General features: G+C 46.3%; 58 protein-coding genes and 1 riboswitch (2 of these 59 cut by a window edge). Of the genes, 17 read left to right on the forward strand and 41 right to left on the reverse strand.

The window, feature by feature from the left end:
- From thiD to ACT89M_RS24295, 6 genes are all read right to left on the reverse strand, one after another.
- On the reverse strand, positions 1-550 hold the 5' portion of the coding sequence (gene thiD / locus ACT89M_RS24270; RefSeq protein WP_090924296.1) for a bifunctional hydroxymethylpyrimidine kinase/phosphomethylpyrimidine kinase. It extends 263 nt beyond the left edge of the window; 550 of the gene's 813 nt are visible here — the first part of the coding sequence; the start codon lies at positions 548-550; its stop codon lies beyond the left edge, outside the window.
- A gap of 119 nt (positions 551-669) precedes the next feature.
- A complete protein-coding gene (locus ACT89M_RS24275; protein WP_186809837.1) occupies positions 670-1,377 on the reverse strand; it encodes an ABC transporter permease in 708 nt (235 codons plus the stop codon).
- On the reverse strand, positions 1,370-2,293 hold the full coding sequence (locus tag ACT89M_RS24280) for an ABC transporter ATP-binding protein (RefSeq protein WP_154891756.1): 924 nt from the start codon (positions 2,291-2,293) through the stop codon (positions 1,370-1,372). The genes ACT89M_RS24275 and ACT89M_RS24280 overlap by 8 nt, the downstream gene beginning before the upstream one ends.
- Positions 2,294-2,488: 195 nt before the next feature.
- Positions 2,489-3,427 (reverse strand): sensor histidine kinase, encoded by a 939-nt coding sequence (locus ACT89M_RS24285; protein ID WP_308723206.1) that lies wholly within the window; start codon positions 3,425-3,427, stop codon positions 2,489-2,491.
- Complete coding sequence (locus ACT89M_RS24290) at positions 3,424-4,140, reverse strand: response regulator transcription factor (protein ID WP_154891757.1); 717 nt, start codon at positions 4,138-4,140, stop codon at positions 3,424-3,426. The genes ACT89M_RS24285 and ACT89M_RS24290 overlap by 4 nt, the downstream gene beginning before the upstream one ends.
- Before the next feature lie 220 nt (positions 4,141-4,360).
- On the reverse strand, positions 4,361-5,245 hold the full coding sequence (locus tag ACT89M_RS24295) for a DegV family protein (RefSeq protein WP_308723205.1): 885 nt from the start codon (positions 5,243-5,245) through the stop codon (positions 4,361-4,363).
- A 268-nt stretch (positions 5,246-5,513) separates the two neighbouring features.
- Here ACT89M_RS24295 and ACT89M_RS24300 point away from each other — a divergent pair, with 268 nt between their 5' ends.
- From ACT89M_RS24300 to ACT89M_RS24315, 4 genes are all read left to right on the forward strand, one after another.
- A complete protein-coding gene (locus tag ACT89M_RS24300; protein ID WP_090924301.1) occupies positions 5,514-6,290 on the forward strand; it encodes an ABC transporter permease in 777 nt (258 codons plus the stop codon).
- Positions 6,287-7,087 carry an ABC transporter permease gene (locus tag ACT89M_RS24305; protein WP_154891758.1) on the forward strand — a complete coding sequence of 267 codons (801 nt, stop codon included), beginning with the start codon at positions 6,287-6,289 and terminating at the stop codon, positions 7,085-7,087. The genes ACT89M_RS24300 and ACT89M_RS24305 overlap by 4 nt, the downstream gene beginning before the upstream one ends.
- A gap of 266 nt (positions 7,088-7,353) precedes the next feature.
- A complete protein-coding gene (locus ACT89M_RS24310) occupies positions 7,354-8,322 on the forward strand; it encodes an ABC transporter ATP-binding protein (RefSeq protein ID WP_154891775.1) in 969 nt (322 codons plus the stop codon).
- Positions 8,323-8,428: 106 nt separating this feature from the next.
- Complete coding sequence (locus ACT89M_RS24315) at positions 8,429-9,106, forward strand: M14 family metallopeptidase (RefSeq protein ID WP_154891759.1); 678 nt, start codon at positions 8,429-8,431, stop codon at positions 9,104-9,106.
- A gap of 126 nt (positions 9,107-9,232) precedes the next feature.
- On the opposite strand, the gene ACT89M_RS24320 is transcribed toward ACT89M_RS24315, so the two are convergent.
- The 8 genes from ACT89M_RS24320 to ACT89M_RS24355 all read right to left on the reverse strand — a co-directional run bounded on the left by ACT89M_RS24320 (position 9,233) and on the right by ACT89M_RS24355 (position 15,296).
- Positions 9,233-9,736, reverse strand: a complete 504-nt coding sequence (locus ACT89M_RS24320) for an SMI1/KNR4 family protein (RefSeq protein WP_154891760.1) — start codon at positions 9,734-9,736, stop codon at positions 9,233-9,235.
- A 63-nt stretch (positions 9,737-9,799) separates the two neighbouring features.
- The gene (locus tag ACT89M_RS24325; protein ID WP_154891815.1) at positions 9,800-10,129 is read right to left on the reverse strand and encodes a hypothetical protein; all 330 of its coding nucleotides are present in this window, start codon (positions 10,127-10,129) and stop codon (positions 9,800-9,802) included.
- Positions 10,130-10,187: 58 nt separating this feature from the next.
- On the reverse strand, positions 10,188-10,337 hold the full coding sequence (locus tag ACT89M_RS24330; protein ID WP_186809842.1) for a hypothetical protein: 150 nt from the start codon (positions 10,335-10,337) through the stop codon (positions 10,188-10,190).
- A gap of 171 nt (positions 10,338-10,508) precedes the next feature.
- Positions 10,509-10,901 (reverse strand): MerR family transcriptional regulator, encoded by a 393-nt coding sequence (locus ACT89M_RS24335; protein WP_308723212.1) that lies wholly within the window; start codon positions 10,899-10,901, stop codon positions 10,509-10,511.
- A gap of 33 nt (positions 10,902-10,934) precedes the next feature.
- Complete coding sequence (locus ACT89M_RS24340) at positions 10,935-12,431, reverse strand: alpha/beta hydrolase (protein WP_308723204.1); 1,497 nt, start codon at positions 12,429-12,431, stop codon at positions 10,935-10,937.
- An 87-nt stretch (positions 12,432-12,518) separates the two neighbouring features.
- The gene (locus ACT89M_RS24345) at positions 12,519-12,962 is read right to left on the reverse strand and encodes a FixH family protein (RefSeq protein WP_154891812.1); all 444 of its coding nucleotides are present in this window, start codon (positions 12,960-12,962) and stop codon (positions 12,519-12,521) included.
- A 5-nt stretch (positions 12,963-12,967) separates the two neighbouring features.
- Positions 12,968-13,417, reverse strand: a complete 450-nt coding sequence (locus tag ACT89M_RS24350) for a disulfide oxidoreductase (RefSeq protein WP_154891811.1) — start codon at positions 13,415-13,417, stop codon at positions 12,968-12,970.
- Between the two features lie 238 nt (positions 13,418-13,655).
- The gene (locus ACT89M_RS24355) at positions 13,656-15,296 is read right to left on the reverse strand and encodes a copper amine oxidase N-terminal domain-containing protein (protein ID WP_441342907.1); all 1,641 of its coding nucleotides are present in this window, start codon (positions 15,294-15,296) and stop codon (positions 13,656-13,658) included.
- A gap of 406 nt (positions 15,297-15,702) precedes the next feature.
- On the opposite strand from ACT89M_RS24355, the gene ACT89M_RS24360 reads away from it, so the two are divergent.
- Positions 15,703-15,909 carry a hypothetical protein gene (locus tag ACT89M_RS24360; RefSeq protein WP_090924310.1) on the forward strand — a complete coding sequence of 69 codons (207 nt, stop codon included), beginning with the start codon at positions 15,703-15,705 and terminating at the stop codon, positions 15,907-15,909.
- Positions 15,910-15,926: 17 nt separating this feature from the next.
- Here the strand turns inward: ACT89M_RS24360 and ACT89M_RS24365 are convergent, their stop codons facing one another.
- Positions 15,927-16,811 (reverse strand): phosphotransferase, encoded by an 885-nt coding sequence (locus ACT89M_RS24365; RefSeq protein WP_308723202.1) that lies wholly within the window; start codon positions 16,809-16,811, stop codon positions 15,927-15,929.
- A 204-nt stretch (positions 16,812-17,015) separates the two neighbouring features.
- Between ACT89M_RS24365 and ACT89M_RS24370 the strand changes: the two genes are divergently transcribed.
- On the forward strand, positions 17,016-18,122 hold the full coding sequence (locus ACT89M_RS24370) for a stalk domain-containing protein (RefSeq protein WP_308723201.1): 1,107 nt from the start codon (positions 17,016-17,018) through the stop codon (positions 18,120-18,122).
- A gap of 269 nt (positions 18,123-18,391) precedes the next feature.
- Complete coding sequence (locus tag ACT89M_RS24375) at positions 18,392-18,667, forward strand: WXG100 family type VII secretion target (RefSeq protein ID WP_154891809.1); 276 nt, start codon at positions 18,392-18,394, stop codon at positions 18,665-18,667.
- A gap of 66 nt (positions 18,668-18,733) precedes the next feature.
- Here the strand turns inward: ACT89M_RS24375 and ACT89M_RS24380 are convergent, their stop codons facing one another.
- From ACT89M_RS24380 to ACT89M_RS24405, 6 genes are all read right to left on the reverse strand, one after another.
- Positions 18,734-19,003 (reverse strand): DUF4176 domain-containing protein, encoded by a 270-nt coding sequence (locus ACT89M_RS24380; RefSeq protein ID WP_260511189.1) that lies wholly within the window; start codon positions 19,001-19,003, stop codon positions 18,734-18,736.
- A 56-nt stretch (positions 19,004-19,059) separates the two neighbouring features.
- Complete coding sequence (locus ACT89M_RS24385; protein ID WP_261769636.1) at positions 19,060-19,785, reverse strand: hypothetical protein; 726 nt, start codon at positions 19,783-19,785, stop codon at positions 19,060-19,062.
- A complete protein-coding gene (locus ACT89M_RS24390) occupies positions 19,786-20,748 on the reverse strand; it encodes a hypothetical protein (RefSeq protein WP_261769635.1) in 963 nt (320 codons plus the stop codon).
- Between the two features lie 41 nt (positions 20,749-20,789).
- Complete coding sequence (locus ACT89M_RS24395; RefSeq protein WP_154891807.1) at positions 20,790-21,626, reverse strand: hypothetical protein; 837 nt, start codon at positions 21,624-21,626, stop codon at positions 20,790-20,792.
- Between the two features lie 241 nt (positions 21,627-21,867).
- Positions 21,868-22,911, reverse strand: coding sequence for a hypothetical protein (locus ACT89M_RS24400; protein WP_308723200.1), 1,044 nt, complete (start codon positions 22,909-22,911; stop codon positions 21,868-21,870).
- Positions 22,912-22,999: 88 nt separating this feature from the next.
- Positions 23,000-24,667, reverse strand: coding sequence for a DUF6138 family protein (locus ACT89M_RS24405; RefSeq protein WP_308723199.1), 1,668 nt, complete (start codon positions 24,665-24,667; stop codon positions 23,000-23,002).
- Positions 24,668-25,150: 483 nt separating this feature from the next.
- Between ACT89M_RS24405 and ACT89M_RS24410 the strand changes: the two genes are divergently transcribed.
- A complete protein-coding gene (locus tag ACT89M_RS24410) occupies positions 25,151-25,429 on the forward strand; it encodes a hypothetical protein (protein WP_186331814.1) in 279 nt (92 codons plus the stop codon).
- Here ACT89M_RS24410 and ACT89M_RS24415 read toward each other — a convergent pair.
- The 6 genes from ACT89M_RS24415 to ACT89M_RS24440 all read right to left on the reverse strand — a co-directional run bounded on the left by ACT89M_RS24415 (position 25,401) and on the right by ACT89M_RS24440 (position 29,689).
- Complete coding sequence (locus ACT89M_RS24415; RefSeq protein WP_123065934.1) at positions 25,401-25,589, reverse strand: aspartyl-phosphate phosphatase Spo0E family protein; 189 nt, start codon at positions 25,587-25,589, stop codon at positions 25,401-25,403. The two genes, ACT89M_RS24410 and ACT89M_RS24415, sit on opposite strands and share 29 nt — an antisense overlap.
- 249 nt (positions 25,590-25,838) lie before the next feature.
- Complete coding sequence (locus ACT89M_RS24420) at positions 25,839-26,873, reverse strand: hypothetical protein (protein WP_308723198.1); 1,035 nt, start codon at positions 26,871-26,873, stop codon at positions 25,839-25,841.
- Between the two features lie 67 nt (positions 26,874-26,940).
- The gene (locus tag ACT89M_RS24425) at positions 26,941-27,939 is read right to left on the reverse strand and encodes a cysteine peptidase family C39 domain-containing protein (RefSeq protein ID WP_145414475.1); all 999 of its coding nucleotides are present in this window, start codon (positions 27,937-27,939) and stop codon (positions 26,941-26,943) included.
- The gene (locus ACT89M_RS24430) at positions 27,932-28,846 is read right to left on the reverse strand and encodes a helix-turn-helix transcriptional regulator (protein WP_260984783.1); all 915 of its coding nucleotides are present in this window, start codon (positions 28,844-28,846) and stop codon (positions 27,932-27,934) included. Before ACT89M_RS24430 ends, ACT89M_RS24425 begins: the two co-directional genes overlap by 8 nt.
- Positions 28,847-28,986: 140 nt before the next feature.
- Complete coding sequence (locus ACT89M_RS24435; RefSeq protein WP_123065938.1) at positions 28,987-29,181, reverse strand: hypothetical protein; 195 nt, start codon at positions 29,179-29,181, stop codon at positions 28,987-28,989.
- 181 nt (positions 29,182-29,362) lie between these two features.
- Positions 29,363-29,689 (reverse strand): ArsR/SmtB family transcription factor, encoded by a 327-nt coding sequence (locus tag ACT89M_RS24440; protein WP_145334701.1) that lies wholly within the window; start codon positions 29,687-29,689, stop codon positions 29,363-29,365.
- Positions 29,690-29,896: 207 nt separating this feature from the next.
- Between ACT89M_RS24440 and ACT89M_RS24445 the strand changes: the two genes are divergently transcribed.
- On the forward strand, positions 29,897-31,264 hold the full coding sequence (locus tag ACT89M_RS24445) for an MFS transporter (protein ID WP_145334699.1): 1,368 nt from the start codon (positions 29,897-29,899) through the stop codon (positions 31,262-31,264).
- Between the two features lie 177 nt (positions 31,265-31,441).
- On the opposite strand, the gene ACT89M_RS24450 is transcribed toward ACT89M_RS24445, so the two are convergent.
- The 3 genes from ACT89M_RS24450 to ACT89M_RS24460 all read right to left on the reverse strand — a co-directional run bounded on the left by ACT89M_RS24450 (position 31,442) and on the right by ACT89M_RS24460 (position 33,453).
- Positions 31,442-31,894: a nuclear transport factor 2 family protein gene (locus ACT89M_RS24450; protein WP_145334696.1), complete on the reverse strand. Its 453-nt coding sequence runs from the start codon at positions 31,892-31,894 to the stop codon at positions 31,442-31,444.
- 172 nt (positions 31,895-32,066) lie between these two features.
- Positions 32,067-32,474, reverse strand: coding sequence for an RrF2 family transcriptional regulator (locus ACT89M_RS24455; protein ID WP_090924327.1), 408 nt, complete (start codon positions 32,472-32,474; stop codon positions 32,067-32,069).
- Positions 32,475-32,613: 139 nt separating this feature from the next.
- Positions 32,614-33,453, reverse strand: coding sequence for an AraC family transcriptional regulator (locus ACT89M_RS24460; protein WP_145334694.1), 840 nt, complete (start codon positions 33,451-33,453; stop codon positions 32,614-32,616).
- A gap of 118 nt (positions 33,454-33,571) precedes the next feature.
- Here ACT89M_RS24460 and ACT89M_RS24465 point away from each other — a divergent pair, with 118 nt between their 5' ends.
- Positions 33,572-34,576, forward strand: coding sequence for a Gfo/Idh/MocA family protein (locus ACT89M_RS24465; RefSeq protein ID WP_308723197.1), 1,005 nt, complete (start codon positions 33,572-33,574; stop codon positions 34,574-34,576).
- A 110-nt stretch (positions 34,577-34,686) separates the two neighbouring features.
- Positions 34,687-35,637, forward strand: a complete 951-nt coding sequence (locus ACT89M_RS24470) for an aldo/keto reductase (protein WP_253491206.1) — start codon at positions 34,687-34,689, stop codon at positions 35,635-35,637.
- Between the two features lie 216 nt (positions 35,638-35,853).
- Here ACT89M_RS24470 and ACT89M_RS24475 read toward each other — a convergent pair whose 3' ends face one another.
- The 3 genes from ACT89M_RS24475 to ACT89M_RS24485 all read right to left on the reverse strand — a co-directional run bounded on the left by ACT89M_RS24475 (position 35,854) and on the right by ACT89M_RS24485 (position 38,509).
- Positions 35,854-36,048, reverse strand: coding sequence for a hypothetical protein (locus ACT89M_RS24475; protein WP_487344857.1), 195 nt, complete (start codon positions 36,046-36,048; stop codon positions 35,854-35,856).
- Positions 36,049-36,638: 590 nt separating this feature from the next.
- The gene (locus ACT89M_RS24480) at positions 36,639-37,661 is read right to left on the reverse strand and encodes a Gfo/Idh/MocA family protein (RefSeq protein WP_308723195.1); all 1,023 of its coding nucleotides are present in this window, start codon (positions 37,659-37,661) and stop codon (positions 36,639-36,641) included.
- A 71-nt stretch (positions 37,662-37,732) separates the two neighbouring features.
- Complete coding sequence (locus tag ACT89M_RS24485; protein ID WP_145334688.1) at positions 37,733-38,509, reverse strand: sugar phosphate isomerase/epimerase family protein; 777 nt, start codon at positions 38,507-38,509, stop codon at positions 37,733-37,735.
- 236 nt (positions 38,510-38,745) lie between these two features.
- Here ACT89M_RS24485 and ACT89M_RS24490 point away from each other — a divergent pair, with 236 nt between their 5' ends.
- From ACT89M_RS24490 to ACT89M_RS24510, 5 genes are all read left to right on the forward strand, one after another.
- Positions 38,746-39,567 (forward strand): helix-turn-helix domain-containing protein, encoded by an 822-nt coding sequence (locus ACT89M_RS24490; protein ID WP_090924364.1) that lies wholly within the window; start codon positions 38,746-38,748, stop codon positions 39,565-39,567.
- Between the two features lie 93 nt (positions 39,568-39,660).
- A complete protein-coding gene (locus ACT89M_RS24495; protein ID WP_154891795.1) occupies positions 39,661-40,359 on the forward strand; it encodes a response regulator transcription factor in 699 nt (232 codons plus the stop codon).
- A gap of 20 nt (positions 40,360-40,379) precedes the next feature.
- Positions 40,380-41,843 carry a HAMP domain-containing sensor histidine kinase gene (locus tag ACT89M_RS24500; RefSeq protein WP_487344858.1) on the forward strand — a complete coding sequence of 488 codons (1,464 nt, stop codon included), beginning with the start codon at positions 40,380-40,382 and terminating at the stop codon, positions 41,841-41,843.
- Between the two features lie 153 nt (positions 41,844-41,996).
- On the forward strand, positions 41,997-42,755 hold the full coding sequence (locus tag ACT89M_RS24505) for an ABC transporter ATP-binding protein (RefSeq protein WP_186809840.1): 759 nt from the start codon (positions 41,997-41,999) through the stop codon (positions 42,753-42,755).
- A gap of 3 nt (positions 42,756-42,758) precedes the next feature.
- Positions 42,759-45,164 carry an ABC transporter permease gene (locus ACT89M_RS24510; RefSeq protein WP_487344859.1) on the forward strand — a complete coding sequence of 802 codons (2,406 nt, stop codon included), beginning with the start codon at positions 42,759-42,761 and terminating at the stop codon, positions 45,162-45,164.
- 132 nt (positions 45,165-45,296) lie between these two features.
- Here the strand turns inward: ACT89M_RS24510 and mmuM are convergent, their stop codons facing one another.
- The 7 genes from mmuM to ACT89M_RS24545 form a co-directional block, all read right to left on the reverse strand.
- Positions 45,297-46,373 (reverse strand): homocysteine S-methyltransferase, encoded by a 1,077-nt coding sequence (gene mmuM, locus ACT89M_RS24515; RefSeq protein WP_487344860.1) that lies wholly within the window; start codon positions 46,371-46,373, stop codon positions 45,297-45,299.
- The gene (mmuP, locus tag ACT89M_RS24520) at positions 46,370-47,764 is read right to left on the reverse strand and encodes an S-methylmethionine permease (RefSeq protein WP_221786798.1); all 1,395 of its coding nucleotides are present in this window, start codon (positions 47,762-47,764) and stop codon (positions 46,370-46,372) included. Before mmuP ends, mmuM begins: the two co-directional genes overlap by 4 nt.
- A gap of 92 nt (positions 47,765-47,856) precedes the next feature.
- Positions 47,857-47,958: riboswitch (SAM riboswitch) on the reverse strand.
- Between the two features lie 136 nt (positions 47,959-48,094).
- Positions 48,095-49,300, reverse strand: coding sequence for a Ger(x)C family spore germination protein (locus ACT89M_RS24525; RefSeq protein WP_308723191.1), 1,206 nt, complete (start codon positions 49,298-49,300; stop codon positions 48,095-48,097).
- A complete protein-coding gene (locus tag ACT89M_RS24530; RefSeq protein WP_308723190.1) occupies positions 49,297-50,397 on the reverse strand; it encodes a GerAB/ArcD/ProY family transporter in 1,101 nt (366 codons plus the stop codon). Before ACT89M_RS24530 ends, ACT89M_RS24525 begins: the two co-directional genes overlap by 4 nt.
- Before the next feature lie 91 nt (positions 50,398-50,488).
- Positions 50,489-52,201 (reverse strand): spore germination protein, encoded by a 1,713-nt coding sequence (locus ACT89M_RS24535; RefSeq protein WP_308723189.1) that lies wholly within the window; start codon positions 52,199-52,201, stop codon positions 50,489-50,491.
- A 233-nt stretch (positions 52,202-52,434) separates the two neighbouring features.
- A complete protein-coding gene (locus ACT89M_RS24540) occupies positions 52,435-53,355 on the reverse strand; it encodes a methyl-accepting chemotaxis protein (RefSeq protein WP_308723188.1) in 921 nt (306 codons plus the stop codon).
- Between the two features lie 304 nt (positions 53,356-53,659).
- A complete protein-coding gene (locus tag ACT89M_RS24545) occupies positions 53,660-54,103 on the reverse strand; it encodes a VOC family protein (RefSeq protein ID WP_308723187.1) in 444 nt (147 codons plus the stop codon).
- A gap of 96 nt (positions 54,104-54,199) precedes the next feature.
- On the opposite strand from ACT89M_RS24545, the gene ACT89M_RS24550 reads away from it, so the two are divergent.
- A complete protein-coding gene (locus tag ACT89M_RS24550; protein ID WP_308723186.1) occupies positions 54,200-55,246 on the forward strand; it encodes a helix-turn-helix transcriptional regulator in 1,047 nt (348 codons plus the stop codon).
- Between the two features lie 71 nt (positions 55,247-55,317).
- Here the strand turns inward: ACT89M_RS24550 and ACT89M_RS24555 are convergent, their stop codons facing one another.
- A protein-coding gene (locus ACT89M_RS24555) for a non-ribosomal peptide synthetase (protein WP_308723185.1) crosses the window boundary here: on the reverse strand, positions 55,318-57,671 show its 3' portion. Its footprint extends 16,585 nt past the window's final position; only the last 2,354 of its 18,939 coding nucleotides appear in the window; its start codon lies beyond the right edge, outside the window; the stop codon is at positions 55,318-55,320.

A 57,671-nucleotide genomic window follows, 5' to 3' on the forward strand; every position in this document is an offset into this window, starting at 1 on the left:
GGTTAATTACACCGCGATCTTTAATCAGAACATGTTTGGCACCATGCGCGTGAATGGTCGCTGCCGCAGCTTCCATCTGCTCTTTGGAACGAATCGGACCGCTCTTCGCCAGTTGGGAGGCTTCGAAGAGATTAGGTGTTACAAGATCCGCACCCGGGAGCAAAAATTCGATCATCGCTTCGGTGTTTTCTGGCTGCAGCACCTCATCCGTACCTTTGCACACCATAACTGGGTCAATAACGATTTGCGGCAGACCGCTACGGCGAATATGTTTGGCAACAAGCTCAATGATATCCACTGAACCGAGCATGCCCGTTTTCATCGCGTCAAAACCAATCCCATCCAGGACGGTGCGAAGCTGAGCCTCGACTACATTTAATTCTACAGGAAAGACCTGGTGATCCCATGTCTCAGGTTCCATGGAAACAACCGTTGTTAATACGGTCATGCCGTATACGCCCAGCTCCTGGAATGTTTTCAAATCGGCTTGAATGCCTGCGCCACCGCTCGTATCCGAGCCAGCGATAGTTAATGTTTTTGGAATCGTCATGGTCGTTCTATTCTCCTTCGTGTTTCAGTTGACACTATCCTATCCCTTGTACGAGCGGATGTCAATGGCATGTGAGGCTGTATGCAGCCATGCTTTTTCAACACAAAAGAGATCATATCTTAATTCAGATCTTTGGTTTCCAACCTTGTCATGGAACGTGTAGCGATCCATAAGCCAATTGCACCCAAGGTCAACGGAATTACGATGATGTTATTGACCGACATTGTAGGTCCATTGGAACTGCTGACCCCCCCGCACACGATGAGAACAAGGAAAATCGAAGCAACCATTGTAGCCGTCACCGAGTGCTTTCGCATACCGAAGAATAGAGGAATCAGAGACATGGCGGCAGCAGAGAGCGAACTTATCGTATATTTCAGTACGATCTGCCCCAAAGCAACAGATTCTACAGGCTCGGTAATAAAACCATAGTACTGATTGGCCGCCAGCAGGAGCACACCCATTAGAATGTCCGTAAACATGATCATCGTAAACGTAAAAATAAAAACTAATATTAACTTCGCAGCGATAATTTTATGCCGCTTGATCGGATAGGTAAACATCACATTCATCGTTTTGTCCCTATACTCGCTAATGATCAATTTGGATATCAAGGAACCAGCAAATATAATAAACACTGCTCTGGAAAATGTATCAATTAGCATAAAGGCACCCTGGTAATCGGCAAAGGCATAATCTTCAGCCCCGAAATCTGTAACACCAATCATAATCATAAATAGAAGAATGCTGACAATGGCGATGCCTGCACCCACAAAATTCCGGGCAAAGCGATGCTTGCGCCATTCCAGACGAATGAGTTTAAGCAACGTCATCAGCCCCTTTCATCAGACCCATGAAGTGCTCTTCCAAGGAATGCGAACGTTTAGAGATCGACTCCACCTCAACCCCGTGCTGAACCAATTTGCTGTTAAGATCGGAAGCCGTTATATCTGGGTCATAGACACGTAACGTCTGCTCATCGAACAACTTATAATTGCTCAGATGCAACAAATGTTCTACGACGTATGCAGCTTTCTTAGGATCTGCAGCCTGTACTTCAATATAATCGGTGTGACTGCCACGGATACTCTCCATGGATACTTCTTCGACAAGCCTTCCCTCGCGAATGATGCCAATCGTGTCCGCAACCTGCTCCACTTCGCCCAGAATGTGACTGGAGATCAGCATCGTGATGCGATATTCTGTGCTCAATCGTTTGAAGAGATCACGCATCTCTTTAATGCCCACCGGGTCAAGTCCATTGATCGGTTCATCCAGAATTAACAACTCGGGTGTTGTAATCAGCGCACGAGCCAGACCAAGACGTTGCTTCATACCGAGAGAAAAGTCCTTCACAGGTTTCCTGCCCGCATCCTTCAAACCGACCATTTCCATATGTTTTCCAATCATCTGTTTGCTCGTGAATCCCATATACTCACAGTGCAGATCAAGATTTTCCCATGCAGACAGTTTGTCATAGAAAAAGGGATACTCGATGATACTGCCCATTCGTTTCAATAACTCGTAAGAGTCCGGGTTGAGCTTTTCGCCAAAGAGTTCGATCTCACCCGCAGTAGGTTTAACAAGGTTGGTTAACATCTTCATTAATGTTGTTTTCCCTGCTCCGTTCGGCCCTAAAAACCCATAGATTTCGCCTTGCTTAATATTCATGTTAACACCGGATACGACCTCTGTTCCTTCGTACACCTTGGTAAGATTTATGGTCCGTGCAATATAACTCATCTGGTCATTCTCCTTTACGTCCCCCTCCTGGGGTGCTTATAACTGTATTGTAAAGAAAAAAGTCTGCTTTTTTATTAATCAAATCTTACAAAAACCTTAAGTTGGAACCTGTGCTATATCAGTTGAACTAAAGATTTTACACAGTCCACTCCGATGACATGTAAAACAATAGTTCAACTCATATAGTTCGACCGTTCACGTCCTGCATTCCTCCAACGTAAAAGAAAACACCGTCCGCTGATGTGGCACGCTATGAACATCAATACGTCCACCCATCCGTTCAACGAGTCGCTTCGTGATGGTTAGGCCGAGACCGCTGCCCTGATACATCCGATTACGGGAATCTTCCAACGTGTACATTCGTTCAAAGACACGACTGTGTTCATGTTCCGGGATACCTTTTCCTCGGTCCCATACTTGCACAGTAACGGGCTCTCCTTCTGTGTTCAGTATAGCTATTCCGAGCTCCTGGCCGTCCGCTCCGTATTTCATCGCATTGGTAATCAGGTTGCCCAGCACGCGATCCAGTGCCTCTTCGTTGGCGCGAACGAACACATCCTGCTCTGGAATGCTCAGTTCCACTTGTAACCCGAGCTTTGCAAGCAATTCGTAAAACGATAACATTTTTACCCGGCACAACTCACTGATATTCACCCGGCTAAGCTCCAGCTGACGGTCTCCCGATTCAAGCTTGGCGAGATCAAAAAAAGAATGCATCAGGCGCAGCACTTCCTGTGCTTTATCCTGTATTTTCTCCGTCATTACCCTCCGCTCCGCATCGGTCAGAGATGAACTGTGCAGCAACGTTTCACTGTACCCGAGTACAACCGTAAGCGGGGTCTTCAAATCATGCGAAATGTTGGAGAGCATATGACGTATCTCCTTCTCCTGGTTGGCATAGTCAGCCTTAGCCAGATGGGCGTGTTCAAGCAACCGGTTCATGTCGTTCAACAGCCGGCTTACCTGTGCATCACTATCAAATACAAGCAGACGTTCAAACGTGCCCTGTTCGAGAATACCCGACACTTTATTGTGAATATACGTTAGATGCTTACTTCGTATATGAAGGCGTAGTCCAAGCACAATAACAGCACACGCAAGCAGGATCGTTGATACCGCAAGCAACATCATCATACCGGCTCCGCCTCCAGCTTATATCCAATGCCCCATAACGTTTTAATGTAACGTGGAGCAGAAGGATCAACTTCCAGCTTTTCTCGCAAGCGGCGCATATGTACGTTGATAATATTTTCATCGCCATAATAGTGATCATTCCAGACGGACGCGTAAATCTGAGCCTTGGTGAACACTTTACCGGGATGGGTGACCAATAATTTTAAAATGCCAAACTCCTTGGACGTTAATTTGATCGGCTCTCCCTCGCGCTCTACCTCATACGTTTCCATGTCCACCACAAGTCCGCCGAGAATTATTCTGTGGTCGTGGGCTTCTTCTTCCGCAGGCTGAGCAGTGTAATTGGCACGGCGGATGGCCGCTTTGATGCGAGCTGTCAGCTCAATCAGCGAGAACGGTTTGCTCAAGTAATCGTCAGCCCCGAAGCCAAGACCCAGCGCTTTGTCTACGTCCCCATCTTTGGCAGATAGAATGAGTACGGGCACCAGACTTCTCGCGCGAATCGTTTGCAGGACTTCCATCCCGCTGCGATGCGGAAGCATGAGATCAAGAATAATCAGGTCAAAACCAGGCTTCGCCTCGTTGAACAGCCGTTCTGCCTCCAGACCGTCATAGGCATATGTAAGGTCAAAGCCCTCTTTTTCCAAATAGGGACCAACCATCTCACTAATCGAACGATCGTCTTCCACAAGCAACAAGCGATGACTTGACATAAACTCCCCTCCGGCATAAAACATTTTCTATGAAGCTATTCTATAAGACCGTTTTCTTTATTACCTCACAGTTTGATGAAATTGGCAATGACAGATCAAAAAAACCTGACCAAGCAGGCACTTCGGGTTGAAGTGTGCTCCATCAGGTTTATTAATGACGTTATTTATGATTGTGTTCGTTCACTAAACGATGCGATGTGGATCAACAGTTATCTTGCAGCTATGCATGTTCTCCCCGAATCCAGCACAATCCAATTGTACCGGCCCCGGCATGAATGCTCACCACTGGAATAAATGGCATGATTTCTGTTCTCAAACGTGGAAGCAACTCTGCGATCTGCTGTTTGATGCTATGGGCTTCGTCGTGATTGTTTGCATGCATAATGCACACATGTTTCACCTTCTCCATGTCTTTTTTCAGCATCTCGAGCATGCGCTCTTTTGTACGTTTGAACGTACGAATCTTCTCATTCACTACCACTTTGCCCTCTTCGAACCGAAGCAACAAGTGTATCTTGAGCAGTTGGCTGATAATCAGTTGTGTTCCTGTTACACGACCGCTGCGATGAAGATTTTGAAGACTCGCAGGAATCAGATAAAAAGACATGTTATCAATCATCTGTTCGATATGATGTTTAATCTCGGCAGCGGAACATCCCTGCTTCTGCCATTCCAGACCTTGCATAATCATCTCGCGAAGAGGATAAGCGCCTGCCCTTGAATCAATTGCGGTAACCGTCACGCCTGCCATCTCCGCTGCCTGCATCGAGGTGTGGAGCGTTCCGCTAAGTGCCGTGGAGCAATGAATCGTTATAATCTCATCATACTGATCCTTAATGGATTCATACAGTTCGATAAACTCACCAATCGGCGGTTGTGAACTGCTCGCGCGCGATGAAGTTGCCAATTTCTCATAAAAGGTATCGGACGAGATTTCTTCGGTTTCCCGGTAACATTCCTCGCCAAATACAATGCGCAGCGGCACAATGTAGATATGATTTTGCTCCGCAAAAGCGGAATCCAGTGTACTGGTGCTATCGGTGACCCATGCAATTTTCTTCATGACATCCTTCTCTCTTGCCGGATTGTTCGTGCTGGTAATCATCTACCCGTCGTCAGGCACATGCCCGGCCGTTATTTTAAATTTGAATAAACACAATTGTAAACGCTTGCGGTCTTACCTCTTCATTATAAAGGAATTCTCCCCTGCCTGTCTTGTGGCGCATTCATGAACAATCCCTCATGTTCCAGTATTCGCTAAAAAAATGTCTTGCCTGTGAAGGAATATATTGGTATGCTGTTGTCCTTCTCTCTTTTTCGCCTTGACTGAAGTGAACGGGTCCGCCGTTCAATCCACTTATCGGAGGTGTCATATGCTTTATTTTACGTTGGCTTCCAAAGCCTACGCCCGAAACCTGCAATATCGCGGGGCACACATGGTACATAACCTGGCAAGCGCCATGTTTGGTTACATGTATGCTTGTCTCTGGATCGGCATCGGGGCCGACCACCAGCTCGGAGAATATGGGGTGCAGGGGATGATCAGTTACATTGCATTTACGCAATCATCACTCTGGATTTCAGGTTTCCTGACGAACGGACTCGGTATTCCGCTCAGTGTCAGGACAGGGCAGATCGCACTGGATCTCATGCGTCCGGTACATCTGTTTACTCACCTGATGGCACGGGAATGGGGGCAGATCGCCTACCAGTTCGTGTACAAAAGCCTTCCCATCTACCTTCTCTACTCCATCGTTTTTTCCCTAAAATGGCCTTCAGAGGCCTGGACTCTGGGCTATGCCGCACTTGCACTTGCTGGCGCAGCATACTTGTCCATCTGCATGAACTATATTATCGGTGTCACATCCATGTGGACTACGGAATCATCCTGGCTACACTGGGCCAATCATGCCTTGATGAACCTGATGGCTGGTTTCTTCATCCCGCTGGAATGGTTGCCGAACTGGCTGGAACAACTGGCCTGGCTGTCGCCCTATCCCTTTTTACTCTATGTACCTACCCGAATTTACCTTGGTTTTGAAGACGGCTCCTTCCTATGGGGAACCTTGCTTTGGTGTGTTTTCATGACCCTGCTCTGCCTTGCCGTCACTAAAGTGTTACGTCGTAAAGTGGAGGTGCAAGGGGGATGAAACCTATCTCGTGGTTCCACTTATATAAAATACTCATTCAAACCAGCATCCGCAGCCGCATGCAGTACAAGTTTAACTTCGTGCTGGGAGCCATCTTGGCCGCTCTGATTCAAATCTCCGAATTTCTGATGGTCGCGTTAGTACTGCACAAATTCGGTGCGATCAAGGGCTGGTCGCTACATGAGATCGGTTATCTTTTTGCGATTATGACATTATCCAAAACGCTATATCGCACATTCGGCAACGAAGTGCACCATTTGGAAAAATATTTGGTGGGCGGTGAGCTGGATCAACTGCTGACACGACCGATGCCTGTCCTGCTCGCGCTGATGCCGCAGAACTTCCGCATCATGATCGGTGAAGTACTGCAAGGTGGATTCATTCTATGCTGGTCGCTTGCGGGCATGATGCACAGCGGGCAGATCGGCTGGACGGTTGTTCCGCTCTCCCTGTTTGTCATTGTGACTGGAGCTATCATTCTTTTTTCCATCGGACTCGCTACAGCCACACTTGGTTTCTGGACGACACGTATTGAAGAGTTGCAAGTCATCACAGAGGATGCGGCCCGTACCGCGGCTCAATATCCGCTCACCCTCTATCCCAAATGGATGTCCAGTATTCTGCTAACCGCCATTCCCGTCGGATTTGTAAACTACATTCCATCCCTCTACTTGCTTCGCGGCGAAGGCGGCGCTTGGGTGTTGGCCGTCATTGCTGCGGTAGCGGTGATATGTTTAGTTGCCAGCTTACGTTTCTGGGCGTTCGGCATGACTAAATATCAAAGTACGGGTAGTTAGAGAAGTTATATACGTTGAACGATATATTTACACATTAACGGAGAGGACAGAAAAAACCTGGAAAAGCGAAGCGCTCGCCTGAAAGCTTTCTGAAAGAAAGCTACTTCGGGAGCCTTCGCTTATCACCGGATTTTAACCTTTATTAAAAGAATTCAAAAAATCTGGGGATAACAGCGATTGGAAGGTTATTCTGTCATCGGAGTGTCTGTGTAAAATCATTTTTTCAATTTATATGAATTAACGGAGGAGGCGTAATACACATGAATATGATTACAGCACGCAACCTGCAAAAACAATTCAAAACTCCTGTCGTGCGGGAAGGCCGCTTCTCAGGCGTACGTACCTTGTTTTCACGCCAGTATGTAACCAAAGAAGCGGTACGTGATATCAGTTTTGATGTCAGGCAAGGAGAGTTTGTTGGCTACATCGGCCCCAACGGGGCTGGTAAATCCACTACGATCAAAATGCTGACAGGCATTCTTCACCCGACTGCGGGTGAGGTGATGCTTGGCGGGATGAATCCACATGAGGAAAGGCGCAAGACAGTGCGCAAGCTCGGCGTTGTGTTTGGACAGCGAAGTCAGCTCTGGTGGGACTTACCCGTGAAGGATTCCTATGACATTTTGGCAGAGATGTACGGCGTGAGTTCGGATGTCAAAAGGAAACGGTTGTCCCAGTTCGCCGAACTGCTGGACCTCGAATCATTCTGGGCCACTCCGGTTCGCAAGCTCTCTCTTGGACAGCGCATGCGGGCCGATCTGGCGGCATCCATGCTGCATGATCCAGAGCTGCTCTTTCTCGATGAACCCACCATCGGACTGGACGTGAATGCGAAGCGAAATATTCGCCAGTTCCTGCGCACATTAAATGAAGAGTTTGGCAAAACCATTCTGCTCACTACCCACGACATGGATGATATCGAACAGCTATGCAATCGCGTCATGGTTATTAACCACGGGCAACTGACCTATGACGGAACCATCGCCTCTCTTCGAGATACGATTGGTTTGCCTACATTGATCCGTGTCACCTTCCGCGGAAGGGTTCAACTGCCAGATGCATTACCTTCCGCCATTCAGGTTACAAGTATGGACAATCAGGTGCTGACGGCACTGGTGAACCGGAAGGAATGGCGTACGATGGATATTTTGAAAGAGCTGGAGCAGTGGGGAGAGATTGACGATATTGAGATGAAGGAACCCGACTTCGAGGATGTTATACACAAAGTATATTAATTAATCTAAGGTTGGCCTATCTTATAGTGAAACGGGTTATAGGGCTGTTCAAACGCCGTTACAGGAGAGAGGGACATGACGTACTGTAGTAACGGAGGTGAGGGTCTTGCTTGTGACCAGACATGTTCTTGCTGCACCCAGTCCCTATGCTACGCCTTATTACATCGTGCGCGGAACGAATCCCGGACCCGTCATGATGATTACATCCGGAGTTCATGGCAATGAAACCGCGAGCATGGCTGCTGCACAGAAGCTTGCCGATGATTTTGCCTCGGGGCGGCGTGTGATTCATCGCGGAACCTTGATTATTGTGCCGAGAGTCAACCAGCAGGCTTATGCGAAAAAAATCAGAGGCAAACCTGACCTGAACCGCACCTTTCCTCGCCGCAAGTCAGGAAAATCGAAGCATCCACTGGCAGCCGCCGTGTTCAAGCTTGCACGCGAGCATCAGCCTGACTGGTGGCTCGATCTGCATGAGGCAAATGGTCTGTCACAGCTCACTCCACGCGTGCTTGGACAAACGCTGATCACCAATCCCGGTAGCTCCAGCGTGCCGATCTGCCGCAGGGTGATTGAGCGCATGAACCGCTCTATACCGGTGGGCAAGCATCATTTTAATCTGAAGCGGCATGAGTTGCCCGGCTCCGCTCGGACAGCGGCTTCAAGGTTGCTACATGCGAAGTCTGTCACCGTGGAAACGTGCTGGAGCCTGAAACGCGCTGTACGGATCAAGTACCAGACGGAAATTGTTCATCATTTTCTACGAGAAGCAGGTATGACTTGAGGGAAAAAACAAAAACCACCTCCATTGCATAACCCGATGAATGAAATCGTGGGAAGCAATGGAGGTGGTGATTTTTTGTATCATCAATTCTGCATCACGGATTCCAGTATGTTTACAGAACCCTGTTTAGAAGGTATGCCGATCTGTTTTCCAATACCAAAACTTCTCTCCCTGAGAGATAATAAATCGCTCCAGCCATGTTTCGAAATTAGTATTGAAGTGACCTGAAAACTCTACGGAATTCATACTTTCACATAGTAATAAGTATTCTACCTCGCCTGAGTGCCACCGATCCAGATCAATCAAGATTCGATCACCAACAATGTTTGCCACGGCAATCTTACGATCTGTCGGTTCGTTATAATGCATGACATCTTGTGCAGAGTACAACACAACCTCTCCACCATATTCAGGATGCTCGAACAATGAGGCCCCGTTACATATTTGTAGAAAGCCTATGTAGTCAGGAGGTAATGAGACAGAAAAGAAATTCGAAACATCCTCAATCTTCTCCTGCGTTGCTCCAGGTTTCAACCTGTTTATAGCTGTCATTTTCCCCGCAGAAGTAAATATTTCAATCTGGCCATCATTTTGGTCAGACCATTCTTTAAACGCTTTGAATAACCCCATTCTTACGGCTCCTTATTAGTAAACTGACTTGTGAAATCGATTTTGAAGCAACCATTCTATGCTTTATTGCTCCATGTTTTTTACATCAGAAACAACCTGAAAACCTTTAGCTTTTCCGCTCAGGTATCCCTGTTCGTAAAAATCAATGCCATCGGGGGTTATTGTAATTGCCACCATTTCAACATCATTTTCTACCGAGTCAGCTACAATATATTTTCGATCTAATAAATAAGTTATCGCCCTATGTTTTTCTATATGTTCTGTTTGGTAAAATGCGCTTTTAGGGACAACGGCAGACTCACTTGTTGTAAACCATATGGAATAAAGTTCTGCCAGAATATCGTACCTCTCTTGTATCCTCTCTTTTATGACTATTTCTAGATCATCAAGCATGCCGAATCCCTCCTTTAATATATAGGAATAAGCAAAGCACGACTTCAAACGGGGATATTTATTTTTGCATCACGGATTCCAATATGTGCTTGCCAACAGGCTCCAGTAACGTGAGCGGATACAGATCTTTTTTCGTAAAAAACTTATAGATCGCATCCAGATACTCGTCCACACGATCGGCTGATCCAACGCCGTATCCTCTTGCCAACCGAAATAAAGCTCTGTTTCTCCGATTCGAATAGGTACATGACGCTAACCAACCTCAAATGGAAAATTCAAACGTTGTATTCGTTATATTCGTTTCTCTCCCCCCGTTTCCTGCTCATTACATACGACCTGTTTGCTCTTAAAAAATAGAAAAAGAGCCGTGATCACGACTCTACGGCTCTTTTTTCTCCACTCTAAAGGACTGGATATAACTATCGATTTCGTCCTCAGGTACAAGCAACAATCCGGCCAGCTGTTTTTGCATCTGCTCCAGATGTTCAATGTGCTGTTGAATATCGGTGATCCGTTCACGTACAAGTGTTTTCAACGTCTCTTTTTCCATATCGTCATTGCTTAGCAGCTCCAGCGTTTCCTTTATTGCTTTGAGCGAATAACCGAGCGTCTGTGCACCCTTAATGAACTTGACTTTCACCAGATAATCCTCGGTATACACGCGATATCCGTTGGAGGATCGATGCGGAGCAGGCAGTATGCCGCTGTCCTCATAATAACGAAGAGTTGCCATACTTACTCCCGTCTCTTTAGCCAATTGACCTCTTGTCATGGTCTGCACAACGCTCTCCCCTTTCCAACTGACTCATTGCGCTTGTTTGTTACGTATCTGCGTATACTCATGATCATAAGATGCCTCGGGAAATTTCACTGAACTTCCTTGCAGTAGAGGTTGTGCTTCACCTTTCAGATAACGGTCAAAAAAGGCAAGTGCATAACTTCTCGTAATATCGATATTATGCTCCGCAGACATATTCTTGGCAAACAAACGCGGTGAAATTAACGCAATATCCGTGAAGCTCTGATGGAAAAATCCATCCACGGTCAGATAATAAGTATCATTCAGACTATTATTCATAACATGTTTCAGATCAGGTTCAAATTCGGGATAGAATAATTTTTCATGCTCGGTAGGATTGGGTCCCAGGCTTTTAGCTGTCTTGCCAGACATGATGTACATAAACGGCTGTTTCAGCGACGACTTGGAAACACTGCCCCAAAATCCACCTTCCAGGCTGAGTCCTGCATGAAAACGTTCATCTTGTGCGAGTGCTTCGGCTGTTGTTGCCCCGCCATACGAATGTCCCATAATACCCGTGTGGCTCAGGTCAAGTCTGCCCTCCAGCACCTGATTCGGATCACTCACATTCCACTGTTCAAGCGTGTCGAGTACAAAACGTGCATCGGCCGCACGAATGCCGACTCCCTGTACATTATATTGATACAACTCTTCTGATGTTGCAAATTCTGGCCCGGCATCATAAGAAACCTTATGTCCATCCGGAAAGGTTACCCGAGCAGACGTATACGGATGATCCATCCCTACGACGATATAGCCATGGCTGACGAGTTCCTCCACCGCAGTCATACTTTGAAAACGGGCAGACCGGACACCGGGAGAGAACAGTATAACAGGATACGAGCTACTTGCATTAGACATCGTTGCGCCTTTTACCACATGGGTCGATATCGTATCCAGATAACTGAATACTTGAGATGGGATGCCAAACACCAGACTGATCGCTTCCCCCAATTCAGCAGGATATGACTCCGGTTTAATACCTTTTGCAACTTCCGGGTCTACTGGATACCACACATTAATCATCAGTTCCCGCTTGTCCCCGGCCTCAGGCGAAAGAGTCTCCTCACGAGATTCATCTACGATATGTTGTGAAAAGGTACCGATGGCAAATCGCCCCGTTGGCTCAGGCATTGTAAATTCTGGGAAATACCTTGTAAACATTCCTGATCCAATTCCCGAGAAAGCGGCAAGAAGAAGGATGAAGAGACCGTGCATCCAGGCACGTCCTTTTGACTTCTTCTTATGTATTTCTGGTGCTACGCTTCCAACACTGCGAGTCCATTTCATCACTTGAATCATTAACAGGATAAATAGAATGAGCGCGACAATATAAGACGGCAGTAACATCACCCGTACTGAGTCCATGATCGCATGTAGCAGAAAAGCAATCACCAAGGCACTGAGCATGCCAATCGAAAGCCTTCGCCTTTTCGCATAAAACGGTAAACCCAGCGCCCCTGCTATCGTCACTAGTACGAAAATCCATTCGAATATCTTCATGATTTTTCCTCCAAACGTTGTTGATACAACAACAATAAACCTTGAAGTATACTTCAAGGTCAAGGATTGAAATGAAAAATCATTAAATTATTCGACAGTCACCTTCGTACGCGGCATGGTATGCATTGCACCCGAAGTTACATGTGCCTGGACAACATATACTCCCGGCTCCTGAAATGTATACTTCACTTCATATATGCCATCACCTACAGAACTAGCCTTCACTGCCCCACGTGCCTCAAGCTCATCGGCATTCATCATTCCTTCTTCAATGGAAGGTGCCGCAGGTTCGTTCTGTTCGTCCCAGATTTGGAATTGTACCTGATCAGCATCATCTACAGGCTTCTCTCCCTGGGTTAGTTTGATCTGTAAAGCGACTTCTTCGTTCACCTTCGCCTGATCTGGCATCATCAGTTTCACTCGAATCATCTCCGGCATCTCGCCAGAGGCCGACTGTTCCGTATAAGAGCAGCCGGACATGATCAGCACCAGTATAAGCAGAGGCGTAAACCAGCGAGCTTGTCCCTTCATCACCGTTAGTCCTTTCTGAGTGTTTTACCGATTCCCCACAACATCACAATAATGATGATAAATGCGATCAGAGCCAGCAATGGAATCGTGATAAAACCAAACCAGTTCAAATAATCGGTATAGCATGGAACCTTACCACACGCCACAGCGTTGCCGGTAGCCGAGAAGATCCGCTGAATTGTTACGTGATACAAAGAAATGCCGCCCCCGATAAAGCTGAGCGGAAGCACGTACTTGGCAATCCCCACATCATCCTTGAAATACGCAATTCCTAGCAGAATCGTTAACGGATACATAAAGATGCGCTGAAACCAGCACAGATCACATGGCAGAAACTGCTTGATCTCACTTAAATAAAGACTTCCCAAGGTTGCAATGACAGATACAGCCCAGGCAATAAATAATCGGGTATCTACACTCCGTGCAGGCTTCTCTGAATTGGATGTTGCACTCATACCTCTGTCCTCCTCTTCCATTGTTCGTTTTGAATGATTTTATCATTCCTTTGTATTCTCTGAGTTCACTGCATGCTTATGTAATTGATTACGCGATTAATTATACCAAATATTTGCTCTTTCAGGCGAATACAAAAAAGCTGCCACAGGGGCAGCCTTTTCGGTTTGAATGTGAGATTAATTATATCAACATAAGACCGTATGGGATCACAGTGTTGATTGTTGCATTAAGCTTGCCTTACATTGCTTTAGTCAGTGTAATAGATCCATCTTTTTGAGCCCATTTCACATTCCATTGTAACAATTCAGCAATGAAACGCAGCGGTACTTGTGTACGTCCGTCTTTGTTAACAAACACGGTAGAACCTACGTTTTTCTTCATACCGTTGACTTCCATGACCGTGTTGTTCACCCAGAATACGAGTGTATCATCACCAGCCATAACGGTAACTTGCTGTGCTTTTTTGTCCCATTTCACCGTTGCGCCGATTCCCTCACTCAGGAAACGCAGCGGGATGTATGTTGTATTTTTCCAAAGCACAGGTGTGGTGTCCATGTTCGTTGTTTTATCGTTAATTCTCAGCATTTTGCTGTTCAGCTTCATCCAAACCGTTGTCATATCTGGCGCTGGTGTTGGCGCAGGCGTTGTAGGTGCTGCCTCTTGGAACTTGTCATTGAATTGAGTCACAATGGCATTACCCAGCGCTTGACCTACCCCGAACATCACTTTGAAGCCTTCACGATTCGTGGTGTAAGAAGCATCATAGTTGCCTGCCGCATATTGATCCAGCACTTTTTGCACCTGGTTTTCATGTGTTGTCAGCGCTTGTTGTGCTGCAGATTTAGGCAGGTTGCCTGCTGTTGCGGAATCCAGGAATGTAGCGAATTCCGTTGTGAAGCCGTCGATCCGTTTTTGCACGGCTGCACGTGCGGTAGCATCATTGTCTTTTACGGCTTTAACATAATCACTTTGAGCGTTAACATGGTTAGTCACCCAGATTTTTTCGAATGCATTCGCTCCTTCATTTCCATAAATAGAAGCAATTGCAGCTTTGAAGTCCGCTGTATTTCCAGCTTCTGCGGTTACGAGGGCATTCGATGCCGCTGTGCGTCCATCATATTGCTCTTGCATTTGCAGAGCGGAAAGCGCAAAGTGCTCCGAAGCCAAGTGGTTAAGTGCCGATCTCAGGTCAGCTGCTTTGGTATCCGCTTTGGTGTTGTTAAACTTCTCAGGCATCTGTGTTGTAATCGCAGTCGAAAGTGCTTTACTTACGTCAAACATCTCCTTGAAGCCTTCACGATATGCCTTGTATGCATCGGTGTAATCTCCAGCTACGTACTCGTCGAATACTTTCTGCACGAGATCTTCATGCACTTTCAATGCTTGTTTTGCTGCGTCTTTCGGCAGTTTGCCTTCTGTCGCTGTGCTCAGGAATGTGGAGAATTCATCTACGAATCCGTTGATGTTATCCTGAGCTTGCTTGATACCAGTCTGGTTACCCATCTTGGTTGCTTTCACCAGATCATCGGTGTATTTGTTATGTGCGCGGAAGATGCGTTCGAATTCTTTGGCACCAGCTTCACCGTAAAGCGAGGCAATCGCCGGTTGCATATCCAGTGCATTTTGATCAAGTGCTTTGTAGGCTGCATCTGCATCTTTGGCTCCATCATAAGCTTTCGCCATGGCTGTTACCGCCAGAGCAAAGTGCTCAGACAACAGATGATCCAGATTCGCTCTCAGGTCAGCCGCAGGGGTGTTCACGGATGCTTTCATCATGGTCATGGAAGTGGAAGACTGGGGTGCAGCAGCAGCTCCCGCGATTCCTGGCATTAACAGCGACAAGCTAAGTACTGGTGCAATAAATGTTTTCATTTTCATCTTCATTGGTGAGTCACTCCTTAAGTATGTTTTTGGTTCCTTTGTTTCTTTGTCGTTGTCTTCATAGGGTGTAACGCACGGTTCTCCATTCTGGATCACTCCGCAGGCAAAAAAAATTACAGCTTTCGATAAAGAAAGCCGCAAATGCTTGATACACCAGTGTTTTTTTATCTAAAAAAAAATTAAAATTCTAGTGATCTGAGTCTGATCTGAGTCTAAAATGCACAACTCATCTGTAATATACCATATAGATTTAATTCACTCGTCGATCCACAAGTGCGTGTACATCCTTCAAATTCATATCATGCAAATTTCCTATATTTCTCAATAATAGCTTACATTGCGAGTAAACCTGAGATACAATAGAGGCAAACGCTCTCCATCGAATGGAAAAGGAGGTCAACTCATGACTTGGCTACCTTATGCATTGGTTATCGGTATTGCCTTATTTGGCGGGATTGCTACACTTATCATCGGGAATTCGAAAGCCAATCGCATCAGTAACCCCGAATATGATCGCCGTACACGGCAAAATCTGAGTAAACTTACATATGTATACGTCGGTGCCATCGTACTGGGCATAGGCGGATTTGTCCTGTATTTGTACAACTGATCGTCATCCACTGAATGCTAAAGTAACATCTCTTTGAATACGGCAACTCTCCGCACGCCTCGTTCTATGTGTTGCACCATCGGGGAGGTTACTCCCCTCTCCCTGATCCACGCCAGCCAGCCGCGCAGCATCCATAGGTGAATTTGTTCATACAACTGTTCTCTTGTGAGCAGTCCCCCGGCCTCAGCGTACCCTTCCATTACTTCTTCTATAGTCGATATAGACTCATTCGTTCTTGCGGTTGCAGGAATCATCGAGGTAAGCGCGGCAGCCACATCAAAATGCGGATCACCTCTTCTCACCTCTCCAAAATCGATCAAAAGCGTCTTTTGCTTCATAAATAACATATTCCACACACCCAGATCACCATGAATCAAGCTATCATTTCTCACGATGTACTCCGTACATTGCTCTACATGCCCCTCAAGTGAACCGATAATAGCTGACGAAGATCCCCTGACTTCATCACGGACTTGTGACCATAATAGAGATAACGCAAAACGATCCTGCTGATCCATGATTTCAAGCTTGTAAGCAGCATGGTGGAAGCGAGCAAGCATATTCCCAAATTCAACAAAATGCATGGTTTCCTGATCGTACGGTACCGTTTCTTCCACGTAGTACTGCAAATTATAAATTTCATCATTCAAATGCACATAGGACAACCCATTCCGCGCAATGACCATTGCTGGAGAGATGTTTTGCAATGACAGAACGTGATGAAGCCTCTCTTCGTTTACAGCCTGCCGCTCATCTCTAAGTTTACGTAACACGAATCTACCTGCTGAAGAATCAATGCATTTTGCTTCAGAGCTCGTCCCCTGTTTCATCACTTCCACGCGCTGTATCCGACCAATATCATAAAACTCTTCAATAAACTCTTTCATAACGCGATGATCCATCTGCTCCCCTCCTTAATTATGAAACCCAAACAAGATGCTTCCCCTTATAACCTTTACATCGCAACTACCCATCATGATGCAAAGATCGTTACACATGTTTACAAGTTGGAGATAATTCAGAATTATTCTGGATAAGTTCGGGGGGTAATATAAAGCCATAAGGAACAGCAAGACAACAAATAACCCAACTTAAAGGAGAGATATATGATGAAGAAAAACATGAAGAAATCCGTAGCTACAATGATGGTGCTGGGTATGACCTTAACCGGAGCAGCCGGTGTATACGCCGGAACACAATTGGAGAAAATCTCGGCTTACCTCAATCATGGAATCAGCTTTAATGTAAACGGTACAGCGTACTCGCCGACTGACGGGAACGGTAAAAAACTGGCTCCAATCACGTACAATAACTCGACTTATCTACCGGTTCGCGCACTGGCTGATGCACTGCATGTGCCTGTAACGTATGATGGTGCCAATAAACAAGTTATTATTGGTGAAGCGAACAGCAATCCAACTGCACTAACCAATGTAACCTATACCTTAGCGCAAAAAGAAGCGATCCAGAAAGCATTTGCTCAATTCGATGGCTTTGAGACAGCATATGCTCCACAGCAAATGACTGCAGGTGATACATTCAAAAGCGTAGCCGTTGGCGACGGTGTAAGCTTCATTTTCAATCACATGAAGGTTGATGTTTCTCCAAGAGATTATTCGGACGGTTACACGAGCAAAGAGGTTAAACTGTCCAATGGTGTTAGTGCAAAATGGTATACACCAAGCGATATCGGCATGTTAACCTTCAAGCTGGATGATCGTTATGTTACCCTTAGCTCGCCAGATCATAAACTGTCGCAAGCACAGTTGCAACAAATAGCTGTCTCTGTACAAAAAGTAAAGGCTGGCAATGATCAAGGCATTACTGCCTTTGAAAATGTAAGTTACTCCAAAAAGCAAATGGAACAGATCCGTAAAGCATTTGCTCAATTTGATGGCTTCACCACTGCTTATGCACCACAGCATATGGTTGCGGGAGATGCCTTCAAAAGTGTAGGTGCAGGCGGTGATGGTGTGAACTTTGTATTCAACCGCATGAATGTAACGGTATCTCCTAGAGACTACTCATTCAGCTACGATGGCAAAACGGTAAAACTGCCTAACGGCGTATCAGGCAAATGGTACACACCGGACAAAACCGACATGCTTACGTTCAAGCTGGATGATCGATATGTCACACTCAGCTCGCCAAATAACCAATTGACGCATACCCAACTGGAACAGATGGCCGTAGCTGTGCAAAAACTGAAATAATGCAATCCTATTCTGCATAACGCTCATAAAGCATCATCTGATCATAAACCCATAACATCATAAATAAAATAACAAAACACATACGATATCGGCTCTTCCGTTCTTCAGACTTGGGAGCCGTATAGTGTGTGTTTTGTCTTGGTTATAGGCCGTTTATGCTGCTCGCAAAACGCGGCTTTTGTCCGGCTTCATTTTGATGCGGAAAGGGTTATAATAAATAAAGTTATCCCGATTTTTGCAAAATACAAACAGAAAGGAATGAGTGTACTATGAATCAGCGCATTGATCTGTCGCCAGAGGAGCTGCAGCAGCTTGCCGTCCAATTCAACAAAGCTTCGCAGAATGGACAAGACATCGTTAACCAACTCAAAACGATGATTAATCAATCCGAAGGTCAATGGGAAGGCAATCGGCAGCGTGATTTCCTTGAGCGTATGAATAACAGTATGACCACGGTGAGCAGTTATTTACGAGGTTTAATGGAGACAGGCACGCAGCTGCAGCAGACTGCAGAACGTTTCCGTGAAACGGATCAGTCACGTTAGTACTGATCCGTTTGTATCAAGAATACCAGCAGCCGCGGCCAACATCAGAATTGGCGTAATGTATTGTCACGCCTGCTCAAGCTCTGCCGCAAAAACCTCTTCTTCTTCATCACTATACCCCTTGAAAATAACTTCATCAATGTCTCCGTGATTAAATACATAAGTGTAATCTGGATTAATGTAACCTTCCGGGTACGGGCAGCCAATATAGTCAAACTGCCGCGGAGGTTCGGTCATTAACATTTGTTTCCTTCCATAGATGACGAGTTTTTTTGTACCCTCTTTCAAACGAATTACAGACCCGTTGGGCAGCAGTGCAGGTATATTATTTTCCAAACTTTTCATCCTCCTCATATCTAGTGACCTTGTAATTAGGCCTGCTTTTCGCTGAATTATACCGATTTTTGTCTGTTCATGACTCGGCGAAGCCAGTAATATCGATGCAGATCCATAACAAAATGAAAGACAACAAAAGCCAGCAGGATGTATACACATATCAGAACAACAGCCACTGTCTGCTGTGTTACGAAGGCCAATGAAATGTTGGCCAGCAAGTATGCCCCTCCTGTAATTGCGGTCAAGGTAGCAATGGGCATACCATTACTTTTCTCCCCCTTTTTACGCTGGGACGGCTGCTTTAATTTTTGTAAACGAAACCTTACATACTGAGATAAGGCAAAGAAGTATACTGCAAAAGATCCAATCGCATACCATGGCGTAGTCAGTCCCAGTGCTTCATAGGCGAATTTCTGTATAACTACCATAAATGAAGCTGAACACACCAGTCCGAATACGCCTCGAAACAAGACATAATTGAGCTGTAGCCTGCGCGGGAATGCAATCAGGGCAATGGCCCATAGATTCATAACAGCTAACGGCGGAAGTAGCAGATAGGCATACAGAGCTTGAAACGGAACACTGAATATAGGTATCAGAAGAAATACATTGAGAAAAAACAGAACCAGTGTGCCTGCGCTGAGCCGAATACCATCCAGCGCATAGATGACCAGATAATTCTCGAACGTTTCCTTGGGATACGATGTCCCTTCATACATCACGGGACCAGCAGCCGTATTTCCCTTATGCACTGAAGGTTTTGAACGCTGTTTATTCGCCATCTACTTAAACCACCCCGCCACGGTAGACCAGGCCTTCTTCGCGCCATGCTTGACAACATCCTTCACCGAATCATCCTTTCCGTCACCGTCCAGGTCCATATCCAGCTTTATCCCTTCCGCAAGATAGGTTAGACCGACCGAAACCCCCAGGCCAACGGCACCTACTGCCAGTACAGGTGCTGCTGCTGGCAGAACGGCCGCAGTTAGAAGAGTCGCTCCTACAGTGGTGGCTCCTCCTACGACAACATTCCCGATAATGTCACCCGCGATCTTGTCGGTACCTGCATTCTGACTAATATTCTCTTTCGTATCGTTGAATACATCTATACCCACACTGGCCCAACCCAGCTTGTCCGTCAACGCTGATTTGACGGCATAACCTGGTTTGATCATGGCGGCAACTTCTTTCATCTGCGGGGTGGCCGTTCCGTTGGCAATTTTGGCCTCAATGTCACGTACATAATGGATTTTATAGTCTCTTGGCCGCCCGTTTGGAGCCTTATTTCCTTTGACTGCATCATGACTCTCACGAACCAGAACCCGAGGTGTATTTCGATCCAGCTGAGCTTTCACCATGTAACCGTTCTTCACTCGATATCCCAAACGGGCAACCGCCATAGCTGCAGTTAATGTACCGACCGTGCTGCCCAGCCCATCAAACGGAGCAAGCAGATTAATGCCCGTCACTCCAAATTGGCCACCAGAGCTATCCTCCTGCTCCATCGTCTGCCGGGTTGTTTTCACATAAGCGGCCAGCTGCTGCATGCTTTGCCCTGCACTTTGGAAACGTTGCTGATGCGCCTGATACAGCCCAATAATCGTCTGCCGGTTACCCGATTGCCATGCGGCTCCTTGGATCGCATGCTGCAACATACCATCAACCTGCTGTAGCTGTGCAGTGACTTGTTCAATCTGCTGGGCCAGAGCATTCAGATATTCTGCTTTCATAACAATCTTTGTCATGTTCAATCCCCCTAACTTTTCGGACGTAATGTTCCTCCCGTTCAGCGCACATAGGGAAGAACGGATATGGAACGTGTTGTCAGCAGAAAGAGACTCTGTACCAGCTCTTCCTCAGTTACGATGAATGCAGTAAACACATCCTCTGTCTCCCCTTCAAGAAAGAGCCAGTTTCCACTCGTACTGCCGATAAAATAAATGACTTGTGATCTCTCATCTGTACCCCGGGTATATACTTCAAATCGGCCCTGCTGCTCTAGAGCAGCAAAACTGCAGCACAAGGGCTGCACCCAGCCCTGATCCAGATGTTTATCTTCTTCCAATATGACCTGCATTTTATCGGTTGCTTCGGTTTCTTTAGCATCTTCGGTTCTTTCGCTTATCTCCGCTTGTTCATCACCATGTCCCGCTGGACTTATCTCCAATTCAAACAAGCGGCGCAATGTGTCGGCCCCGATGGACGTGCGCATACTCTCTTGTCCCAGATCAGGAACAGCTTCTGGCGGAGTATCATTCATATCCAGTCGGTTACCGAGAACTTTAAACATATCCTGTAAGGAGGGATATGAAGTGAATACGGACTGATGATGCATAGGCTTCCAGATCCATTCGACCAACAGATTACTTGATAAAAAACCATACGTTACGGATCTGCCCTGATCCGTGTTGAATAACTCCAGACGAGTCACCGCACTGCTCAGTTTGCAAGCCGTAAGCAGCGTATGTACCTGAGGTTCTAACGTAATTTCCTGATCGCTAATGTTTATTACATGATCCTGTACCAAGCCTTTGAGAATCTGCGTGTACGAAGGTGCAGCCTCTCCCCGGCCTGCAGCAGCATGCAATTCTGCCCGAAGCTGTTTTGCCTCTGGTATATTCATGATTTCAAATAGAAAGAGCGTCTCCGAACCGTTACACTGAAAGGATGTATAAAATGACACGTGTATTCCCCTTTTCAAAAATGAATACCCTTAAAAAGCACTCATTCTTTTATTGTAAAAGGAACGCGGGCGCTGCTCAATGTGCCCCCATTCCTGAAGTTAAGCAGTCAGGCCTGATTATATATACCCAATTATAAATATAAAAGGCACAGCAAATATGCTGTACCCCTATTTTTTTGCCTTAGTCCATCTTCATATCTGTTACTCGGATCACTCTTCTGTAATACAACGCATCCATCAATTCCTCCCAATCCAGCTCATCCACATTCACGTCCCGGAAAAATACCGAAGCAGAAGGAAGGAAGCTAAGTAATGGCCCTGTTCCTCCACAGATTAGAGCTCCACCATCTCCGCCTTTTGGCATCACTTCTCCATCTGCACCCAGTGTAAGCTCGTACTTATATGGATCTCCGGCAAACTGTACACCGAAGAAGTTCGGTAACTCCAGATCATAAGGGTGATGATGTTCTCCATCTGTTTCTGTATCAGCCGACGCCTGCTCAGACTGAACCGGACTCTCCGGCTTCCCCAGATGTCTTAATCTCATCGTATAGTCAAAGCTGTCTCCCCAAGGAAATAACGTGCGACAACCTCCACCATAGATATACTCCCACTCGTCTTCCGTCAACAAACTGAATCCCGCCGCTGTTTCTTCCTTTACAATGTCCTCCAGTTCGATTCCTTCATTAAACCAGAGAATTCGAACCTCTCCTTGGTCTTGAATCAGTTTGAATTCCAGATGAAGTTCATATTCATTCAGCCCCGATTCCTTGAATTCGGCTAAGGCTTTAGGAAAATCATCATGCTCCTGAGCAAATGCTTCTTCCTCGGTTACCTCAATCCACCCCAGGGAGATGGTCTCACACTCCACAAGCATTGGGTTAATATTGACCTCTCTCACAGGTGACATCTGGCCTGCCAGAAAGGATTGTACGTCCTCAATCCCGTAACTGCTTGCAGTTTCGTGCAGATCAGCAGTCGTTTCCTCATCCATTCCTTGATGCCACTTTTCCCAGCCTAATGTTACCTGATCACCTGGAACAAATACGAATCGCTGTTCATCCTGTGTAAACACTCCGGTCTGAGTCCGCTGTCCATATCGTTCAAACGTCTGCAATCCCTCATACTGCATCCCTTCAGGCAACTGAAGCGCAACACGTTGCATCCATTTCTGCTTGTCCTGTTCAGACAGCCCCTGCCAGACGCTTTTCGTTAAAGCTTCCATCTCCATCCACCTCTCACTGCAACTTTGGCGTCTAATACTTTAGTTAATGAGTCACCAGACCCGTTTATTTCAATTGGTGACAGCTCGTTTATTTACCTGCGGCATGCGACAGCCTCAGTAACAATTCTTTTCGTTTGCCCTCCGCCTTACGGGCCAGTGCAGCCAGTTTCTCTACCTTGCCAAAAATCGGGTAGAGCACTCGCTGAACTTCATATGATTCCAACTCCTGAACCTGTTCCAGCAACCACTCAAGCTTCTCGTCCTGCTCGAACTCCGGCAACAATTTGAGTTTCAATCCGTCCGTTGAACGGCGCAAACTGTGAACGAGAACTGGCACTGAGTCTGCTGTCACCCCATATTTATCGGCAAAAGCAACAATAAATTTGTCCTGAATCATCTGATGTTCATCATCGACCTGCGCCATATATTCGTAAATCAGAGGAAAATACTGCTCGCTCGTAAGTCCAAGCCCAAAGGCGGCATAACTTCCCGGCATCCCACTCTTCTCCCCTTCTGTATCTGCATAAAACTCAAATTCCTGGATGGCTACTCGTGCGTATTGTTCCAGAAGTGAATGCAGCTCAGGATATTCTAGAGCATTCGCAAAGAATCGGTGTGTATCCGATTTGGCAAGTCCTTTGATTGGCAGATACTGTTTTACTTTGGATTTCAGTTTGATGTGATAACTCTTGGGGAACCCCTGCTCCAGCAAACGAATAATAAAGGCTATCGCCTGTTGATATGCTCCTGGTTCTTCCTGATGTATTTGAATCGCTATCCTCGCAAAAACATCATTGGCCTGGCATTCCACCTGCTCCGTCTTAACATAAGTATCTTCCGGCTTATATGTACCGCTGCCCTCAGTCAACATCCGATCTGCCTGCTCACTACCGAGCTGCTTGGCCAGTTCCAGAAACCTAAGCCCTCTTGGCTTGCTGTAGCTAGGTTCGAAACGCAAAATCATCACCGCTGCATAGAGTAGCAGATCTATAGAGTGTGAACTCTTAACCTGCCCGTCCAGCTTCTGATCTGGCTTCAACGAGTATTCATTTTCACAATATTCTGAAATCTGTACGTCGAAATACTGTGGTAAAAACTGCTTCTCCGCCCATAGCGTCAAGGCATAAATGATCGTATGACGGTGCTCGGCGAGAGCATCCTTTCGCTCCCGATTTAACGTTTGAATCTGTTCATATTGTCTAATGATCCATGTTGCATCCATTGATGGAAACAACACGGGATCGAGCAGATGTTTTGCCAAAAAAGTCGTTTCGAGCGGCTTGGTCGGGTATACACCATTCTCCAGTTTTTGCTCCGTATACGTCCGAATCTGTTCTAGAAGTTGCTGTCTTTTCTCTTCATTGATGTATTCCAGCAACGTCAGTTTCAGCATCCCGTTGCTTGTAGGAAACTTCCCTCTAAACGTAAACCGGTAATCAATCAGCGGTGTATCTGCCCATTCAGCCAATTTTTCCTGAACCACTTCAACCAGCCTTGGCTGGATTTCGGCGCGTACCATTTCTTCTGTAAACCGGATCGCCTGCGTCGATAATGAGCCTTCATCCCATCCCATATCCAGGCTATCCACGATCGTTCTTCCCGGCTTGTACAAAACAAAGATATCATCGAATATGCCCATCTGCAGTTTCGTTCGTTGGATCGTCTGCTCTAAATCCTTACGTGCCGTTTGCTCATCAAACCATTCATGAATGGCCTGAATCATCTCTTCCAGAGCTTGTTCCAATGCTGCTGTCATTCTATCTCCTGCCTTTCTCGTAAAACATGTTGTATGTACTCTTGCTCCAACACCACGACGGCTTCTATCTCAAACTGCCTGAGCAGTCTGTACATTGAATGATAAAAATGCGCATTAACGTTCGCATTCAAACTATATTTTACACGCTCGGTCATACTCGCAACAATAAGTCTTACGCACGGTTGTCCCCTACTTGCTTCTGATCAAGAGTTCCTTCTCTGGCGTGAAACTTCGGAGGAAGCACAAAAAATACACCGAAATGAGATGTTAACAACGTCGTTTCAGTGTATTTATGAAATTGCCTATATCCTTGTCGGACTTTCGTACGATTACTTGAAGACTAAACTCCTACAGCTAAGCAAAACAGAAATCATTCAGGTTATAAAATATTCAGGTTATGTATGATATAGCTATCCCCAAATTTTAACAGATGCTATATAATGTAAATAGATATTGCATTCCACACTTATGAAGGAGGATACCATGATGAAGTTGACAGAAGAAGGTGTGTTAGTGGTTGAAGAAAAGGATATTGACTATATGTACTGCTACCGGGATCGAGACGGATTTAGGTTTGATGACTCATTTTTCATTGAATTAGAGTCACAAAAAATAACATTCTCTGAAGGCGATGTCCGAACGATTCACTTTCAGTTTAAAGAAGAGATGCCGCTCTACGAAGAACGCGGACGACTTGTTTCGGAGGTTCAGTCTGCCGTTCGTACACTTGACCCTAGCTATGATGGTTCCTTTGTGAAATAAAGCGTTTGGCATCGTTATATTCGTTAATTAATTCATCCAGCACCATCGACTGACGAATGACTTCCGGATGTTGCAGACTCGTATATTGGTTTGCCATCTGGTAAAGTCTCAACCTTGCGTTTTCGATACATTCCTGAAGGGTTTCCGGGTTCCGTACCATCGTTCTGCCCCCATTCATTCCTTGAATTCATCATCCAAATAAGACCATATATTATAATATTCGGAATGAAGTGGGATTCAGATTACCTTTATTTCAAATTTTATATATTATTTTTCTAAAAGCAGCTTTTATCCTTATTGAGTTCGAAACTCGAATGATATGCAAAAAAGACACCAGATTGGCTTATCGCCTTTCTGGTGTCTAACATGTCTAGATGTACAGCTTATTCAATGTTAAAGTGTCGTATTGTTATCTGAGCCCAATATCCGAGAAGCGATTGTTGATCGTTTCAGGAAAAGCATGTTTAATTGCATCAATGGCAGCCTGTTCCGTACCCCCTGCGTTTCGAATCAGTTCAATAACTTGCTGCACACTTTCCGGTTCCCTTGCATCCCATGCCGCGGAATCATCCAGTACTTCAACAATAGATGCATAGAGATCAGCGAGCTGTGTATATTTTACAATGACTTGATCCATATGCGGCGATAAATGTTCAAGCGCTCTGACATATGAGGCGATGTCCCCTCTTGTATAAGCATAATAGCGAAGCACCGCTGCCGCCTGATTGCTCTCATAGTTTCCGGACTGCAGCACCTCCGCAACCGCGGTGTATGCGGCAGAACCGCAAGCGTAATCTTGCGCTGGCAGCATATAGTCGTGCGTTTCCCATTTGTATACAGCCTGGATTAACGACTCCTTGCATACCTCCCACATATCGATGGATTGGTGAGCTTCCAACACTTGATAATACCAATAGGGTGAGTTATTCCGGCCGACTAAGGAATAGGGTAAACGAAGCATGTCAGGATCATCTCCTGTGCAGAGAAACAGGACTTCCTCGTCATCGTCGTATCCGACAACCACCACAAATTGATCATGCCACAGCACCGCCCCGGTTCCCCGGTCAATCGAGGCCTTAATATCATGCAATGCCTGCTTCTGATAGAGTGGGAACGTCGGTTCAAAGGAAAACCCGGCAGCCTGACTCGCTGTCACGCCGATGAAATCAGCAGCAACAAAGTTCTCTGCCATCCAGTTATATGCCGAGATGGATTCTGTCGTCAGACGACGGTCCACCACGAAACGAAAAAGACTTGCTGTCATGCCTGCAATCATATAGCGCGGAAGATGTGTCCACTTTTGGTGTAATAAAATAGGATATAACGCATCTGCATAGGTGCCTGCCCCGTATCGCCATGCATCCGTGTTTGTGATCTCCGAATTGCTCTGAGGTAGTCGCTGCATTAAATCAGCTAAATCAGTCAATAACCTCATTTTATTCATTCTTTGAGCCCCATTCCTGCATCCATTCTGCCTTCCTTTTCTTCATCGTACGTCCCCATCCCCAGTTCTAACGTGCGGAGTGTGTGCCCCAGCGGGGTACCGTAGATCGTTTACGATCGGCATACTGCGCGGATATATTACGAAAAGAATCAACCGCCTGTTCTTCAAGTAACTTCGCCTGTCCAAGCCACTGCGCAAGTTGCTCATTGGTATCCTCCCGCAGTACAAGCCCGTTTTCTTCCCTTACCAGAAATGATCTCATCTGCTGGATGCGTTCAGCAATCTGGGTATAACACGTTAATGCCAGATCCAGTTCAGTCCATAAGCCGCGAACATCATGTAAATACATTTGAATCTCGGTACGCGATTGGCAGTACGAATCCAGAAGGTAGGCTGCTCCTGCACCATCGTAATATCCAGAGCGAAGTGCTTCAATCCAAACATCATATGCCAGCCGTCCGGAAGCTATATTCTGATCAGGTAACAAACGGTACGGAATATCCCAATCCTCCATTGCCAGGCGTAAAGATTCCAGCACCATCTCCTGTTCTGTAAGCTGTACCTGGTCACCAAAGATCTGGCAGTACCAGAAACCGGTGAAATTCAATCCGAAATTATCATACAGTAAAATATGCGGCTCTTTGCTCCAACCATCCTGCACATAAAAGACCCGATCTGCATCATCGTATCCATAAATGACACCAAATTCGGGCATCCAGTAGATGACGCCTTTGCCTTCATCCAGACTACGCTTGATCCAATTCACAGCATCTTGTTGATAATAGGCAAATGTCGGATGGCGACTGCGTCCCCCATCATATATTGTAAATAGGCCAAGATTGTCGATTCCGCCTTGATGAGACACTCCCCACTGTCCGTATGCCGTTACCGACATCGGCAGTAATCTCTTATGAACCGATAATTTAAAGGCCATGCCGGTATACCCTGCAAGCATATACTTCTCACCCTGGAATTGACCTGTATGCCGCAAAATCGCATGTAGGCTGTCCACAAATGATTTGGATTCCCTTGTCATCACCAGATGCTCCAGCATGTTCTCAGCCATCCTGTTCTCTCCCTTTCTGTCCCCTGCTAAGCCGCTCTGTCATTTCTTCTACCCGCTTCATCAGCTTGCGTCTGAGCCATCCCGGGGAGAGTAGTTCCTCCCACTCCGCGGCGTACAGATGTTGCAAAAATACGTCCGCATCGTAAAATTCTATCCAGCAGACCTGACCCTTTCGCTCCCGAATCCGGAACCCTTGCCACAGCTCTGATCGCTGCATTTCACGGAAACGAATCTCGGCCACAAACGGTTTCCGCACAGGCAACGTATCTTCCCAGCTACTGATCCATGTATCCTGGTTGCATTCAAAGCGTTCGTCCAGTAGCGTCAGCTGCATGATGCTTTCCAGCCGAATCGGTGTCTGTTGTAGCGGGTCTGTCTCATAACCGACTACATAGTCTGCATTAAACTGGGCAGTCAGCTTCACTGGACAGAAGGTGATCTGGTGCTCCCCCTCATGATTCTTGTAATAGATATGCACTTTTCGTGCATCCTCTATCGCATGGGACAACAATTTAAACCATTGAAGGTGCCTGGGCGATGCCGCAAACACCGGATACTGCTCTTTGGGCAGATGCTCCTCCATCGTAAAACGTTCCAATAAGTGTGCCACCCGTTTCACCGTATCCGAATGCTCATAGTCATAATGCCGATATCGGTGAGCCAGATATTTGAGAACGCCTTGTTCCTCATCCGTCATATATAAATGCGGCAAACGAAAGGTCTGATCCTCGTAACAATACCCTCGATACTTGGCTACATACACCAATGGGGCTCTGAGGGTATTTACCATATATTCAATATCACGCTGCGCCTGACGCCGAGATATCTCGAATTGTTGGGCCAGGCCACCGCTGTTCGGAAAACGCCCGCTTCGAATCTGTTCATCGAACCAATGAATCCGATGCATACTACTCAAGCGATTTCACCCCCTGAATCATTCCAACGTTTATTCCTGTATTATAACAAAAGGGCATAGCCTGTTCCGAAGAACAGGCCATGACAGGTTATCCGTATAACATTTACGTACACGTATGTTAGCTTTCAACGCTATACATTTGCTTCTGCCAGATCTACTCTGGACTGCACGGCTTTGGAGCATTTTTTGCAAACTTTCAGACTCGTGCCATCTGTTTTCGTTTGCGTATACAACAATTTGATTCGTGTACTCTTGCATATTGGACATGTTCCCCGACCTCTGGACGGAAGACTCCACAGAACGCGACCTCTTTTTGTTTTAGCCAATGATTGTGAACCTCTTTTCAATAGGGTTTATGTGTTTTTGTTCACCATCATTATAGAGGCATTGGGACGACACAGAATGTCGCATCAGGAGCAATCTTTTATCGAGTTCAATATGGAGTCTTTCATGGGCATCTATCCCAAAAATAAAAAATGCCCCTTCTTCATATAGAAGAAAGGACATTCATTCAGCCGATTCTGTGCTTGTCAGTGCTGCAGCTTGGAGAAGAGGCTGTAACAACCCTGGAAATCTCTCTTCCAGATCCTCCGACCGTAGTGTAATAAAATGCTGTGTACCCTGTACTCGGACGCGAATGACACCCGCCTCCCGTAAAGTACGAATATGGTGCGACATCGTTGATTTCACAACACGAGCATGAAAATGACTGCATGGTTGCTCCCCGCTTCTGGCGGATTCAGCCACAATGCCCAGCCGTGTCGGGTCGCTGAGCGCATAAAGCACTGAAGAAAGCTCAATATCCGCCACTTGTGGATGATGTAAAATTTTCATAAGGCAGTCTCCTTTTTTTTAAGACTATGCATTGTATTCTAACATACATCCATGATATATTTCTAATGTTCGATACCAATCGAACTTATATCATTTCGCATGCATCCCTTGTTGTGGAACACAGGGGCTGACATTATACACCATTTTGCAAATGTTACACACCGTTTCTGAAATGTTGCGAAATACACATCACGATAGGAGGTTTTTATGAACAACACGGCTACGGCAACTCCGATGGAACGGACTAGCATACAAGAAGGATTAATTGTGGCATTACTTGGTTTCACCGTTGTACTCGTCGTGATGAACACGATGATGTTTAATCTGGCTCTGCCTAAAATTGCGGCTGAATTCAAGCTGACCTCTGTTGCTTCTTCCTGGATTGTTACGGGTTATTCCATCGTATTTGCGATTTCCTCGATTACATTCTCACGTTTGTCCGATTTTGTGCCGATACGCACCCTGTTTACCACCGGGCTTACACTGCTTGGAACCGCATCTGTCTTGGGTTTCTTCAGTGACCACTTCATTATTCTGCTCATTGCGCGTCTGGTTCAAGCCGCAGGTGCAGCTTCCGTTCCGGGACTTGCGATTGTGCTGATTACCCGCTACATTCCGAATGAACGCCGGGGTAAATCCATGGCCGTCATCATGTCCGCCAGTTCGCTGGGTTTGGGACTTGGCCCGGTGCTTGGCGGAAGCATTACACAGTTTTTGGGATGGCATGATCTGTTTATCGTTACCGGTTTAGCACTGTTTTTAATCCCTGTTTTTTATAAACTGTTACCGCGAGAGACGCCGCAAAAGGGTTCCTTCGACATGCTAGGCGCGGTTTTGCTTGCCATCGGTACAACCGGGATTCTGTTATTTCTGACTTCTCGCCAGATCATTACACTCATCATCGGGGTAAGCGCACTGTTGCTGTTCTGGTTCCGCATTCGCCGTGCAGCTGATCCGTTTGTGCAACCGGCATTGTTCAAAGACAAGAAATATATGATCCTCAGCTCGCTGGGAATCGTATCTTACATTAATAACTTCGCTACCTTGTTCCTGCTGCCGCAGGTTCTTGCACATCTCTATGGACTGACACCGGCACAATCGGGACTTGTCATCTTCCCGGGTGCGCTTGTGTCCATGCTGCTGTCAAACCGCATCGGGCGTATGATTGATCGTCATGGCAATACGTTGTTATTGAAGTTTGCTCCTTGGCTGCTCCTGGCCGCTGCCGGACTGTTCGCTCTGTTTGCAGACCAAAGCATCTACGCCATCATGGTTGTATATATGCTACTCAGCGTCGGTTTCTCATCATTGACGACTAGCGTATCCAACGAATTATCAGGCAATCTGTCCATGGATCAAGTGGGCGCAGGCATGGGACTGTTCCAGCTAAGTCAATTTTTCAGCGGTGCATTCAGCGTAGCTGTAACCGGAGTCGCTTTGACCGCGATGCAGAACATGCAGCTATCTTCGGCGTATAGCTTTATTTTCTGGGGCATGACCGTGGTGGGCCTCGCATCCGTTATATTTTCGCAAATTTATCTGAGAATGCAGTCACGGAAACGTACTGTAGCCTAATTCGAAATTGGATTAGCTTGACCAAGCCAGAAGGCACTGTCATCCGACAGGTCTTCTGGTTTTTTTTATTTTCTCGGGGATATGTTTAATGATGTCATCGTTGCAAAGAAAACAAAACCAAAGAGCCTGATCAAGATCAGACTCTCCGTGTGAATTGTATAATCAATTAGCGGTTGCTTATTCGAACAGATCCAGACGCAAACGTTTCAAGCTGGTATGCTGAATACGCCACTGTCCATCGATCTTGACAAATGTTTCGTGATAATGCCCGAATCCGTGGAAAGATTTGTTCTCGTTGCCTTCCGGGAACGTCACCCAGTCCTCCATCGGAGAAATAACCTTGGCTTCAGTCGCAGATACAAACTCCACCTCCGCACTATGTACGTGATGCACAGTCACCGCCGGGTCTACAAGGTCACGGAACACTTGTACAATCGTGTCACGTCCAGTCAGAACGGGAATCGGATTGCCTTCCGTACTGAAATCGGCAACGGCATCGGGAGCAAATACGTCAACGAGTTCGTCCCATGCTTTCGTATCGATATAGCGGCAGTAACGCGCCTTGGTATTTCTAATATTTTCAAGTGCAAGCAGTTGCTCCAGTTCCGTCATCGCCGTCGTTTGGCTCATGTGTATTCCCTCCAGAGATGTAAGATGTGATTAAGTATGTATAGATAATATCTTCCTTATTGTAGCATTGCCCTTCTGTCAGGCACAACGTTGCAACAAGTGAGAAATCTAAAAGCATTACCCAATCTTACTGGAATAGAAACATTCAAGAGCCACACTAGAGCGGTAAAGATTACAGCGAATGAGCTTCCCTCATCTGGGACGCGAGCTCAGACATTTTTTTATGTTGCAGGAAACTTTCCATCTCTTCTTCCGCCTGAACCATCACCTGCTGGATCAAACACGCTGCATTATGATTCTGTGAGCATTCAAACAAGGAAGCCTTGCCTTCGATGGCATGAATGATTTCCAGAAAAGAAGGATCAGGGTTCTTGCGACTAAGTCGATAACCGCCATTGGCACCGGAAGTGGATTCGATCATGCCCGCTTTAACCAGTTTGGTCAATATTTTCGACAAGTACGTTGGAGATACTTTCTGGAATTCAGCCAGTTGATGCACGCTAATCAGTTGCTCGGGCGCAGTGCTAACCAGATATAACATCGTATGCAACGCATAGTTGGTCGCTTTGGAATATTTCATGAGAGGACACCTCATATATACGGATTTAATTTATCCATAATAGACCTGATTGAAGGCTCTGTCAAACGAATACACATGAGAGTCGCAAGGTAGATGGCGTTTCTGCGTTGCTGGAAGTTTGCTTCATCCATTTTTTTTCTTATTTATGGTAAAGCCCACGGTAATCAGTAGGTGTCATGCCCTCGTGCGCCATAAACTGGCGGTTAAAATAACTTGCATTGGGATATCCCGCTTCCTCGGCAATCTGCCCAATGTTAGCCGACGGTCGTTCAAGCAGCCATTGCTTGGCCATCTGTAACCTGGAACGTGTGATAAACTCCATTGGCGTCATCTCTACGGCATTCTTGAACATTTTGCAAAAATAATACGTACTCACTCCTGCGCGATCCGCCCAGTCTTGTAACAGAAAAGGCTCACACGCCTCCTGCTGCATCTGCGGCAATAACGACAGCACTCTGCTCTCCGTTTTGCTCGTGGTGCGTGTGTTCTTGAGCGGTACCGCATGCTGTACAAATTCCGCCAGCAAAGCATAGGTCAACGTGGACAACTGGGCTGGACGAAGCATCCGGTTCTGTTCCACCTCTTCAAGCAACGCCAGATGAGCGTCTTCCCAGGAAGTACGCTGTCTCAGCGTCCATAAAAGGTTGCGGTGCAAGCCCCGTTCCAGCATATAATCATGCAACCGTTCCCCATAAAAATGAACCCAGCGTACGTCCCACGGCTCATCTTCGCTACTATAATAATGCTGCCGCTGATGCGGGAAATAAAGCACTGCTTGACCTGCCCTGAGCTCATGCACCACCCCATCAGCCTCTACATATCCTTTGCCTGCCGCAACATAGTGAATGTTAAAATTATTAAGCACCCCAGCCTCACGTAATACAGCGTGCTGGGCATGATCCGTATAGTGTCCAACGGACTCAGGATAACAGAAATAGGGGATATCCTGCAGGGTCAGCAATACGGTTTGTCTCATCATGGTCGGTTCACCCCATTAAACAATATTGTGTTAATTCAATTCAATATATTATCATTTTAATTCATTCATCTATTCTTTATAATCACAATATACATTCAAATACAGGAGGAAACAAGTTATGAATTCTGTTCAAAAGTTACGCTGGGGCATTCTCGGCAGCGCCAACATTGCAATAGGTTCCGTCATTCCTGGCTTGCAGCAATCGGAGTTGAACGAGGTTACCGCTATTGCCAGCCGGGATCTTGATAAAGCACAGCAAACCGCTGATAAACTTGGAATTGAAAAGGCTTACGGAAGCTATGAAGCCATTTTGGAAGATGATTCAATTGATGCCGTTTACATTCCACTTCCGAATCATCTGCACCGGGAATGGACGATCCGCGCGGCACAGGCTGGCAAACATATTTTATGCGAAAAACCACTCGCTCTTACGGAAAAAGAAGCGCTCGAGATGGTTGAAGCTTGTGCAGATGCAGGCGTGCATCTGGCCGAAGCGTTTATGTACCGCCATCACCCGCGTTATGACCAGATTAAGGAGATTATTGCCAGCGGCGAGATTGGCGAAATCCGTGGCATCCACAGTACGTTTTCGTTTAACAATTCCGGGTCATCCGGCAATGTTCGTTTCCGTAAGGAATGGGGCGGCGGCGCGCTGTACGATATCGGCTGTTACTCCATTAGTGCGGCTCGCCTCCTGCTGGGACAGGAGCCGAAGGCCGTGACTGTTATCGGTATGTTCTCACCAGAGCATGATCAGGTGGATATGATGGCTTCCGGACTGCTTGAATTCGATAACCATGTTGGCGTTACGTTTGACAGCAGCATGTGGGCAGCCTTCCGTAATACGCTAGAGGTGCTTGGCTCTGACGGTATTATCGAAGTCCCTTCTGCCTATATTGCCCGTACAGACAGCAGCTCTAACTTCTATGTTACGGCAGGCGGTGAACGCCGTGAGGTTGAGGTGCCACAGGTCAATCATTATGCATTACAAGGTGACGATATGGCTCGCGCTGTACTTCAAGGCAAGGAACTTCGTTTCGCTCCTTCCGATGCGGCAGCCAATATGAAAGTCCTTGAAGCTTGTCTTCGCTCGGCAGAAGAACGTACACGAATTACGTTGTGAGGCACGAACCAGAGACTATATGCTCTACAATATACTGCAAAGAACAGTAAGGAACTGCAAAGCACTCCCAAACGAATTGTAACCTTTATATAAGAGAGGACGGTTTATCTATGGAATATATTGAAATCGCCGGTGCTGGCAAAAAAGTCTCAAGGCTAATCAAAGGAACAGATTATTTCTTCCATGATACGTATGAGAAAGCTGCAACAAACCTGGATGCGTTTCTGGCGATCGGCGGCAACACGGTGGATACAGCGCACATCTATTGCGGCGGTCAGAGCGAAGAGGTACTGGGACGTTATATGAAGGAACGCGGCAATCGCGACCAGATGGTTATTCTCACCAAAGGGGCACACCATGACCAGAACGGCCCTCGCGTGAATGCGGATGCCATTCGCAAAGACCTAACTGAAAGTCTGGAGCGTTTACAGACGGAGCATGTCGAGCTATACGCACTGCATCGGGATGATCCTAACATGCCTGTGGCTGCCATTCTGGAGGCACTGAACGAACACATCGAGTCTGGCAAAATCGGTGCCATCGGCGCCTCTAACTGGACCTGGCAACGGTTAGAAGAAGCTAACGCTTATGCCGCCTCCCATGGTCTCAAAGGATTCACGTTCAGCAGTCCAAACCTCAGTCTCGCCAAAGCGAACGAGCCATTCTGGGCAGGCTGTGTATCGGCGGATGCCGAAACGCTCGCATGGCATGAGCAAACAAAACTGCCGCTCCTGTCCTGGTCTTCCCAGGCTCGCGGTTTCTTCACTGGTCGATTCACACCAGAGGTACGCGACAATGCGGACTTGGTGCGTGTATTCTACAGCGATGGCAACTGGGAACGACTTCGTCGTGCCGGGGAATTGGCTGCATCCAAGAATACAACGGCGATTCAGATTGCGTTAGCATATGTATTGAATCAGTCCTTCCCGACCTGCGCATTGATTGGGGCACAAAATCAGGCAGAGTTGCTCTCCTGTGACGAAGGCTCCCGCATCACGCTAACTTCGGAAGAGATCGCCTGGATCGATCTGGCTAGTGAGGTTAAGCCAGCCGGCGTCTGAAGATAATGTCCTGAAATTCTAAACTTGCTAAACGCAAAGAACAAATCTTAAAATAAACCACAAATCAAGCTAAAAACGGGATCAAGGTAACGGAATTTCCTCCTTGTCCCGTTTTTTTGATAGCTGTGCAACTGGAATAATGGAGAGAGACCAGATACACAACGTGACTCAAGCAATAGAACATTAGCTAGCTTGGGCCTGCTCTTGTTGGCAATATTACCTCATAATCGCACACGCACACGCACACGCACACGCACACGCACGCACACGCACACGCACACGCACACGCACACGCACACGCACACGCACACGCACACGCACACGCACACGCACACGCACACGCACACGCACACGCACACGCACACGCACACGCACACGCACACGCACACGTCGCAAAGTATACTTACTCACGGATGCACAGTAAACCCCTCATTTATAGAACTTTGAGCCGACGATTACAGCCAAAAGACATGCGCTGAATTTCTAACGATCACAGATGAGGCTATTCTGCCGATTTTAGCCTATCCTCAAATCTAACGATCACAGGAAACGCTATTTTCTCATTTCACCCTCAAATCTGCTCTTTTGGGGGCCTTTCTGAGGAAATAACGTCGCTGGTGATCGTTACATTTTTCCGACTGCCAAAATCATGCAAATAAGCTCCACTGAGATCGTTAGCGCAATCCTGATGTTTTAACATACGATTTCTCCCTAGATTACTCACGAAAAAGACATTCTCTAGTTTAGGGTACTGGAGAATGTCTTTGGATTAAATTCATATCACGTCTGCATCATATGTGGACGTGAAATCACCTTGCGTAATGTGCTTAACCGTTGCACTCTAACCGATGACTCACATAAAAAGGACATCCACCAGCATACTGTGCTGGAGAATGTCCTCTAAATTTAATGATTGCGAATTAATAAGCAACTTCTATCCTAAGAATAGCCTGTTACGGGCTGATACGGCTTGTTAAAGCTTAACGATCCGAGCTGTTATGTTACAGCTTAACGATCTGACCTGTTTTCTCGGATTCAAAAGCAGCCAGAATGACTTGAAGTGAACGCAAGCCCTCTTCACCCGAGATGGATGGAGGCGTCTTGGTTACGATGGATTCTACGAATGCATCGATTACGCCGCTTGGTACTTGTTTTTCATTGGTAGCCATCGCGCCAACTTTGTACGTTTCAACCGTACCATTGGTCAACTCAACGATAACCTCGTCACCATCCACTGTGCCGATCTTCATTACGCCGTTCTCACACCACAGCACGGTGCTGTTGTCTCCGCCTCTGTATTGTGTCCAGCTGGCTACGAGTGTGCCGATTGCGCCGCTCTTCATACGCAGCAAACATGTCGCGTTGTCATCCACATCCGTACCTTCTTTGTGCAGCGTGCTGATGAAACCAGCTACTTCGGATACTTCGTCGCTCAGCAAATAACGGATAAAGTCGGATTTGTGTACGCCAAGGTCACCCATCGCGCCCATAATAGCTTCTTCTTTGCGGAAAAACCAGCTACCTGCTCCATCTAAACTCCAGCCTTCCGGACCCGGGTGACCAAAAGCAGTACGGAAGGTCAGCACTTTGCCCAATCGGCCGGAATCCAGAATTTCTTTTGCTTTCACGTGAGGAGGCATCAGACGTTGGTTGTGACCCACCATCAGATATACCCCGTTTTTCTTAGCCGCCTCAATCATTTGCTCGCCTTCTTCAGTGGAAACCGCCATCGGTTTCTCAACCAGCACATGCTTGCCCGCATTAGCAGCGGCAATCGTCATTGGTGCATGCAGATAGTTCGGTGTGCATACGCTCACCGCTTCTACTGTTGTTTCGTTTGCAAGCAATTCCTCATAACTGGAATATGCTTTACCGCCGTACATTTCAGCCATTTCCTGCGCACGCTCCACTACCGGATCAGCAAATGCGACAAGTTCTACGTTCTCATTGGCAGCGTACTCTGGAATATGTCTGCGCTGAGCGATGGCTCCACAGCCGAATACAGCAACTTTAATTTTACTCATGTACAAAATTCTCCTTTGACAATTAGATTCATGTTTTGCACGGTCAGATGTTACGTTGAGTCTTTTAACTCTTAAAACTGGTTCAAATAGTTTTGTTTCAGCCAGTTGTGGCTGTTCTCAACGCTCTCAAGCGGAGGGTTCTGACATACGTCCTGTTCCACGATCAGCCACTCTACCCCTGCATTTGTTGCGCTTTCAATTACAGCCGGCAGATCCACTTCACCTTGTCCCAGCTCCAGTGTTTTCATCTGACCCTGCTCGTCTTTGCTGAAATCTTTCAAGTGAAGCAGCGGCAAACGGCCCGCATATTTATTAATATACTCGATTGGATTTTGTCCGGCAAACTGTACCCAACATACGTCCATTTCCACTTGTACCGCTTCTGGAGTCGTTTGAGCGAACATCGCATCAAAAGCATTTGCATCCCCAACTTGACCATGGAATTCGAAGTCATGGTTGTGGTAACCAAAGATCAAACCTTGTTTTGCGGCTTCTGCTCCGTACTGTTGCAATTCTTCAAACAGCTTTGTCCAGCCTTCTGCATTGTCCGGGCGATCTTCCGGCATCAGATAAGGGCAGATCATATATTGTGCACCAATTGTTTTCAGGTAATCGATTTGTTTTTGCAGGTCTTCGCGCATCGCATGAAGGGACACGTGGCTACTGAAACCTTTTAGACCCAGCTCATCTAGTAGCGCTTTCATTTCCTCTGCTGGAATGTCGCCATATCCGGCAAATTCAACCCCTTCATATCCAAGGGCGGCCACTTTGCGCAGTGTACCACGAAAATCCGCTGCAGTTTCATCACGAAGTGTAAAAAGTTGCAAACCAATGTTCAATTTTTTCATGACAGATACTCCTCTGCTCTCAAATTTGCTTACATTGCTCTATCTGGTATCATCCTAACGCAAAACAGGCTAAAATGAACATATACAATATAATCGAAACATGAACTATCTGATCAAATTTTATTTCCATCCTAATGTAATCCGTGAATTCAGTTCTATGGCTGCATGCTGGCAGTCCTATAATTCCGTCGATTCAATAGGATCGAATGATTGGGGGACGTACATCTGTGGAAACTTTGGACACATCCGTACTGATCTGTGATTACTCCTATCACTACAAGGCATTCACCCATAATATGAAAGGCGAGCTAGCCACCTATCTGTTCCGCTTGCAGACGGAAGGATCGTGCAAAGTATATGTACAGGAAGAGGAATTCCGCATGACCAGCGGTGATTTGCTTTTATTAAAACCAGGGGACGATTATCGCCTCGTCGTAGATGAACCACACAAGGAAGGGCGTTTGTCGAGTGGGGACTACTATCTCTTCTGTGAAGGCGACTGGATTGAAAAGTGGTGGAAACGCCAGCAACGTCCAACAGTAAGCCGTATTGGTCTGGATGACAAATTGATCAGCCTGTGGCGCAACATGCTACTGGAGAAGCGTCGCGGCCCGCTGGAGGAAAATACGGAGCTGAAAGACGCCCTGCTACGGGGATTATGCCTTTACATTGATCGGGCGATTACGGAAAATATTCAGACCGACCGGGCCGTTTCTTCAGCGCTTAAATTGAAGCGTTTTATCGAAGAACATGCCACAGTCACGTTCAAATTGGAGGAAGCTGCCCGTTATGCCGGACTGAGTCTATCGCGGGCCGTGCGTTTATTCAAGGAACACTACAATCAGACCATGATCCAATATGCCATCGAAATTCGACTGAACGCCGCACTGGAGCGTATGAAATACAGCGAGATGACACTAGAGCATATTGCCGAGTCCTGCGGTTTTGCGAGCTACTCCTATTTTCACCGGGTATTTCGGGCGCATTTTGGCGTGTCTCCAGCGGAATACCAAAAATCAAAGCAGCATGAACCGATAGATGATCTGGAGCATGTGTAAAGTGAAACACTATAATTCCAATCCATTCGGCGATGTATTCTCAATCATTACTTATTACCTTCATTCTAAAACTGGATGTACTGGAGTGATCCCATGAACTCGAAACGCAAAGTTCTCATTATCGAGGACGAACATGACATTTCTCGCATTTTACGCGATTATCTGATGAAAAATGGATATGAGGCCGCCGTTGCTGCCACTGGAGAGGATGGACTTCAGATTATGGAGTTGCTCCAGCCGGACTATATTATTCTCGATATTATGTTGCCAGATCAGGACGGTATCGATGTATGCCGTGAAATTCGCAGGCGGAACAACATTCCCATTCTTATTCTAAGTGCCAGAGGAAGTGATACCGACAAGGTACTGGGGCTTGGATTTGGTGCAGACGACTATATGAGCAAACCTTTCTCCCTGAGCGAGCTGCTCGCCAGAATCAATGCTCACTTCAGAAGATACGACAGTCTGAACACGGTACAGGATCACTCCCATCTGCTACGTTTTGCTAACCTGGAGATTGACAAGAAGGCTTATAAAGTTACCGTAAATGGTAATGAAGTCTCTCTATCGGCAAAAGAATTCCAACTTTTATATTATCTCGCCAGCAACAAAAATCAGGTCTTCTCCAAATCTCAATTACTTGATGCGATCTGGGGCTTCGACGCTTACGGAGATGAAAATACAGTAACGGTGTACATACGCAGACTGCGGGAAAAGATCGAACACGATGCCTCTCATCCAACCCTTCTAAAAACCGTCTGGGGAGTCGGATACAAGTTTAATCATGACTAAGCACGAATGGAGAAGCGTTCATGTCACTACATAACTGGTCTACACGATGGCTGAAATTATCATTAGCAATCCTACTTCTAATTCTGCTGTGTAGCCTTGGCTTATTCCTTCATATGCTCACATCTCCTTCTTCCAGTGAGTCTGCACCGATGATTAATCAGGTGCGTCTGAAGGTTAACCCGATACTGCTTGAACTGGAGCAAAATCATAATCGTCTTGCTGACCCTGTTGTTCAGGAGCAAATCCGCACCACAGCGAGCAAAGAAAACATTCCTTTTTCCTATGTAGGATTGGATGGTCTAATCAAACTGTCCTCTGTACCATCATCCGAAGGTACATTAGTAAACCTTAGATCTGCGTTACATTACAACTTGGCAGATGTGTTACAGATTGCGGACGGTAATGAATTGCTGGATATTGCTTTTCCCGTCATGGGAAGCCCAAAGCCAAATGGCCATCAGGTCGGAAATGTTATTTTCACCGTACCCCCATCTCTTGTATTTGCTCACAAGACGTCTACTGTTCCCATATTCTTGCTGGTTGCAGTAATCATACTTTCCCTTCTGCTCATGTTTCTTCTATACACCATCGTTCGCCGGATCAAAGGACAGTTGTTAACCCCGGTCAATCAGCTGAAACATCATGCCGAATCGATTCTTAAAGGCAAATACGACGAGAAAATCCAATATCAACGCACGGACGAAATAGGTGACCTCTACGCTATGCTGGACTTGATGCGGATGGAGCTTATGCATTTGAGTACACAGCGCATGAGGCAGGAAAAGGCTCAGAAAGAGCTCATCACCAATATCTCTCATGATCTCAAGACTCCCATTACCACGATAAAGGCATACATAGATGCGATCTCCCAAGGGGTATGCGAAGATGAAGATACCCTCAAAGAATATTTGGATATTATGCAGATCCATACAGACAAAACAGCCCGGCTAGTAGAGGATTTGCTTGTTCACGCATTACATGAGCTTGGGCAGATCTCGGTTGAGCCGCAAGAACGATACAGTCGTTCCGTCTTTGAAAATATGCTGAGACCCATTGCACATATCGTGCGATCCCACGGATTGACCTACGTACAGCCTAGTCCTATCCCTGACGTACTTATTCGGATTGATCCGGTACGCATAGAACAGGTCATCTCCAATCTGATATCTAACGCACTTAAACATACTGCTCCCGGTGATTTTATCCGCATTCATGCTGAGGTCCATTCGGGACAATTCAAGCTGACCATCACTGATTCGGGGCGAGGGATACAGACTCAGGACATGCCCTTTGTATTTGAACGATATTTTAGAGGTGGCTCTTCCTCTCCTTCCTCTTCTTCCTACTCTCCCCTTATCCAGGAAGGAACAGGTCTTGGCCTCTCGATCTGCAAAAGCATCATTGAAGCGCATGGAGGACAAATTCATTTTTCCAGCAAAAATGGTCAAGAAACTCTCTTTCAGTTCAGCCTGCCCTTATGTTGAAGTGACAAATAGCAATGAAGCGACACTGATCATGAATACCTTTTTAACTCTGAGCTGTCCTAGGTTTGTAATACTTTATTTATATTTGGATAAGGGTTTCTCAATATCTTCCCTTTATGATGAACGATATACTGCAACGGGGAGTGAATCTGTTTGAACAAAACATCCATCATTCGTGCCCAAAATCTGTGTAAGACCTACCAGACCGGGAGTGAACAGTACCATGCGATTCGTAACGTTAATCTCGATATCTATGAAGGGGATTTCACTGTGATCATGGGGAATTCCGGTTCAGGCAAATCTACGCTGTTATATTTACTGAGTGGACTGGACATGGTTACTGCTGGCGAGGTTTATTTTCAAAATCAACGTATTGATACCTATAGCGAACGAGAATTGTCTGCATTCCGCACACGTCGAATCGGGTACATCTATCAAAGCATCAACCTTGTTCCCGACCTTTCTATTCACGAAAACATCGCTCTTCCCGGGTACATCGCCAGAAACAAAAAAAGTGAGGTTCAAGCGCGGGCGAAACAACTTATGCGCGACATGGACATCTATGAACAACACAATCGCCTGCCCTCCCAGACCTCCGGGGGTCAGCAACAACGGGCTGCGATTGCCCGTGCACTCATCAATTCACCGGATATCCTGTTCGCTGACGAGCCTACCGGAAGTTTAAACTTCGAACATGGAAGAGCGGTGCTCGACATCCTGACGGATATGAACCGGGAAGGACAGTCCGTCGTGATGGTAACCCATGACATCCAAGCCGCTTGCCGGGCTGATCGTCTGATCTTGATCCAGGATGGTAAAATCGGCGGTATTCTGGAATTCGACAAATATCACGAGCATCAAATTCCGGAGCGGGAGTCCATTGTCTTCGCTTTTGTATCGGGGAAGGAGTAATTTATGGCTGCCATCCTGAAGCTGAGTTTTTCTTATCTTACTAAAAATAAAATCCAAAACCTGTTTATTACCCTGCTTATATTACTTTCCACCCTTCTCGTGTGCACTTCCGTTATCATTTTGGCGAACACAGGTCATCAGTTCAAGGAAATGCATAGCCGAACAAACGGATCGCATCAGATGTTGACATTCGAAAAAGATCTAAATGATCCCCAAACGGTGTATGACTGGTGGGCCGCTCAGAACGGTGTTCAGGTCTCACCTTTGCTTACTTACCGTACGTTGTCAGGCATGACCTTGGATAATGTGGATATCCCCAACATTTATCTGTATATGATGAACACCCCTCCACCTCCATGGAATGTAGATCAACTCGTATTTGCATCCGGTAAAGAAAGCCCGTCTCCCGCACAAGGAAATGTATGGATTCCTACTTCGATGGCCTACAGTTATAACATTAATGTCGGTGATGTCGTTCAATTCAGAACGGGACCTTCTAAGCTAAGTCTCACCGTATCAGCGATTGTTGTGGATGTTCCTTACGGAGCACCGTTCAGCAATACGGCAAGAATCTGGATGAACCCTGGCGATTATCAACATGATTTCACCACGCTTGCAGGTAAAGAACATCACATGATAGGCATACATTTTGATGATTACAGTACGAGCTCCAGCTACTGGGACCGTTATGCAAGCGAGACAGGTTCTCCTTTTCTGGAAACCAAAATGGAATTCGAAAGTATATCATCCTTCTATCTAATCATCAACCAGATCATCGGTTTCATTATGATATTCTTGGGGACCGTCATGATGATGATTGCGCTCATTACGATTGGCTTCACCATATCCGATGCCATTCTGTCCAACTACAAAACGATAGGTATCCTTAAGTCGCTTGGATTGACCTCCCGAGCAACCATTGCTACCTACGTTATTCAATATGCTCTGTTGTCCATCATCGCCGTTCTTCCCGGGGTGGTACTTAGCGTATTCGTCTCCAAATTCATCATCAACATCTCCGTATCATCCCTACGGACTGACCAGGGTGATCTTGCAATTGAGGGCATTGGAGCTGCTATTGTTGTAGGGCTGCTGTTACTCGTCTTGGTTATTGCATTTGTCGTGTTATATGCCAAAAAAGCTCGTAAAATCGAGCCTGTTCAGGCCATTCGTTACGGTATGTCAGAGAGCGACAATGTACGCATGGTGCGACGAATGGATTCACCGCTAGCACATATGGCTTCATTTGGAAAGCTGCCTGTTTCTTGGGTCATCGGCATACGCAGTTTGATCAAAAATGGCAAAAGCTCTGTCTTAATGATACTGCTGACATCGGTGGCCGCTTCCGTCCTTGTCTTCGGATATGTTGTTCTGACCAGTATTATCGGCATCCATCAGACAGCAGCCCAATGGGGGTATGACAATGCCAACATTGCCGCTGTGGTCGTAGACAAAACGACATTTCCAAAAGCAGCACTTCAACGTGTACTGGAAGAAGATCACCGCATCAAAAATGTGGGCTGGCAGGGAAACCTTACCGGCGTTATTCCCTCCGAAGTTTTGGAAAACCATACAACCCGTCCGTCGATCAGTCTTTATTTGGGTGTATTGGACGGGAGCTATAAGGTCTCCGGATTCGAGACGTTAAGAGGAAATAACCCTGAACGCGAGAATGAAATTTCAATCGGAGTCAGTGTGGCCAAGATGTTAAACAAGGATTTGGGAGACCTTATCGATCTTTACGTTGAAGGAGAGAAGCGCACATTCATCATTTCGGGTATCTATCAAGCCATCGCAAATATGTCGGTATCCGGGAGAATCACAGCTCAAGCTGTTCGGAGCGTAAATCCGAGTTACAGTGATGTCGATGTTGCCTTTATTAATGTCATCGACCCATCACAAGCAGGGGCAATTGTAGCCCAACTGAATGAGCGGTTCAGAGACTCTGCTTCCATCGTCACGCAAAAAACGCTGCTAGATTCCGTTTTTGCAGAAGCGGCAAACATTCTTATATATCCCATGGCTCTGATTGGTCTACTGTTCATCATCGTTACCTTTATGATCATCTTCAGTACCTGCCGAATCAGTATTCGCAAAGAAAACATGACGTATGGCATCTACAAATCAATAGGTATGACATCCAGTAGTATTCGTTCATCTCTCACGTTTGGTATCGCATCGTTATCCCTGATTGGTTCGATGTTTGGTGTTATTGCGGGTGTATACCTTCTTCCCCGGCTACTTGAACAAGTTCTCTCAGGATATGGAATCGTACACCTTCCCTTGGTTCTGAATGGATGGGGCATTCTGCTATTCGCCTGTTTGAGTATATTGGCAGCAGCAATCGGATGCTGGCTGGCATCCCGGGAAATTCGCAAGGCATCACCACGTATGTTAGTTATTGAATAACCTAAAAAGAACCTGAAAAGAGCCCTTACCTATTAAAAAAAGGTAAGGGCTCTTGGAGATTATCTAAGTTTTTTAGGTTTATATACATTTTTATGTTCTTATTCAGGTTTGTTCTATAAAAAATTTTGGCTGCTAACCACGCCACTTCTTCGCCAGCTCGCTAATCTGATGTGGTGTTGTCCGGCAGCATCCACCAATAATCTGAGCACCAGCGGCAACCCATTGTTCTGATGCGTCCTTCATGCTTCCACAGGAACCTTGGCCACTCCATGTTTTGGTCTCGGCATCGTAGGTTTCACCTGAATTCGGGTACACGATGATCGGTTTATCGCAGGCTTGGCGCAGGATACCAATGGCTTCTGTGACCACTTCCATCGGAGCACAGTTCAGGCCGACTGCCACAATCTGCGGTTCAGAGCCAAATGTCTGTGCGCATACCTCAAGCGATGTTCCCTCGCTGATGCTTGTCCCATCTTTTAATGAAAAAGAAAGCCACGCATGAGCATCAGGAAACTCCTTAAGCAATTCGACAAGAACTCGAGCCTCTTGTAGAGAAGGAATCGTCTCGAACGCCAAAATGTCAGCTCCGGCTTCAATCAGCGCATTCATGCGTGGACGGTGAAATGCAGCCAGTGTCTCATCTGATACATCGTAATGTCCCACATATTCCGAACCATCTGCCAGATAGGCACCGTATGGGCCGACAGAGCCAGCAACGACAGGTCGCGGACGACGCAACTTCTCGCCACTAGTGTGTTCACCAGTACGATATTCACTCTGCTCGTTCCCCACGTTCTCGGCTCGTCCCGAAGAAACGTCTACAAGCTGTCCTGTTGAACCTTCAACTACTGTGGCTTCCTGCACTTCTGCCCACACATCATCTCTGGCCTTCGCCGCCAGTTCCACTGTTTTTCGAATCAGATCCAGGGCAGCCTCTTCTCCGATTCCACGCTTGCGGAAACCCTCCACTGTTGCCTGATAACTGGAGGTAATTGCACAATCTGCCCCTGCTCGGAAATAATCAGCATGCACGTTCACGATAACATCCGGGTTCTCCAGCAACACTCGTGCAGACCAGAGCGGGTCATCCAGATCACAGCCATGCTGTTCCAGTTCCGTTGCCAGTGCACCATCCAGAATCATGATTGGATACTCGTCCAGAATACGTTGAACCACATTTATATCATTCGTTTGCTCACGTTGTGTCATGAAGTCAGCCCTCTTTTCTTCTTCGTACGATCCGTCCAATAATACACGATATAACACAAAATAATGAATGGAATACCACAGTATAAAGCAATCCGCTGTGTTGGGTCAAAAGCGATACCTATGCAGGATGCGAGGCACAATACAAATGAAACGATAGGCACAAATGGATACAGCGGCGTTCGGTAAACCAGGTCTTTCACGTCATGTCCTTCCCGCAGATACTGTCTACGGAACATGTATTGAGACACGCTGATGCTCATCCAGACAACTACCACAGCAAGACCTGAGATTGAAACAAGCGTAATATAGACGGTTCCCGGCGCAATGATGCTGGACAGTAAAGCCAGTGCACCACCGGCCATACTAAGCACAAGTGCATTGAACGGCACACCGCGTTTGGTCAAACGGGCAAACCATGGAGAGATCGTCTTTTTATCCGCCAATGACCAGAGCATCCGTGATGAAGCATATAACCCCGAATTCGCTGCGGATAGAATCGCCGTTAAAATAACAAAGTTCATGATGTCGGCTGCATATGGAACACCGATCCGCTCCATGACAGCAACGAACGGACTCTCCAGCACGCTCGCATCTGACATCGGAAGCAATGCTGACAGAATAACAATCGTGCCAATAAAGAAAATAATCAAACGCCACAGCGTGGTGTGAATGGCCTTCGGAATGGTTTTTTCCGGATTTTCCGTTTCGCCTGCGGCAATACCAATCAGTTCCGTACCCGAAAAGGCAAAATTGACCGCCAGCATCGTCATCAGAATCGCAGTTGCCCCGTATGGGAACCACCCAGACGCTGTAATGTTGGAAAAGAACGGAGCCGGTTCAGCATTTGCCATCGGAATAATACCAAACATGGCAGCACCACCAAGAATAATAAAGATGACAATCGTCATCACTTTCACCAAGGAGAACCAAAATTCGGATTCGGCAAAAAGTTTTACCGTGAACGCATTAAACAGGAAGATCATCACGGCAAACAACGCACTCCAGATCCAGACGTTCACAGACGGAAACCAGCGTTGCATAAGCAGTCCTGCGGCTGTAAATTCTGATCCGAGCGCTACGGTCCAAGTAAGCCAGTACAGCCAGGCCACCGTGTATCCTGTCGCTGGTCCAATGTATTTAGCCGCATAACTATGGAATGCACCCGTCTCCGGCATATGCACAGACAGTTCGCCAAGACAGAGCATCACCAGGTACACCACCAAAGCACCGATCAAATAGGACAAAATCGTACCGAGCGGTCCGGCTTGTTGAATGGTATACCCTGAGCTAAGGAACAGTCCTGTTCCTATGACGCCACCAAGAGAGAGCATAACTACATGCCTCGTTTGCATTTTTCGCTGAAATTGGCCTTTATCGTTACTATTCTCCATATAACCTGCTCCCTGCTTCTTCATCCAGAACAAACAAAAAAGACCCACTCTTTCCTGAAGAGTGCGCCGTAACTGACAAATAAAAACAAACGCTCCTATCTATCAGGCTTTCACCCGCTGGAATTAGCACAGTATCCTTCAGATCTGTTGCTGAGGTTTCTAAGGGCCAGTCCCTCCACCTCTCTGGATAAGAAAATGATTTTGTATAACTATATCGACTGCTGCCTGATGTGTCAACATTTAAATAAACACCAGGTCCCCAATCGAGCTTTTGATCTTTTCCTTGGAGCCGAAGTTAACACATGAAGCATCCCGATTGAGTATATCAAGCTACTCTGTAGAGGAGCCTGGATTGACAATATTCGTTTTAATCTCATACGTAATAGGGACTGTCGCAAACACTTCATCCCAGTTATCTTTTACCTTCTTCCACGTTTTTGGATAATGGATTCGAATGCTGTCCCGAAAACCGGCAACGTCAGCTTTATACGTATGTTGGAGTTTATAAAGCATCTGGTCAATCTGTTGATCTACAATTTTGGCAAAATCCTTTTCGAGTTCCTTCAGATAGGCCCCTTTTTCTTCTTTTTCAGGCGCGCGCCAATCCTCCATTAACCAGCCCTCAGACTCTGCCTTGACATGGAACGAAATGTTCCCTCGAACTACCTTTGGAATTATTTTTATAGACTTTTTCTTGATCTCATAGAGAACTGTGAATCCTTCCTTACTATATGTTTTGATGACCCCGCCCGCCTTTTCCTCAGACTTAATCCAAGACAATGCTTCCAGGTCGGTTTGGCTAAGCTCCCCGATAAATTTCGTTGTTTTGCCTTTAAAGATGCTGCCCCCTGAAAATTTATCCTCGCCATCTGCATTCAACACATTTTGAAGCAAAAAACTGGAGCCAGACTGCATCTCTGCATCCAGTTTCGCAAGCGAAACAGGCTCCAGTATTTTATTAGAGATGTACGAGTTGTTCGTAATTCCCGTAAGATAAAAGGCCGGAATCCGAGAAGGATCTCTCGAAGTGAGCACATCTACCGCACGGTGATGGCTGATTAGTACAAGGCAATTGGGGCGAATATCGTTATCCCGCAACACAAAATCAAGCAACTGTTGTAACCCATACTTTTTGGCAATATCCTTGGAAATCACGATTACCTTCAGATGATGTCCAATAAGTGGACGATCGCGCCGCAGGGCAAACTGGCGGAAAATCTGGAGCAAGGAATCTCCGGTAAGCTGTTCGTTAGAGTAAGAGGATTTACCGGATGAAGGCGAGCCTCCCTGCTCGCTCTGCTGGCCGCTCGATTTTCCAGGGGCAATTTGAACCGTTGCGGTGACGTTATTTTCTTTAGGGTAATGTCCGCCTTGAGCTGATATATTTTTCTCGAATTTTGTTTCCTCTCCAACATCGATTCCGAGACCCACATACAGACTCAAATCTTCAATTTCCCGGCTACTCCAGCACCCCGAGATCAGACTGAGAATAAGCAAGGCTGAGATGATACGTAGCCATAACCGGAGAGAAATCATGCGTGTTTACCTCCTTTTTTGCGAATAATGCTAAGCAGCAGCAATACCAAAGGCATAATGGCAAACAAAACAACAGATGCATTGCCCAGCATGTCCCCGAGTGCAAACGTTTCATACACATTTTTGGGAATCATGGCTGCCAAATAGATAAACGGTAGTAGACAGTACATAATTGTCCGCATCTTTTTCGCTTTAAACAGATCACGAATCCCCACAGAAGCACAATAATGGGTGATAGCAAACGTAGAGAAAATCTGCAAAATCCAGATGACCAGCAATAATGATTCGAAACGCTCAAAGATCAAACCTTGAATCTCAAAACTACGAACCAGATCCAGCGTAGGCCAGGTTCTCGTTTTAATCCCGTCGAGGGATAAACTGCCTACAACCATCACGACTGTAATTAAATAGATGGCTGTAGATATCCCAATCCCCCATGTCATGGCCTTATTGCTTTTTTTGGGATTTTGCATATACGCTGTAATGACCAGCATTACTTCATAACCTGTGTATGAAAGCAAGGAAGGTTTCAGCCCTTTGATTACAGGTAAAAACCCTTCTCCAAGAACCGGTCTCAAATTACTGATTTCGAACAGTTGGTTACTGAGCAATATTTCCATCACAAAGATGACCAAGGTAATCGGCAAAATGACCTCGAACACACGCACGATAACTGGAAGTCCGCCGGAAATCAGATAAATTCCGATCCACATAAACACCATCACAATGGCCCAGTTAGGTGTACGCTCCAACAAATACATTCCGGTTACGTCAGCCATCACCCGAATTTCAAAAGCGGCAATGACCATAAAATAAATAATGTTGGCACAGCCCAATATGTAAGCAATCCAACTTCCTGTAATCTCCCGGGTGAATTGGAAAACGGTCTTTTCTGGAAATCTCCGACACAGGGTTACCAATATAATGCCAACCCCTGTAATGATTAGCCCTGAAAGGATGATAGAAATCCAGACGTCCGGCGTTCCAACCGCTTTGCCCGTTGTCCGAGGTAGTGTTAATATGCCTGCACCAAGCATGTAATTGACGATAATGACCACGGCTTGTGTCGTGCTTATTTTTACTTGGGAGTCATTCACTTCTATAACACCTCCTGACCATCTATGAAATGTACGCAATCTTACTGAACTGCACAGAACCTATCTACACGGAACTTCACTTCGAACAACATTATTTCTTGCGATCTTTATCAGTCGAATTCATCATGTCGGGGCGTCTTCTCATCATATTAAGCGGTGCGCGAATGACAAAATCCTTCCAATCGCCCAAATGATATGGAACGGTTGGTGCGATATAAGGGACCCCAAAACTGGAAAGTCGAGCTAAATGAGTACAAATGAGCAGGAAAAACATGACCACACCGTACAACCCCATCACCGCAGCACTAAACATGGCGGCAAAGCGGAGCAAACGGAGCGTCAATCCTGCACTATATACGGGGATCGTGAAGGACGAAATCGCTGTGACCGCTACGACAATGACCAGAAACTGGCTGATAATCCCTGCCTGTACTGCTGCCTGACCGATGATCAGACCCCCAACGATTCCCATCGCAGGTCCGATGGGTTTGGGCAGGCGAATCCCTGCTTCCCTTAGAATCTCGATGGACAGCTCCATAATTAAAGCTTCAATAATGGAAGGAAAGGGTACACCCGAACGGGTTTCAATAATCGTTAATACCAGCTTCGTCGGAATCAGACCTGGGTGGAACGAAATGAAAGAGATATAAAGCGCCGGGGCAAGCAGGGCTAACATAGCCGACATAAAACGTAAAATTCGAAGGAACGTACTTGGAATCCAGCGTTCATAGTAGTCTTCTGGAGACTGGAGTAGCATGCTAAAGGTGACCGGCACGACCAGAACAAACGGAGTTCCGTCCAGCAAAATAGCTACACGCCCTTCTAGTAAAGCACCGATAACGCGGTCAGGTCTTTCCGTATTCAGAATCTGCTGGAAAGGACTCAAGGCATCATCTTCAATCAGTTGTTCTACGTAACCGGACTCCAGCATCGCGTCCATATCAATACTTTTTACACGTTTCATAACCTCGGTTACGAGTTTAGGGTCGGCAATATCCTGAAAATAAGCAATAGCCAAGTCCTTTTTAATCCGGCTGCCCACTACAAGCTTTTCTATAAATAAACTCTGGTCACTTCCATAACGTCGTAAAATGCCCGTGTTATCACTAAGCTCCTCTGTAAAGCCGATACGCGGACCGCGTAGTAGACCTTCCGATAAAGGTTCATCCACCCCGCGCGTCTTTAATCTGGACGTTCCGATTAGCATCGCTCCCGGCAGGCCATCCACCAACAAACCGTTTTTCCCCATCAATACCCCTGATGCAAGCTCCTGCAGAGACTCTGTCTCCTGGATCTCGCTGACGGGAAGAATTTGAGTTTTCAGATACGTGGACAGGAAGTCTGCTTGTTCAGGATGAAGAAAACTTTCCTGTTTGAGTTCAGGTATACCCTCGATCATTAAAGGTTTGATTAAATAGCTGTCAATTAGATCTGTATCTGTAAGTCCTTCGGTATACATGATCGCCGCTCTCGTGTTCGTTCCTCGAATGGTGAACTCTCGAATATGTACATCTGCATTTTTGCCAAAGGTCTCTCGAACCGTTATCAGATCTGTCGTGTGTATTCCGGTTAGCTTAATGTTGGCATAGTGTCCGGTTTCCGTCCCTGGTCCCACGCCAGCTTCAGCCGGTGAGATGTCCTTAGGCGAAGGAATCATTTTATGTTTGCGAGAGAAGCTGCCCCGCTTGATTGCCGTATGGAACCAATTGGTCGTGAAATATATAATAATCGGTACAATAAACACCATGAGTGCCTGCGCCCAGATGGTCCATTTCGGTACATAAGATAAGATCGTTGACCACACCCTCCATCCATCCTCCCTTCTCTGTAAAATCAAACCACAGGTATTCCCGGCTTATTGTGTCCTGTTTACCCATAAAAATTCCGTGATTTTGGCAGGATATGCAATGGAACACTTTCTTGCCTGATGATTAACGACCACTTTTGATTTGCGAGGAATATGATCCAAACAGCAAAAAAACGACCCTGCCATAAGCACAGAATCGTTCTGGAATTCATACCATATTTATTTTTCGCTTACACAATTCGGGTTACATGCTGTGCCTTATCATCCAGTAAAATAGCCGCGGCCGCGATCATTTTAAAATCATTTAACGCAATCTCAATTCTTTCGTGACTTTGTTGCACATAGTCCTCTACCTTTTTCGTACCATTGGTAATATTGGTAATTTCTTTGGTAATACCTGTTACACTGTCTCGAATCTCATTAATTGAATTCTCCACCATGGCTGACAGCTTGCGCACTTCCTTCGCCACAATATCGAATCCTCGGCCGAACTCTCCTGCATGTGCAGCCTCAATCGCTGCATTGAGCGCGAGTAATTGTGTCTGAGAAGAGATTTCCCGAATGGTCCGCACCACACCTTGAATGGAGCCAGCCTGTTCTTGCAGATGCGTTAGTGTAGACTGATTAGCTGCAGATACTTCCGAGATATAAGAAACGCTGGACATTAGTTCATGGCTCCGACCAATTCCAGCACCCGCCTGCTCATTCAGCTCTTGAGATAGCATCTTCAATTCTTGAACAACGGCTGTAATGTTATTTTGTCGATTCGTAATATCCGTAGCCATCTTGCAAACGCCAAGTACCTTCTGATTCGACGCATCGAACACGGGCATATATGTAGCTTCGAGCCATACCGATTGGCCTTTGGCATCCATACGCTCAATCTTATCCTGAAAGCTGTTCCCGGCCAAAATACTTCTCCAGAACTCCTCATATGCCGGACTATCTGTAAATGTTCCAAAGCATAATTGCCGATGCTGCATTCCATACATCTCTTCCTTGGTATACCCCATTCTTGAAGCAAATACATCGTTCACGTATGTAACCCTGCGGTTTAAGTCGAAGCGAATAATCGCCAAACTTTTCTCCATCGCCTTGACCACTAAATCGTCCGTCACCTGATCTTGCCGCCCAGTCTCCAATAAAGACATCCAAATCCCCCACAATCCGTCCCATAGTCAATAAAGTGTTGCAATTTTAATTACTTCATGCCGTTCATGATAGATGCATTCTTGCGATGCGTTGACTCCTAGTAATGATACCCGAATTCGGGACTTTTGGATCACTAATTTGCACGAATCCTAAAAAATATTTTTGTGTGTACATACAACCTTCATACTCTGGGTCATAATTCACGATCTGTGGGGGCATAGAGCAACATAAAAAGCAAGTTATGGGTAATCATAACTTGCTTTTTTCTGGCAACTTTATTCTATATAAGTTGAACTAAAAAACTTAGAAATCATGTACCGTTACACATAGCTGAATGACAACACCAAACGGATCACGGACAATCCCGTAGCCGGGACTAAATTCATTCCTTGCATAAGGCACAAGCACCTTCACCCCTTCATGTTGCGTCAACGCCTCGTATAGTCCATCCATTTGGCCTTGATCCTGAGATTGAATGCACAGCGATGTACTGTTTCCCAGTTCCCAAGGTCTCTTCGCATCCATCGCTTCCTCCGCAATCATGATTTTGTTCGCTCCAATCTCCAGCACCGAGTGGGTAATGTACTCATCCTGACCGTCAGGATACTTGAAATCGGGACTCATCTGCTTCATTTCTTTGTAGCTTTTTCGGAATAACACTTTTGCACCCAATGTTTTTTCGTAAAATGTAATTGCTTCTGCCGCCTCTCCGTTCATCGAGAGAAAGGGGATAACTTCAACATTCATGTGACTTGCCTCCTTCATTTGTCTGTCTTACACTTATTACTATAACAACGAAAGGTGCCAATACATGGCACTATTGAGAGGAGGGGATGTTAACCAATGAAAAAGACTGAACGTCTACACCATATGCTTCGCTTTATAAATCAAAAGCAATATTTCACGTTGTCTGACTTAATGCAAGAGTTTCAAATATCCAAACGAACTGCATTACGAGATATTGCGTCTCTGGAAGAGATGGGAGCACCTATCTATGTAGAGTACGGACGTTATGGCGGTTACCGTCTGCTTCAGCAGATGCAACTGCCTCCCATCTCTTTTAATACAGATGAGCTCCATGCCTTGTATTTCGCTATGCAGGCTCTTCGTAGCTTCACCAGTTTGCCTTTTCGAACCACATTTGAATCTGTTCATAAGAAATTTATGGCAGCATTATCAGACAGACAGCAAGAAAACATTCATAACATGCAACAGCGTGTTGCTTTTAAACATACCGAACAGATCAAAGACAGTGCTCATCTGGAGCTTCTATTAAATGCCGCGGTACAGCAGATGGTTATTCAAATTACGTATCATGACAAAAACAGGAGTGCGGCGGAGCAGAGTAAAGTCACAGTTTCTATTGAGAACAAAGAGCCTACGAAAGAGAATCTGGAAGATTACCATGATCAGTCAGAAGCAGTTTCCAAAACAAAAACCAGCACCCGTATTATACAGCCCATTGCGCTATATTCCATTAAAGGGTACTGGTATTGCCAGTCATACGATCTGAAGAAAAAAGCGTACCGTGTATTTCGCTGTGATCGAATCATTTCGGCTGTATTAACGCATATCGAACCTGTCTCACACCTTGCTGAAATACAAAGAGAACATCTCCAATCCTTATGGAAACCTTCCGAACAAGCTATTTCGTTTCAATGTAAGTTCAGCGATTTGGGCATGGAGCAATTTCAACAAAATCACTACCCATCCATGCGCCTTGAAGAACATGACGGATTCTATCTGCTCGTCGGAACCTATGAACCTCATGAACTGGAGTTCATTGTGAGCTACCTTGCAGGGTACGGTACTTCCATTAAGATTGTGGAGCCTGAGATGTTGAAGGAATCGTTGAGACAATACTATTTAAATTTGTTGGAGTGTATTTGATGCTAATAAAAAATACCCGGTAGAGTGCATACCGAGAAAAAATACGGCATACACCCAAGCCGGGTATAAGATTAGAACATAATATCAATGGCCTCTATCTCGTCTTGTTCCTGTTCGAATTGACCGTTCAGGGAAATATCCTTCAGCAACATCGAAGGCTGTTCACCAATCTGGCTGATGATTAAGAGCAGATCCTGAGCGAAATTATCGATCAGATTGCGTGTAAACAACTTGGTCGCATATTCAAACTGCCCGGTCATCCCCTCATCTAGCATCGAAATGACCAAAGTCAGATCGAATTGAGCAACAGTATGCTTTTCCGGATAAGATTCGATCTGGATCTCTCCGAAGCTTTGAACGTTATCTTCCTTCGTTTCCAGAGCAAACATGACATCGAATACAGGATTGCGGCTTAGATCTCGCGGTACCTGAAGTTTCTTCACAAGCTCCTCAAACGGATAATCCTGGTGATCGTAAGCCCCCAGCATCGTTTCTTTGACTTCGTTCAAGTAAGCAAGGAATGTCTTCTCCCCCGAAGGATAATGGCGAATGGCCAACGTATTGACAAACATTCCGATAAGTGGCTCCAAGTCGGTATGTGTGCGACCCGAAACCGGCGTGCCTACAATGAAGTCTTCTTGCCCCGAGTACTTGCTGAGCAGGATGGAATAGGCCGCCGATAATACCATATAAAGAGTAGCACCGTTCTGACTGGCGATGCGTTCCAAGCTTTCCGTCATCTGCTGGTCGATATTGAAAGGTAGCACATCTCCCTCAAAGCTGCGAGTGACAGGTCTGACAAAATCCGTAGGCAGTTCAAGCGTCGGCAGTTCTCCTTCCAGCACGTCCAGCCAATAGGATTCCTGACGTTTCAGCTGTTCTTTTACAGGCTCAGACTGTTGCCAAGCGGCATATTCCTTGTATTGAATTCGAAGCGGTTCAAGAGTCTCGCCGTTATACAGACGTAAGAGTTCTTCGACGAATATGCCCATCGACATGCCATCCGTGATGATATGATGGATGTCCAGCATAAGCAAGTGCCGTTCCGCTTCCCATTCAACTAAGCCCACACGTAGCAGCGGCGGCCGCTCCAAATCAAAGACTCGCACAAATCCGTCTGCGATATTTCTCGTTTCACTTTCTGTCGCTTTGGTATACTCGACGGCAAACTCCAAGTTCGGATAAATTCGTTGTACGGGTTCACCGTCCACCATTTCGAAGCCAGTTCGCAAAACTTCATGACGAGCGATTAATCCTTTGAGCGCGGACTCGAATTGATTCCGTTCCAAACGCCCGACGAGAACCGTCATGCCTGACATGTTGTAACTAAGCTCCGCACCCTCCATCTGTTGCTGGATATACAACCGTTTTTGCACGGAGGAAAGCGGATAGTAATCCTTCTGATCCAGCACCGGAATGGATCGGTGTTCCTGCCACTCCAATTGACTGATTATTTCAGCCATCGCTTCAATCGTCGAGTGTCGGAACACATCGCGCAGCGGCAAGTCTACACTCAACTCCTTGTGCACCTTGCTAACCAGCATTGTTGCCCGTAAGGAGTGCCCACCAAGATCAAAGAAGTTATCCGTTACACCTATTGTTATTGGTCCGAGCACGTCCTGCCAGATGGCGACCAGTTTCGCTTCTAGCTTGGTGCGCGGCGCCACGGTTTCGCGTCCTCCTCCAGCTCCTTCTTCTGGCGCTGGCAACGCCTTCCGGTCAATTTTTCCATTCGGCGTTAGTGGCAAGTTTTCCAATTCTACAAAGTACGATGGGATCATGTAGCCTGGCAACTCTTGGGCCAGCGCGCCGCGCAGATCATTTACTGCCAGATCCGTTACTGTATCCGTTGTGTAATATGCACATAGCACTTTCTGCCCGTTTGCGTCATTTCGAACCAGCACCACGGTTTCGCGTACATTTTCCACCCGCAAGAGTTGTGACTCGATCTCGCCCGTTTCGATCCGGTAACCCCGGATTTTGGCCTGGTTATCCATCCGACCGATAAAGTCCACGTTGCCGTCTTTCGTCCATCTCGCCAAGTCTCCCGTGCGATACAAACGCTCACCTGCTGTGAACGGGCTGTCTACGAACTTTTCTTCCGTCAGCTCTGGACGATTCAAGTATCCGCGCGCGACCCCAACTCCGCCAATAACCAGTTCGCCCAGCACCCCGATAGGCACCGGATTCAGGTGCGCATCCACAATGTAAAACTTCGCATTTAACCACGCTTTTCCGATAGGCACATGCCCCGTCTCGGGAAGCATTTTCAGTGGCTCATCGTAGAAACTGGAATCAATTGCCGCTTCCGTTACGCCATAAGCGTTGATGATTCGGAATTGCGAGCCAAATCGTTCCTGCAAGGTTCGATAATCGGCTACGCTGCAGCTGTCTGAACTTGTAATGAGCAGTTCCATCTGACTCA

Source organism: Paenibacillus sp. NN59, from assembly GCF_057597225.1.

Bases quoted from the DNA above. Each gene is read 5' to 3' on its own strand.
- ACT89M_RS24310 (WP_154891775.1), top strand. From the start codon at position 7,354: ATGATTACAGCACGCAACCTGCAAAAACAATTCAAAACTCCTGTCGTG.
- ACT89M_RS24390 (WP_261769635.1), bottom strand. From the start codon at position 20,748: ATGACAAAGATTGTTATGAAAGCAGAATATCTGAATGCTCTGGCCCAG.
- ACT89M_RS24460 (WP_145334694.1), bottom strand. From the start codon at position 33,453: ATGATGAGACAAACCGTATTGCTGACCCTGCAGGATATCCCCTATTTC.
- ACT89M_RS24470 (WP_253491206.1), top strand. From the start codon at position 34,687: ATGGAATATATTGAAATCGCCGGTGCTGGCAAAAAAGTCTCAAGGCTA.
- ACT89M_RS24420 (WP_308723198.1), bottom strand. From the start codon at position 26,873: ATGAATAAAATGAGGTTATTGACTGATTTAGCTGATTTAATGCAGCGA.
- ACT89M_RS24415 (WP_123065934.1), bottom strand. From the start codon at position 25,589: ATGGTACGGAACCCGGAAACCCTTCAGGAATGTATCGAAAACGCAAGG.
- ACT89M_RS24335 (WP_308723212.1), bottom strand. From the start codon at position 10,901: ATGACAAGAGGTCAATTGGCTAAAGAGACGGGAGTAAGTATGGCAACT.
- ACT89M_RS24430 (WP_260984783.1), bottom strand. From the start codon at position 28,846: ATGCATCGGATTCATTGGTTCGATGAACAGATTCGAAGCGGGCGTTTT.
- ACT89M_RS24350 (WP_154891811.1), bottom strand. From the start codon at position 13,417: ATGAGTGCAACATCCAATTCAGAGAAGCCTGCACGGAGTGTAGATACC.
- ACT89M_RS24365 (WP_308723202.1), bottom strand. From the start codon at position 16,811: ATGGATCATCGCGTTATGAAAGAGTTTATTGAAGAGTTTTATGATATT.
- ACT89M_RS24450 (WP_145334696.1), bottom strand. From the start codon at position 31,894: ATGAGCCAAACGACGGCGATGACGGAACTGGAGCAACTGCTTGCACTT.
- ACT89M_RS24305 (WP_154891758.1), top strand. From the start codon at position 6,287: ATGAAACCTATCTCGTGGTTCCACTTATATAAAATACTCATTCAAACC.
- ACT89M_RS24525 (WP_308723191.1), bottom strand. From the start codon at position 49,300: ATGATTTCTCTCCGGTTATGGCTACGTATCATCTCAGCCTTGCTTATT.
- ACT89M_RS24480 (WP_308723195.1), bottom strand. From the start codon at position 37,661: ATGAGTAAAATTAAAGTTGCTGTATTCGGCTGTGGAGCCATCGCTCAG.
- ACT89M_RS24395 (WP_154891807.1), bottom strand. From the start codon at position 21,626: ATGAATATACCAGAGGCAAAACAGCTTCGGGCAGAATTGCATGCTGCT.
- ACT89M_RS24325 (WP_154891815.1), bottom strand. From the start codon at position 10,129: ATGCTTGATGATCTAGAAATAGTCATAAAAGAGAGGATACAAGAGAGG.
- ACT89M_RS24285 (WP_308723206.1), bottom strand. From the start codon at position 3,427: ATGATGATGTTGCTTGCGGTATCAACGATCCTGCTTGCGTGTGCTGTT.
- ACT89M_RS24550 (WP_308723186.1), top strand. From the start codon at position 54,200: ATGAAAAAGACTGAACGTCTACACCATATGCTTCGCTTTATAAATCAA.
- ACT89M_RS24340 (WP_308723204.1), bottom strand. From the start codon at position 12,431: ATGAAGATATTCGAATGGATTTTCGTACTAGTGACGATAGCAGGGGCG.
- ACT89M_RS24295 (WP_308723205.1), bottom strand. From the start codon at position 5,245: ATGATTACCAGCACGAACAATCCGGCAAGAGAGAAGGATGTCATGAAG.
- ACT89M_RS24495 (WP_154891795.1), top strand. From the start codon at position 39,661: ATGAACTCGAAACGCAAAGTTCTCATTATCGAGGACGAACATGACATT.
- ACT89M_RS24465 (WP_308723197.1), top strand. From the start codon at position 33,572: ATGAATTCTGTTCAAAAGTTACGCTGGGGCATTCTCGGCAGCGCCAAC.
- ACT89M_RS24440 (WP_145334701.1), bottom strand. From the start codon at position 29,689: ATGAAAATTTTACATCATCCACAAGTGGCGGATATTGAGCTTTCTTCA.
- ACT89M_RS24345 (WP_154891812.1), bottom strand. From the start codon at position 12,962: ATGAAGGGACAAGCTCGCTGGTTTACGCCTCTGCTTATACTGGTGCTG.
- ACT89M_RS24370 (WP_308723201.1), top strand. From the start codon at position 17,016: ATGATGAAGAAAAACATGAAGAAATCCGTAGCTACAATGATGGTGCTG.
- ACT89M_RS24485 (WP_145334688.1), bottom strand. From the start codon at position 38,509: ATGAAAAAATTGAACATTGGTTTGCAACTTTTTACACTTCGTGATGAA.
- ACT89M_RS24445 (WP_145334699.1), top strand. From the start codon at position 29,897: ATGAACAACACGGCTACGGCAACTCCGATGGAACGGACTAGCATACAA.
- ACT89M_RS24355 (WP_441342907.1), bottom strand. From the start codon at position 15,296: ATGAAAATGAAAACATTTATTGCACCAGTACTTAGCTTGTCGCTGTTA.
- ACT89M_RS24540 (WP_308723188.1), bottom strand. From the start codon at position 53,355: ATGTCTTTATTGGAGACTGGGCGGCAAGATCAGGTGACGGACGATTTA.
- ACT89M_RS24280 (WP_154891756.1), bottom strand. From the start codon at position 2,293: ATGAGTTATATTGCACGGACCATAAATCTTACCAAGGTGTACGAAGGA.
- ACT89M_RS24425 (WP_145414475.1), bottom strand. From the start codon at position 27,939: ATGGCTGAGAACATGCTGGAGCATCTGGTGATGACAAGGGAATCCAAA.
- ACT89M_RS24360 (WP_090924310.1), top strand. From the start codon at position 15,703: ATGACTTGGCTACCTTATGCATTGGTTATCGGTATTGCCTTATTTGGC.
- ACT89M_RS24500 (WP_487344858.1), top strand. From the start codon at position 40,380: ATGTCACTACATAACTGGTCTACACGATGGCTGAAATTATCATTAGCA.
- ACT89M_RS24545 (WP_308723187.1), bottom strand. From the start codon at position 54,103: ATGAATGTTGAAGTTATCCCCTTTCTCTCGATGAACGGAGAGGCGGCA.
- ACT89M_RS24510 (WP_487344859.1), top strand. From the start codon at position 42,759: ATGGCTGCCATCCTGAAGCTGAGTTTTTCTTATCTTACTAAAAATAAA.
- ACT89M_RS24405 (WP_308723199.1), bottom strand. From the start codon at position 24,667: ATGACAGCAGCATTGGAACAAGCTCTGGAAGAGATGATTCAGGCCATT.
- ACT89M_RS24290 (WP_154891757.1), bottom strand. From the start codon at position 4,140: ATGTCAAGTCATCGCTTGTTGCTTGTGGAAGACGATCGTTCGATTAGT.
- ACT89M_RS24375 (WP_154891809.1), top strand. From the start codon at position 18,392: ATGAATCAGCGCATTGATCTGTCGCCAGAGGAGCTGCAGCAGCTTGCC.
- mmuM (WP_487344860.1), bottom strand. From the start codon at position 46,373: ATGACACAACGTGAGCAAACGAATGATATAAATGTGGTTCAACGTATT.
- ACT89M_RS24300 (WP_090924301.1), top strand. From the start codon at position 5,514: ATGCTTTATTTTACGTTGGCTTCCAAAGCCTACGCCCGAAACCTGCAA.
- ACT89M_RS24320 (WP_154891760.1), bottom strand. From the start codon at position 9,736: ATGGGGTTATTCAAAGCGTTTAAAGAATGGTCTGACCAAAATGATGGC.
- ACT89M_RS24385 (WP_261769636.1), bottom strand. From the start codon at position 19,785: ATGGCGAATAAACAGCGTTCAAAACCTTCAGTGCATAAGGGAAATACG.
- ACT89M_RS24410 (WP_186331814.1), top strand. From the start codon at position 25,151: ATGATGAAGTTGACAGAAGAAGGTGTGTTAGTGGTTGAAGAAAAGGAT.
- mmuP (WP_221786798.1), bottom strand. From the start codon at position 47,764: ATGGAGAATAGTAACGATAAAGGCCAATTTCAGCGAAAAATGCAAACG.
- ACT89M_RS24455 (WP_090924327.1), bottom strand. From the start codon at position 32,474: ATGAAATATTCCAAAGCGACCAACTATGCGTTGCATACGATGTTATAT.
- ACT89M_RS24400 (WP_308723200.1), bottom strand. From the start codon at position 22,911: ATGGAAGCTTTAACGAAAAGCGTCTGGCAGGGGCTGTCTGAACAGGAC.